The sequence below is a fragment of the Chitinophaga oryziterrae genome (genome assembly GCF_009758125.1).
Classification (GTDB): Bacteria; Bacteroidota; Bacteroidia; order Chitinophagales; family Chitinophagaceae; genus Chitinophaga; species Chitinophaga oryziterrae.
This window is the reverse complement of the sequence record NZ_WRXO01000011.1, coordinates 288,358-346,028: the sequence shown is the minus strand read 5'-3', so window position 1 is coordinate 346,028 and position 57,671 is coordinate 288,358. Positions and strand designations below refer to the sequence as shown.

The 57,671-nt window shown below is 43.2% G+C and carries 41 protein-coding genes and 2 tRNA genes (2 of these 43 only partly in view); 25 read left to right on the top strand and 18 right to left on the bottom strand.

The annotated features are described in order from the left end of the window. Both GO495_RS28620 and GO495_RS28615 read right to left on the bottom strand, forming a co-directional pair. Positions 1 to 4,312: part of a beta strand repeat-containing protein coding region (locus GO495_RS28620; RefSeq protein WP_157303369.1), annotated on the bottom strand (this coding region is incomplete at its 3' end). 3,483 nt of the annotated region lie to the left of the window's left edge; the window shows 4,312 of its 7,795 annotated nt. A 323-nt stretch (positions 4,313 to 4,635) separates the two neighbouring features. After that, the gene (locus GO495_RS28615; RefSeq protein WP_157303368.1) at positions 4,636 to 14,292 is read right to left on the bottom strand and encodes a T9SS type B sorting domain-containing protein; all 9,657 of its coding nucleotides are present in this window, start codon (positions 14,290 to 14,292) and stop codon (positions 4,636 to 4,638) included. A 439-nt stretch (positions 14,293 to 14,731) separates the two neighbouring features. Here GO495_RS28615 and rpmI point away from each other — a divergent pair, with 439 nt between their 5' ends. From rpmI to GO495_RS28600, 3 genes are all read left to right on the top strand, one after another. Continuing rightward, complete coding sequence (gene rpmI, locus GO495_RS28610; RefSeq protein ID WP_089788140.1) at positions 14,732 to 14,929, top strand: 50S ribosomal protein L35; 198 nt, start codon at positions 14,732 to 14,734, stop codon at positions 14,927 to 14,929. 49 nt (positions 14,930 to 14,978) lie between these two features. Then, positions 14,979 to 15,323 carry a 50S ribosomal protein L20 gene (rplT, locus tag GO495_RS28605; RefSeq protein ID WP_089788135.1) on the top strand — a complete coding sequence of 115 codons (345 nt, stop codon included), beginning with the start codon at positions 14,979 to 14,981 and terminating at the stop codon, positions 15,321 to 15,323. 295 nt (positions 15,324 to 15,618) lie between these two features. Continuing rightward, positions 15,619 to 18,582, top strand: coding sequence for a glycosyl hydrolase (locus GO495_RS28600; RefSeq protein ID WP_240915362.1), 2,964 nt, complete (start codon positions 15,619 to 15,621; stop codon positions 18,580 to 18,582). Between the two features lie 26 nt (positions 18,583 to 18,608). Here the strand turns inward: GO495_RS28600 and ispE are convergent, their stop codons facing one another. The 4 genes from ispE to GO495_RS28580 all read right to left on the bottom strand — a co-directional run bounded on the left by ispE (position 18,609) and on the right by GO495_RS28580 (position 21,872). Further along, complete coding sequence (gene ispE / locus GO495_RS28595; RefSeq protein WP_157303366.1) at positions 18,609 to 19,415, bottom strand: 4-(cytidine 5'-diphospho)-2-C-methyl-D-erythritol kinase; 807 nt, start codon at positions 19,413 to 19,415, stop codon at positions 18,609 to 18,611. A 5-nt stretch (positions 19,416 to 19,420) separates the two neighbouring features. Beyond that, positions 19,421 to 20,023, bottom strand: a complete 603-nt coding sequence (locus GO495_RS28590; protein WP_157303365.1) for a bifunctional nuclease family protein — start codon at positions 20,021 to 20,023, stop codon at positions 19,421 to 19,423. Between the two features lie 109 nt (positions 20,024 to 20,132). Beyond that, entirely contained in the window at positions 20,133 to 21,101 is a 969-nt protein-coding gene (locus GO495_RS28585) for an electron transfer flavoprotein subunit alpha/FixB family protein (protein WP_157303364.1), read from the bottom strand. A 30-nt stretch (positions 21,102 to 21,131) separates the two neighbouring features. After that, on the bottom strand, positions 21,132 to 21,872 hold the full coding sequence (locus GO495_RS28580; protein WP_157303363.1) for an electron transfer flavoprotein subunit beta/FixA family protein: 741 nt from the start codon (positions 21,870 to 21,872) through the stop codon (positions 21,132 to 21,134). A 52-nt stretch (positions 21,873 to 21,924) separates the two neighbouring features. On the opposite strand from GO495_RS28580, the gene GO495_RS28575 reads away from it, so the two are divergent. Both GO495_RS28575 and tilS read left to right on the top strand, forming a co-directional pair. Further along, positions 21,925 to 22,233 (top strand): tetratricopeptide repeat protein, encoded by a 309-nt coding sequence (locus GO495_RS28575; protein WP_157303362.1) that lies wholly within the window; start codon positions 21,925 to 21,927, stop codon positions 22,231 to 22,233. 9 nt (positions 22,234 to 22,242) lie between these two features. Then, the gene (gene tilS / locus GO495_RS28570; RefSeq protein ID WP_157303361.1) at positions 22,243 to 23,571 is read left to right on the top strand and encodes a tRNA lysidine(34) synthetase TilS; all 1,329 of its coding nucleotides are present in this window, start codon (positions 22,243 to 22,245) and stop codon (positions 23,569 to 23,571) included. On the opposite strand, the gene GO495_RS28565 is transcribed toward tilS, so the two are convergent. The 3 genes from GO495_RS28565 to GO495_RS28555 all read right to left on the bottom strand — a co-directional run bounded on the left by GO495_RS28565 (position 23,564) and on the right by GO495_RS28555 (position 25,387). Beyond that, complete coding sequence (locus GO495_RS28565; protein ID WP_157303360.1) at positions 23,564 to 24,049, bottom strand: response regulator; 486 nt, start codon at positions 24,047 to 24,049, stop codon at positions 23,564 to 23,566. The genes tilS and GO495_RS28565 overlap by 8 nt on opposite strands. Before the next feature lie 206 nt (positions 24,050 to 24,255). Then, a complete protein-coding gene (locus GO495_RS28560; RefSeq protein ID WP_240915361.1) occupies positions 24,256 to 24,876 on the bottom strand; it encodes a rhomboid family intramembrane serine protease in 621 nt (206 codons plus the stop codon). Between the two features lie 37 nt (positions 24,877 to 24,913). Then, entirely contained in the window at positions 24,914 to 25,387 is a 474-nt protein-coding gene (locus GO495_RS28555; RefSeq protein WP_338075480.1) for a 23S rRNA (pseudouridine(1915)-N(3))-methyltransferase RlmH, read from the bottom strand. Positions 25,388 to 25,492: 105 nt separating this feature from the next. Here GO495_RS28555 and GO495_RS28550 point away from each other — a divergent pair. Continuing rightward, a tRNA-Arg gene (locus GO495_RS28550) sits at positions 25,493 to 25,566 on the top strand. A 155-nt stretch (positions 25,567 to 25,721) separates the two neighbouring features. Further along, positions 25,722 to 25,795 (top strand) — tRNA-Arg (locus GO495_RS28545). 186 nt (positions 25,796 to 25,981) lie between these two features. Here the strand turns inward: GO495_RS28545 and GO495_RS28540 are convergent. Together GO495_RS28540 and GO495_RS28535 are read right to left on the bottom strand one after the other, a co-directional pair. Next, complete coding sequence (locus tag GO495_RS28540) at positions 25,982 to 26,503, bottom strand: MepB family protein (protein ID WP_157303359.1); 522 nt, start codon at positions 26,501 to 26,503, stop codon at positions 25,982 to 25,984. An 80-nt stretch (positions 26,504 to 26,583) separates the two neighbouring features. Further along, complete coding sequence (locus GO495_RS28535; RefSeq protein WP_240915360.1) at positions 26,584 to 26,811, bottom strand: aldo/keto reductase; 228 nt, start codon at positions 26,809 to 26,811, stop codon at positions 26,584 to 26,586. Positions 26,812 to 26,838: 27 nt separating this feature from the next. Here GO495_RS28535 and GO495_RS28530 point away from each other — a divergent pair, with 27 nt between their 5' ends. After that, a complete protein-coding gene (locus GO495_RS28530) occupies positions 26,839 to 27,813 on the top strand; it encodes a phosphatidate cytidylyltransferase (protein ID WP_240915359.1) in 975 nt (324 codons plus the stop codon). 78 nt (positions 27,814 to 27,891) lie between these two features. Here GO495_RS28530 and GO495_RS28525 read toward each other — a convergent pair whose 3' ends face one another. From GO495_RS28525 to GO495_RS28495, 7 genes are read right to left on the bottom strand one after another with little or no spacing between them, the layout of a single operon-like run. After that, positions 27,892 to 28,137 (bottom strand): acyl carrier protein, encoded by a 246-nt coding sequence (locus GO495_RS28525; RefSeq protein ID WP_157303357.1) that lies wholly within the window; start codon positions 28,135 to 28,137, stop codon positions 27,892 to 27,894. Positions 28,138 to 28,149: 12 nt separating this feature from the next. After that, positions 28,150 to 29,268: a dihydrolipoamide acetyltransferase family protein gene (locus tag GO495_RS28520; protein WP_157303356.1), complete on the bottom strand. Its 1,119-nt coding sequence runs from the start codon at positions 29,266 to 29,268 to the stop codon at positions 28,150 to 28,152. Beyond that, positions 29,261 to 30,259, bottom strand: a complete 999-nt coding sequence (locus GO495_RS28515; RefSeq protein ID WP_157303355.1) for an alpha-ketoacid dehydrogenase subunit beta — start codon at positions 30,257 to 30,259, stop codon at positions 29,261 to 29,263. Before GO495_RS28515 ends, GO495_RS28520 begins: the two co-directional genes overlap by 8 nt. 4 nt (positions 30,260 to 30,263) lie before the next feature. After that, positions 30,264 to 30,638, bottom strand: coding sequence for a VOC family protein (locus GO495_RS28510; RefSeq protein WP_157303354.1), 375 nt, complete (start codon positions 30,636 to 30,638; stop codon positions 30,264 to 30,266). A gap of 11 nt (positions 30,639 to 30,649) precedes the next feature. After that, positions 30,650 to 31,615 (bottom strand): pyruvate dehydrogenase (acetyl-transferring) E1 component subunit alpha, encoded by a 966-nt coding sequence (gene pdhA / locus GO495_RS28505; RefSeq protein ID WP_157303353.1) that lies wholly within the window; start codon positions 31,613 to 31,615, stop codon positions 30,650 to 30,652. A 22-nt stretch (positions 31,616 to 31,637) separates the two neighbouring features. Beyond that, on the bottom strand, positions 31,638 to 33,383 hold the full coding sequence (gene acsA, locus GO495_RS28500; protein ID WP_157303352.1) for an acetate--CoA ligase: 1,746 nt from the start codon (positions 33,381 to 33,383) through the stop codon (positions 31,638 to 31,640). Continuing rightward, a complete protein-coding gene (locus GO495_RS28495) occupies positions 33,383 to 33,781 on the bottom strand; it encodes a hypothetical protein (protein WP_157303351.1) in 399 nt (132 codons plus the stop codon). The genes acsA and GO495_RS28495 overlap by 1 nt, the downstream gene beginning before the upstream one ends. Positions 33,782 to 34,102: 321 nt before the next feature. Here GO495_RS28495 and GO495_RS32010 point away from each other — a divergent pair, with 321 nt between their 5' ends. The 17 genes from GO495_RS32010 to GO495_RS28410 form a co-directional block, all read left to right on the top strand. Then, positions 34,103 to 34,459: a LamG domain-containing protein gene (locus GO495_RS32010; RefSeq protein ID WP_170302736.1), complete on the top strand. Its 357-nt coding sequence runs from the start codon at positions 34,103 to 34,105 to the stop codon at positions 34,457 to 34,459. Between the two features lie 66 nt (positions 34,460 to 34,525). After that, positions 34,526 to 35,266: an outer membrane lipoprotein-sorting protein gene (locus tag GO495_RS28485; RefSeq protein ID WP_157303349.1), complete on the top strand. Its 741-nt coding sequence runs from the start codon at positions 34,526 to 34,528 to the stop codon at positions 35,264 to 35,266. A 16-nt stretch (positions 35,267 to 35,282) separates the two neighbouring features. Then, positions 35,283 to 36,485, top strand: coding sequence for an ABC transporter permease (locus GO495_RS28480; RefSeq protein WP_240915358.1), 1,203 nt, complete (start codon positions 35,283 to 35,285; stop codon positions 36,483 to 36,485). An 11-nt stretch (positions 36,486 to 36,496) separates the two neighbouring features. Beyond that, positions 36,497 to 37,711, top strand: a complete 1,215-nt coding sequence (locus GO495_RS28475) for an ABC transporter permease (protein WP_157303347.1) — start codon at positions 36,497 to 36,499, stop codon at positions 37,709 to 37,711. Between the two features lie 41 nt (positions 37,712 to 37,752). Then, positions 37,753 to 38,469, top strand: a complete 717-nt coding sequence (locus GO495_RS28470) for an ABC transporter ATP-binding protein (protein ID WP_157303346.1) — start codon at positions 37,753 to 37,755, stop codon at positions 38,467 to 38,469. 74 nt (positions 38,470 to 38,543) lie between these two features. Continuing rightward, on the top strand, positions 38,544 to 39,626 hold the full coding sequence (locus GO495_RS28465) for a hypothetical protein (RefSeq protein WP_157303345.1): 1,083 nt from the start codon (positions 38,544 to 38,546) through the stop codon (positions 39,624 to 39,626). A 209-nt stretch (positions 39,627 to 39,835) separates the two neighbouring features. After that, positions 39,836 to 40,648 carry a helix-turn-helix domain-containing protein gene (locus tag GO495_RS28460; protein ID WP_157303344.1) on the top strand — a complete coding sequence of 271 codons (813 nt, stop codon included), beginning with the start codon at positions 39,836 to 39,838 and terminating at the stop codon, positions 40,646 to 40,648. Between the two features lie 226 nt (positions 40,649 to 40,874). Then, positions 40,875 to 41,579 carry a hypothetical protein gene (locus tag GO495_RS28455; RefSeq protein ID WP_157303343.1) on the top strand — a complete coding sequence of 235 codons (705 nt, stop codon included), beginning with the start codon at positions 40,875 to 40,877 and terminating at the stop codon, positions 41,577 to 41,579. Positions 41,580 to 41,603: 24 nt separating this feature from the next. Continuing rightward, the gene (locus GO495_RS28450) at positions 41,604 to 42,563 is read left to right on the top strand and encodes a c-type cytochrome (protein ID WP_157303342.1); all 960 of its coding nucleotides are present in this window, start codon (positions 41,604 to 41,606) and stop codon (positions 42,561 to 42,563) included. 204 nt (positions 42,564 to 42,767) lie between these two features. After that, entirely contained in the window at positions 42,768 to 43,760 is a 993-nt protein-coding gene (locus tag GO495_RS28445) for a lipase family protein (protein ID WP_157303341.1), read from the top strand. Positions 43,761 to 44,032: 272 nt separating this feature from the next. Further along, positions 44,033 to 48,130 (top strand): hybrid sensor histidine kinase/response regulator transcription factor, encoded by a 4,098-nt coding sequence (locus GO495_RS28440; RefSeq protein WP_157303340.1) that lies wholly within the window; start codon positions 44,033 to 44,035, stop codon positions 48,128 to 48,130. Between the two features lie 128 nt (positions 48,131 to 48,258). Continuing rightward, positions 48,259 to 48,432: a hypothetical protein gene (locus tag GO495_RS28435; RefSeq protein ID WP_157303339.1), complete on the top strand. Its 174-nt coding sequence runs from the start codon at positions 48,259 to 48,261 to the stop codon at positions 48,430 to 48,432. Between the two features lie 86 nt (positions 48,433 to 48,518). Further along, positions 48,519 to 51,650, top strand: coding sequence for a SusC/RagA family TonB-linked outer membrane protein (locus GO495_RS28430; protein ID WP_157303375.1), 3,132 nt, complete (start codon positions 48,519 to 48,521; stop codon positions 51,648 to 51,650). A gap of 27 nt (positions 51,651 to 51,677) precedes the next feature. After that, the gene (locus GO495_RS28425) at positions 51,678 to 53,255 is read left to right on the top strand and encodes a RagB/SusD family nutrient uptake outer membrane protein (RefSeq protein ID WP_157303338.1); all 1,578 of its coding nucleotides are present in this window, start codon (positions 51,678 to 51,680) and stop codon (positions 53,253 to 53,255) included. 21 nt (positions 53,256 to 53,276) lie between these two features. Then, a complete protein-coding gene (locus tag GO495_RS28420) occupies positions 53,277 to 54,482 on the top strand; it encodes a glycan-binding surface protein (RefSeq protein ID WP_157303337.1) in 1,206 nt (401 codons plus the stop codon). A 34-nt stretch (positions 54,483 to 54,516) separates the two neighbouring features. Next, a complete protein-coding gene (locus GO495_RS28415; protein WP_205691340.1) occupies positions 54,517 to 55,968 on the top strand; it encodes a cellulase family glycosylhydrolase in 1,452 nt (483 codons plus the stop codon). Between the two features lie 108 nt (positions 55,969 to 56,076). Further along, positions 56,077 to 57,671: the 5' portion of a glycoside hydrolase family 3 C-terminal domain-containing protein gene (locus tag GO495_RS28410; protein WP_157303336.1), read on the top strand. Its footprint extends 589 nt past the window's final position; the window shows 1,595 of its 2,184 coding nt (coding positions 1–1,595); the start codon lies at positions 56,077 to 56,079; its stop codon lies beyond the right edge, outside the window.

The following is a 57,671-nucleotide window of genomic DNA, read 5'->3' as shown; positions in this document are numbered from 1 at the left end:
CCGGAGTGATTGGCGTTGGCGCAGCGCTATTGGTCAGAACAACAGTCGTTGAAGACGCGGCACATGTTCCATTGGAAATGGTCCACTGCAGGGTAGCTGTTTTACCAGCTAATACAAAGACAGTCGTGGTAGGACTGGTTGGTGTTGTGATAGTAGCAGTACCCGAAACAATTGTCCATAATCCTGTTCCAACAGTTGGCGTATTAGCCGCCATGGTGAACAGAGAATCAGAACAATGTGATTGATTAGAACCAGCAACCGAAGTGGTTGGTGTAGCGTAGTTCGTTAACACTACATCATCTGTTGTTGTACAATTACCGTTGGTGATTGTCCATCTCAGAGTAGCGGTAGCACCTGTCGCAACCGTTACTGCAGAAGTAGCACTTGCAGGTGTTGTGATGGTGGCAGCACCTGAAACCACTGTCCATAAACCTGATCCGGTGGCAGGTGTGTTAGCCGCCATGGTGAAAGCAGGTGTAGCGCAATGATTCTGGTCAGCACCAGCAGTAGCCTGGATATTTTTGTTATTGGTAAGAACAAGAGTCGTTGAAGAAGGCGTACATGTACCATTGGAAATGGTCCACTGCAGCGTAGCACTGTTACCCGCTAACACGAAGACAGTACTTGTAGGACTGGCAGGTGTTGTGATAGTAGCAGTACCTGAAACAATTGTCCATAATCCTGTTCCTACTGTTGGCGTGTTAGCAGCCATGGTGAACAGAGAGTCATTACAATGTGTCTGAGCAGCACCGGCAGCAGAAGTTGTTGGTGTAGCGTAGTTCGTTAACACTACATCGTCAGTTGTTGTACAACTTCCGTTAGTGATGGTCCAGCGTAAGGTAGCGGTAGCGCCTGTAGCAACCGTCACTGTCGAAGTAGCACTCGCAGGAGTTGTGATGGTGGCAGCACCTGAAATCACTGTCCATAAGCCTGATCCGGTAGCAGGGGTATTAGCTGCCATGGTGAAGGCAGGTGTAGCGCAATGGTTCTGATCAGCACCGGCATTAGCCTGGATATTTTTATAGTTGGTCAGTACGATATCATCATTGGATGTACAAACACCATTTGTGATCGTCCATCTTAGTGTAGCAGTATTACCAGCCTTTACAAAGATGGTGCTGACTTCACTTGAAGAAGTAGTGATAGTCGCTGTTCCGGAAACGATTGTCCATACACCTGCACCAGCGGTAGCTTTATTAGCAGCCATGGTAAACAGGGAATCATTACAATGAGACTGATCAGGACCAGCGGCAGCAGCGGCAGGTTTGGTATATACAGTTACTGTTCCGCTTGCGCAGGTAGTATTTCCGCAGGTACCTTCTGCTCTTACATAATAAGTAGTAGTAGCAGCGATACCATGAACAGCGATAGAAGCACCGCTGTCGATAGGTGTACCACCACATGCTCCTTTATACCATTTCCATTTTGCATCCGGTGTAACACCATCTGCTTTCTTTCCAAGGTCACCACCTACAACGGTGAGTATGGTACTACCTGTATCGCAAATACTGGGCGTACCAACGGTCACGCCAGTAGGAGCAGTTGGAGGAGAAGAAATGTTTAAAGAGAAAGGAATATCTGTCGTACATCCAGGGTTGGCAGTAGCCACCGTAAGGATGAAGTTATAAGTATTAGGAGCAGGTAATGTACCTGTTGGGTAAGTAACGGTGATAGGCCATACAAGCGTATCGGTCATTGTTACAAAACCAGGCAGGGCAGGGGTACCCGCTTTCAGCACATATTTAGTTGGTGCACCTGTTGTTGATAATGTATCCACATTAAAGGTACCCGCAGAACTACAGATAGTGAGAGGCGCTTTCAGTACAGCAGATGGAGGAGCTGTTTTGTGTAAGGTAACAGTCGCCACGTTACCTGCGCAACCGGCAGCATTGGTAATGGCCCATGTTAATACTACATCTTGTATACCAGCAACAGTAACGGTTGTAGTAGGAGAGGTAGCATCTGCAATTGTAGCTACACCAGATACCAGTGTCCATTTACCGCTTTCCGCAGCAGGACCAGTTAATGTAAGGTCAGGAGCAGAAGCTGCCATCGTGAATACATTCGAGCTACCGCACTGTGTCTGATCCGGACCAGCATCGCTGTAGGTAGGATTGTTCACCAGGGAGAGGGTATCTGTAGAAGTGATCTTACAGTTTCCGTTAGCCACCGGCTGGGCCGTCCAACCGATTACCACCGTACTACCATATGGCATACTCACTTTGGTATTCATCTTGGCAGGATTATAGATCTTGACATAGTCATCGATCGTTTCACCTGGTTGAAGATCAATACCTGTATAAGATACAATAGACCATGAACCGATTACACCAGCCTGCGTAGAATCCGGCAGGTTGAATACCCCAGTCGGGTTTGCACTGGAGCAGTTTATGATCGGCGGGAACTTGATCTTAGGTGGTGTTTGCGTAATGATAACCCTTAGAGGGGCCGATTCGACCTCACAGGTCCCGGACCTCACCATCACAGAATAAATACTATCCGCCAATGATCCGGGTTGGACCTCAATATCAGTGGCACCATTCCACTCAGGCATTAATGTAGTATCTATTGCAGTACCATGAGAACCATGATACCACCTGATCTCCATACCAGCCAGTGCTTTATTGATTTTGTAATCCACTACATCTCCCAGACAGATAGCTGTTGTAGAAGGAGCTACTTCGACGATGGGCTTATCATCTACCTTAATATAAGCTGTATTGGAGTCTTTACAGGTTTTTCCACCTCCTTCTCCATAGTACACGAAACCGTATACCATGATTGTGGTGTCTGGTGGCACCAGTGTAATTTGTCGGGTTGCCCCTACATATCCCGGAAGATCTCTCCACTCAAATCTGTCGAAACCGCCCGATGCCTCTAACTCCACAACAGCACCCGCACAAACCTGGCTCTTGGTAAGAGACAGGATAGGCATTGGTAAGATCGTAATCTTGATAGGACTTGAAGGGTTCGCACAACCCAATGAATCGGCAATGCCTTTTTCATATACACGAACGCGGAAAAGGTAGTCTGCTGCTACCGTTTTAGTACCTTTTAATGCTCCCGCAGGGATCTTCAGTAAAGAATCCCTGGCTGTACCATAAGGCACATTAAACCAGGAGACACCGTTATCATCACTCATTTCCCATTGATAGACAGGAACTTTAAAATAACCAACAGGTAATATAGAAGAGGTTAATGTATCCGGAGTCCCTTCACACAATACTTCTTTCAGATTGGTATTACTACCTACCAGACCAGCTGTAATAATAGGACTACAATAAGTAAAACTGATGTCATCGATCGCAATATCATTGCCACAACCACCGGGTTTATTATTAATAATACGTACTAATACATCCGTCACACCGGCCGGAATAGTAAATTGTCCACCATAACGCTGCCATTTATAATTAGAGGAAGGGAGCATCATAGATACCGCATATGTTCTGAACTTTGCCAGTTCAACGGTTGGATTATTCGCGTCTACTACCTGGAAGGTCACACCTGCATATTGATAAGCACTGAGGCAAAGAGATTCAAATGAATTTTCAATATTAACGTTCAGGAACCATGCACTGAAATTATAAACAGAACCACTACATAAGCCGGTTACCTTTTTCTCATACATCTTACTTGGGTTATAGGCCGAGTTCACAACCAGCATAGCACCATTTGTATTACCGGTATGATCAGGTTTGTCTAACCAGTTACTTTTTTGCTTGGTAGTAGCACTAATTGCATAATATTCATCCACTAAATCACCGGTGGGTTGATAAGTGTATTGTATAACGCCAGCAACCGGGTAAGGCCGGCGAGCTACGCCTGGAGCCATTGTACCGAAATCCTCATTGAAGCCTGCCATTACAGCGTATCCACCATTACAGGTATTAATTGTACAGTCTACGGCTACTATTTTTTGAGTAACACTGGATGTTTTGGTTACCCCGCCTGAAACATAAGTAATTGATGCCGTAAACGTATAAGTACCCGGTACCAGAAACTCCAATGTCAGTGATCTTGAATTTACTAATTTGGTAGCCTTTACCGGAGAAGGGTTAGCAGAGTACAATATATTATAATCCGCATCTGTCCCTCCAGGAGTAGTAATTGTCCATACGGGTAACTGTACACTGGAAGTAGTACCTCCACTCAAAGAAGCATTTACACTCGTGAATTTAGCCTGATCCGATGTACTGTTGGTCGTCGACATACAAACCGTATCAGGTATGTTTATATGGGTCGTCTGAGCCTGCACCATGCCAAGTACACAGAATATGCAGAGAATTAATAGCGTTACGAACTTTCTCATTGTCCAATTATTTATTAAAAAGGTATCAGGTTCTGAATATTAGGTATCATATTCATTTCCTGATTTATGGTTTTTCTAATGAAAAGATCTTCTAAACCTTTATCGATATGGCATTTCGGAAGAATGAAAGCTTTTCACAGGTTAGATTAATTACTATTGATAATGGTTAAAGTCGCAATATATTAACATTAAAGGTAAATATAATATACTAAATATAAAAGATGTGTTTATGATTTAATGTAAATAAATGAATAGAAAGTCCTTATAACAAAAAAGCGCCCCGGGAAATCCGGGGCGCCTTGCCTATTTGTATTTTACACTTCTTATCGGATAACGGTTATTTCACCTTTCACTACATTAACAGGTCCGCCCATTAATTTCTTGTAGCTCAGCATCCACACATATGTTCCGTTGTCTACCAATCTTCCGCCATACTTACCATTCCATCCGGTCTGGGAGTCTTTGCTGATGAAGATCATTTCACCCCAACGGTTGTAGATACGTAAGTCGTAATCATACATCGGGCCGTTAACAATCGGTTTGAACGTATCGTTGTTACCGTCGCCATTTGGTGTGAAGGCATTCGGGAACTGTGGTCTCGGATCACAGTCTTTAAATGTTACAGCTATCTGGTCTGTAGCTGTACCACAATCATTGTAGACTGTTACTGAGTAATAACCGGACACAGTTACCGGGTAAGTTGGTGTGGTGGCACCATCCTGCCATTTGATACTGTTACCTGTTCCCGCGTTTACCGTCAGGGTCAGTGTCTGGCCTTTACACAAGGTAGTGTCATTACCCAGCAGCACCGCAGGGATACCTGCTACATTTACACTCACACTATCCATCGTGATCTTAGAACAGAACTTATCCATTACAGAGATGGTGTACTTACCAGGTTGTGTGATTTCTTTCACCGGATTGGTATCTCCATCATTCCAGAGGTAGGAGATCGCATCCGGATTAGATCCGTCTACCACTACACGACCACCGATACAGATGTCTCTGTCTGGTCCCAGGTCAATAACGATCGCTGGTTTCTGTGCTACTTTCACCGTATCATTTACGATACAACCGCTGCGTGTTACCGTTACCCAGTAATCACCCGGTTTAGACACTACAATTGAGTTCGTCGTTTCTCCGCTTAACCATTTCACTGTTCCACCATCAGGATTAACCGTGAGCATCACTGTTTCATCAGGACAGATAGTGGTATCGCTTGTTAATGTTACCACAGGAGCAGGGTTGGCGGTTACGGTCACGGTATCTGAAGCGGTACAACCACCTACTGTTACATCTACCCAGTACATGTTAGACTGGCTTACGGTGATGGAAGCGGTGTTATCACCGGTGTTCCACAGGTAAGTACCACCCTGTACATAGGCATTCAGTTTCACTGACTGGCCTTCGCAGATATTAGCATCCGGGATGTTCACTACCGGAGGTGTATTAATCTTCACCTTAATAGAATCAGAAGTCGTACAACCACCATTTGTAACAGTCGCTGTATAAGTAGCGGCACTGGCCACCGTGATCATCTGAGTGGTTTCCCCTGTAGACCAGCGGATGGTATAAGCCGCATTGGCAGCGCCAGCATCCAGGGTGAGGGTGTTACCTGTACAGATAGCGGTGTCATTACCCAGGTCCACTACTGGTTTGGCAGTGTATTGCAGATCGTAAGTCACCGGATCAGATACACAACCCGTTACGCCGTCTGTCACTGTGAAGATAGCCTGTGTAGCCCCTTTCAGATCGAATACGTTGCTGGTCTGTGTCAGCGGTGTGGTGACTGCCGTTGCTGGTGTGATACTTACCAGGGTGAATTTAGGTTTGCTTACTTTGTTTTTCAACAGGATGGCAAACTTGGTATTGTTAGAACAGTTGACAGGCAGGGTAGGGTCCAGTTCCGGTTTAGGACAAGGATTTACCGTGATGGTCTGTACACGTTCTATCGCCTGGTTACCACAAGCATCCGCAATGGTCCATCTTCTGATAATAATATATCCGTTACAGATATCTTTTACATAAGGATCTTCCTTCATCGTAGCCTTCTTAGGGAAGGTAGCATCACAATTATCCCTTGCATACAGGGTAGCAGCAATCTGTATAGATTCTCCACAGTTAACGGTGATGTCTGCCGGAGCAGGATCGATCACCGGTTTGGTGGTATCCACTACCGTGATTACCTGGCGGATCACGGTGCTGTTACCACATTCATCTTTGGCCGTCCAGGTACGGATCAGCTGATAGTTGCTGGCACAAGCTCCTGCGATGTTCTGACGGGTCTGTGAGTAAGCGATTTTCACATTGCTGGTAGCGCTGCAATTATCGATGGCTTTCAGATTGGTAGCAGGAGCAGGGATGGCATCGCAACTGATGGTGGTATCCGCCGGAGGTATTACGGTGAATGCTGGTCTGGTCGTATCCTGTACCACGATCACCTGAGACATAGTGGTGGTATTACCACAATCATCTTTAGCTGTCCAGGTACGTGTTAATTTATAATTATTAGAACAGGTGGTTGACAGGAATTCTTTTTTCTGTCCAACGGTAACTGTTACGACAGCTGTACAGTTGTCGGTAGCGGTGACAGTTGGCAGGGCAGGTACCTTATCGCAATCTACTGTTACGTTAGCAGGTTGTGGGATAGAGAATACCGGTCTTGACGTATCCTGTACAGTAATTGTTTGTCTGAGTATGGTGGTGTTACCACAGTTATCAGTAGCCACCCATTTGCGGACGATACGATAGTTCTGTTTACATGCACCGGCGATGGTTGCAATTGAATCTATAGGCGTAACCGTGATGACACCAGGAGTACAATTATCAGTAGCGGTGAGGTCTGTCTTAGCAGGTACCTTATCGCAATCTACGGTGATGTTTGCTGGGGCAGCTGTAGTGAATACAGGTGGTGTTAAGTCTTTCACCGTAACGGTCTGTCTTAACGTATCACTCACATTACCACAGGCATCAGCGATCACCCATTTACGGATCAGCAGGTAATTGCTGGTACAAGCACCCGGAATATCCTGTCTTACTTCGATCGGTACAACGGTGAGCATCCCTGCGCAATCATCTTTTGCGGTCAGGTTTACAGCAGCAGGTACCTTATCACAATCAACGGTTACGTTAGCAGGAGCTGCGGTGGTAAATACCGGAGCTGTTCTGTCTACCACCGTAATGGTCTGTTGTGCAGAAGTGGTTAATCCGCAACGGTCAGTAGCTGTCCATGTACGTTTGATGGTTGTTGTACAGGCATCTACCACAGTTGTTACATCAGCAGAAGTTACGGTCAGCACTTCTGTACTGTAAGGAGCATGGCTGAAGGTAGGCGTACCAAAGAGTGTAGTGTAATCTTTACCCTGGATACAATCTGTTGTGATAGCAGCAGGTACGGTTACCACTACTGGCGGTTTGGTGATCAGCTGTAATTTTACTGATTTGCTGGTATCAGGTACACATCCACCGGAAGTCACTACCCGTTTAAACCAGGTGGTGACAGCTATTACACCAGGAGAGTAAGAGGTACCGGTAGCCCCTGCAATAGAAGCATAGTTGGTACTGTCAGTACTGATGATCCACTGGTAGGTGTATGTTCCTTTACCACCACTAACCACGCCACCGTTGAGAGTAGCAGGTGTTTCAGTAGCACACAACGTCTGGTCGGCCGTAATGGTGTTACCCAGTATCGGACCGAAGTTAGTGAGTGTTACATTAGAAGAAGTGGTACATGTTAAGTTAGCAATAGTCCATGTCAGTGTAGCAGTCACACCGGCAGGTACATTTATTACTGCATTTGGTTTGTGGATTTCTGTAGCCGCAATCTTCACAGAAGCAGGTGACAGAACGGTCCATGTACCAATAGCAGACGGCAGATCAGGCGTGTTACCAGCCAGGATGAAGATAGGATCTCCGCAATGTTCCTGTGCAGGACCCGCATCCGCATCTACTGCTTTTTGTGCGTTTCTGAGAACAACGGTATCTGTTGAAGTACACAAACCATTAGTGATGGTCCATACCAGGTAAGCAGAGTCACCGGTGGCAACTGTTACGGCTGATGTTGGACTGGTTGGTGTAGCAATTGTACCGGTTCCTTTTACCAGTGTCCATACTGCAGTACCCAGCGTAGGTGTATTAGCTGCCAGTGTAAAGTTTGGATCCACACAATGTCCCTGGTCAGGACCAGCAACTGCTGTCGTTGGTTTGGCATTATTAGTCAGTACAACCGTAGAAGTAGAAGGAGGACATGTACCATTAGAAATGGTCCATTGCAGCGTAGCTGTAGTGCCTGCTTTTACTATGATTGAACTGGTATCACTTGTTGGCGTTCTGATGGTCGCTGTTCCGGAAACTATTGTCCATACACCTTTACCGATGGTTGGCTTGTTAGCCGCCATGATAAACAGGGAGTCATTACAATGTGTCTGAGCAGGACCTGCTACAGAAGGTGTTGGTGTTGCATAGTTCCTTAAAACAACGGTATCAGTTGTTTTACAAAGTCCGTTTGTGATAGTCCACACCAGGTAAGCAGAGTCGCCGGTAGCAACTGTTACTGCTGATGTTGGACTGGCTGGCGTTGTGATAGTACCCGCACCTTTTATTAAGGTCCACACACCTGTTCCTGTACCTGCGCTGTTAGCAGCCAGGGTAAAGGCAGGTGTAGCACAATTATTCTGGTCGGGACCAGCAACAGCCTTGATATTTTTATAGTTGGTCACTACGATATCATCACTGGTTGTACAAACACCATTAGTGATGGTCCAGCGTAAGGTAGCAGTATTACCAGCTAACACGAACACAGTACTTGTCGGACTGGCCGGAGTAGTGATAGTTGCTGTTCCTGAAACGATGGCCCATACACCTGTTCCTACAGAAGCGTTGTTGGCTACCATTGTAAACAGGGAGTCATTACAATGACTCAGATCAGGTCCAGCCGTTGCGGTAGCAGGCTTCACGTAGTTAGTTAATACAACAGTTGAAGAAGAAGCTGTACATGTACCGTTGGAAATAGTCCACTGCAGCGTAGCGGTGTTACCAGCTAACACGAATACAGTACTTGTTGGACTTGCAGGTGTTGTGATAGTAGCTGTACCTGAAACAATTGTCCATAATCCTGTTCCTACAGTTGGTGTGTTAGCAGCCATGGTGAACAGAGAATCAGAACAATGGTTTTGAGCAGGACCGGCAACAGAAGTTGTTGGAGTAGCGTAGTTCGTTAAAACTACATCATCTGTTGTTGTACAATTTCCGTTGGTGATTGTCCAGCGTAAGGTAGCGGTAGCTCCTGTAGCAACAGTCACTGCCGAAGTAGCACTTGCAGGTGTTGTGATGGTGGCAGCACCTGAAACTACTGTCCATAAGCCTGATCCCGTCGCAGGGGTATTAGCTGCCATGATGAAAGCAGGTGTAGCGCAATGATTCTGATCAGCACCGGCATTAGCCTGGATATTTTTATAGTTGGTCAGTACGATATCATCATTGGATGTACAAACACCATTTGTGATCGTCCATCTTAATGTAGCCGTATTACCAGCTTTTACAAAAATGGTGCTTACTTCACTCGAAGGAGTAGTGATAGTTGCCGTACCTGAAACAATTGTCCATGTACCTGTTCCAAAAGTAGCTTTGTTGGCTACCATTGTAAACAGGGAATCATTACAATGAGACAGATCTGGTCCGGCTGCTGCATTAGCAGGCTTCATATAGTTGGTCAGTACAACAGTCATTGAAGAAGGTGTACATGTACCATTGGAAATGGTCCACTGCAGCGTAGCTGTTTTGCCAGCTAACACGAACACAGTACTTGTCGGACTGGTTGGTGTTGTGATAGTAGCAGTACCTGAAACAATTGTCCATAATCCTGTTCCTACTGTTGGCGTATTAGCCGCCATCGTGAACAGAGAATCAGAACAATGAGATTGAGCAGGACCGGCAACAGATGTTGTTGGTGTAGCGTAGTTCGTTAACACTACATCATCTGTTGTTGTACAATTACCGTTGGTGATGGTCCATCTCAGAGTAGCGGTAGCACCTGTCGCAACCGTTACTGCAGAAGTAGCACTTGCAGGTGTTGTGATGGTGGCAGCACCTGAAACCACTGTCCATAAACCTGATCCGGTGGCAGGTGTGTTAGCCGCCATGGTGAAAGCAGGTGTAGCACAATGGGTCTGGTCAGCACCAGCAGTAGCCTGGATATTTTTGTTATTGGTAAGAACAAGAGTCGTTGAAGAAGGCGTACATGTACCATTGGAAATGGTCCACTGCAGCGTAGCGGTGTTACCAGCTAACACGAACACAGTACTTGTAGGACTGGCAGGTGTTGTGATAGTTGCAGTACCTGAAACAATTGTCCATAATCCTGTTCCTACAGTCGGCGTGTTAGCAGCCATGGTGAACAGAGAATCAGAACAATGTGTCTGAGCAGGTCCGGCAACCGATGTTGTTGGTGTAGCGTAGTTCGTTAACACTACATCATCTGTCGTTGTACAACTTCCGTTGGTGATTGTCCATCTCAGGGTAGCAGTAGCACCTGTAGCAACCGTCACAGCCGAAGTAGCACTGGCAGGTGTAGTGATAGTAGCAGCACCTGAAACCACTGTCCATAAGCCTGATCCGGTAGCAGGCGTGTTAGCTGCCATGGTGAAGGCAGGTGTAGCGCAATGGTTCTGATCAGCACCGGCATTAGCCTGGATATTTTTATAGTTGGTCAGTACGATATCATCATTGGATGTACAAACACCATTTGTGATCGTCCATCTTAGTGTAGCAGTATTACCAGCCTTTACAAAGATGGTGCTGACTTCACTTGAAGAAGTAGTGATAGTCGCTGTTCCGGAAACGATTGTCCATACACCTGCACCAGCGGTAGCTTTATTAGCAGCCATGATAAACAGGGAATCATTACAATGAGACTGATCAGGACCAGCGGCAGCAGCGGCAGGTTTGGTATATACAGTTACTGTTCCGCTTGCGCAGGCAGTATTTCCGCAGGTACCTTCTGCTCTTACATAATAAGTAGTAGTAGCAGCGATACCATGAACAGCGATAGAAGCACCGCTGTCGATAGGCGTACCACCACATGCTCCTTTATACCATTTCCATTTTGCATCCGGTGTAACACCATCTGCTTTCTTTCCAAGGTCACCACCTACAACGGTGAGTATGGTACTACCTGTATCGCAAATACTGGGCGTACCAACGGTCACGCCTGTAGGAGCAGTTGGAGGAGAGGAAATGTTTAAAGAGAAAGGAATATCTGTCGTACATCCAGGGTTGGCAGTAGCCACCGTAAGGATGAAGTTATAAGTATTAGGAGCAGGTAATGTACCTGTTGGGTAAGTAACGGTGATAGGCCATACAAGCGTATCGGTCATTGTTACAAAACCAGGCAGGGCAGGGGTACCCGCTTTCAGCACATATTTAGTTGGTGCACCTGTTGTTGATAATGTATCCACATTAAAGGTACCCGCAGAACTACAGATAGTGAGAGGCGCTTTCAGTACAGCAGATGGAGGAGCTGTTTTGTGTAAGGTAACAGTCGCCACGTTACCTGCGCAACCGGCAGCATTGGTAATGGCCCAGGTTAATACTACATCCTGTATCCCAGCCACTGTAACCGTTGTAGTAGGAGAGGTAGCATCTGCAATTGTAGCTACACCAGATACCAGTGTCCATTTACCGCTTTCCGCAGCAGGACCAGTCAATGTAAGATCCGGAGCAGAAGCTGCCATGGTAAAGACATTCGAGGTACCGCACTGTGTCTGATCCGGACCAGCATCGCTGTAGGTAGGATTGTTCACCAGGGAGAGGGTATCTGTAGAAGTGATCTTACAGTTTCCATTAGCAATCGCCTGGGCCGTCCAACCGATTACCACCGTACTACCATATGGCATACTTACTTTGGTATTCATCTTGGCAGGATTATAGATCTTGACATAGTCATCGATCGTTTCACCTGGTTGAAGATCAATACCTGAATAAGATACAATAGACCATGAACCGATTACACCCGCCTGCGTAGAATCCGGCAGGTTGAATACCCCCGTTGTATTAACACTGGAGCAATTTATAATCGGCGGGAACTTGATCTTAGGCGGTGTTTGCGTAATGATAACCCTTAGAGGGGCCGATTCGACCTCACAGGTCCCGGACCTCACCATCACAGAATAAATACTATCCGCCAATGATCCGGGTTGGACCTCAATATCAGTGGCGCCATTCCACTCAGGCATTAATGTAGTATCTATTGCAGTACCATGAGAACCATGATACCACCTGATTTCCGTACCAGCCAGTGCTTTATTGATTTTATAATCCACTACATCTCCCAGACAGATAGCTGTTGTAGAAGGAGCTACATCGACGACGGGCTTATCATCTACCTTAATATAAGCTGTATTGGAGTCTTTACAGGTTTTTCCACCTCCATCTCCATAGAATACGAAACCGTATACCATGATTGTGGTGTCTGGTGGCACCAGTGTAATTTGTCGGGTTGCCCCTACATATCCGGGAAGATCTCTCCATTCAAATCTGTCGAAACCGCCCGATGCCTCTAACTCCACAACAGCACCCGCACAGACCTGGCTCTTGGTAAGGTACAGGATAGGCATTGGTAAGATCGTAATCTTGATAGGACTTGAAGGGTTCGCGCAACCTAATGAATCGGCAATGCCTTTTTCATATACACGAACGCGGAAAAGGTAGTCTGCCGCTACCGTTTTAGTACCTTTTAATGCTCCCGCAGGGATCTTCAGTAAAGAATCCCTTGGCGTACCATAAGGTACATTAAACCAGGAAACCCCGTTGTCATCACTCATTTCCCATTGATAGACAGGAACTTTAAAATAACCAACAGGTAATATAGAAGAGGTTAATGTATCCGGAGTCCCTTCGCACAATACTTCTTTCAGTCCAGTACTACTACCTATCAGACCAGCTGTAATAATAGGACTACAATAAGTAAAACTGATGTCATCGATCGCAATATCATTACCACAACCACCGGGTTGATCATTAATAATACGCACCAATACATCTGTCACACCGGCCGGAATAGTAAATTGTCCACCATAACGCTGCCATTGGGGAGACGTTAAGTTCGGTGATACTGCGTATGTTTTGAAGTTGGCCAATACCCGGGTGGTATCATTAGCGTCCAGTACCCGGAATGTTACACCTGCATATATAAAATTCGTAACACAGTTATTTTCGAATACGCCGATACCATCCAGATCCAGCAACCATGCACTGAAGTTATAAACGGAACCGCTACATAACCCGGTTACCTTTTTTTGATAAAATCTAAGTGGATCAATGGCAGAATTCGCCACCAGCATTGCACCATTGGTATTACCGGTGTGATCTGGCATGGTTACCCATTCGTCTCTCTGGTGAGTAGTATTTGAGATGTTGTACCAGTTATCCGCGAGGCCGTAGGTAGATTGATATCCATACCAGACAACACTATCCACAGGGTATTTCATTCGCACTACTCCTGCTGGCATTGTACCGAAATTTTCATTAAATCCGGCCATAACAGCATAACCACCATTACAGGTGGAGATAGTACAATTTACTGCAACCAGTGTTCTTGTGATAGAAATCGATTTAGTTACACCACCCTGAACATATGTGAATGAAGCCTTAAATGTATACTTACCAGGCACCAGGAACTCAATAGTTAGAGATTTTGTGTTCACTAATTTGGTCGCCTTTACCGGAGAAGCGTTAGCAGAGTACAATATATTATAATCTGCATCCGTTCCACTGGGGGTGGTAATTGTCCATGTAGCCAGAGATATACTTGAAACACCTCCATCGAGGTAAGAGTTAATACTCGTAAATTTGGCCTGATCCGATGTACTGTTGGTCGTCGACATACAAACCGTATCAGGTATGTTTATATGGGTCGTCTGAGCCTGCACTATGCCAAGTGCACAGAACATACAAAGGATTAATAATTGGAGAATCTTTTTCATGCTGCAAACAATATGTGTTAATAAAGTATCAGGTGTCTGGGGATTAAATGTCATTTTCACCGCCTGATTTGTAATGGTTAACCAGCGAAAAATCCTTCCAGACCCTTGTCAGGGTGGCATTTTGAGTTGTGTAAAACGGTTTCATAGGCTCGGTCATTTATATTGATATGGCTAAAAAAAAGTATGATCTTAAAATTAAAATTATAACTAATATAGGAAATATAAAAAATGTGTATATATCTTAAGGTGATTAATGGAAGGATAACATTAGGTAGAGGGGTAGGGATAATTTGATAGTCAGTAACTTAAACTGTTCAAAAAAAGATCAAAAAAAATATTTTAAAGTTATCCACATAGCAAAGGCGTTAATAAATAATTTATATTGCAAGTATATTGTTTCAAATATTTATCTACCTTTGCAGTCCAAATTTGATGTAAGATGCCCAAAGTAAAGACTCATTCCCGGGCGAAGAAGACCTTTAAGGTTACCGGGAGCGGACAGATTAAGCGGTATAATGCTTTCAAAAGTCACTTGCTGACTAAGAAGAGTACCAAAAGAAAGCGCCACCTGAGAGGTAGCAGCCTGGTTAGTTCCGCTAACCTGGACCTGGTAAAAAGAATGCTTGCTCTCAGATAGAGATGTGGTGTTGGACAATTAATTATTAACCTGAGTAAAAAAGCACTATATGCCTCGTTCAGTCAATGCAGTAGCTTCCAGAGCCCGCAGGAAGAAAATATTAAAGCAGGCCAAAGGGTTCTACGGTAAAAGGAAAAATGTTTATACCGTAGCCAAAAACGTTTTAGAAAAAGGTCTTACCTATAGCTATGTAGGCCGTAAATTGAAGAAAAGAAATTACCGCCAGCTGTGGATCGCGCGTATTAACGCTGCTGCCAGAGCCGAAGGTTTGACCTATTCTCAGTTTATTCACAAGCTGTCTGACAAGAATATCGACCTGAACAGGAAGGTATTGGCAGACCTGGCTATGAATGAGCCTGAAACTTTCAAGACTCTTATCGCTTCCGTTAAGTAATTACGGGAAGATAAAAATATATCGCTTAAAAGTCTGCAAATTCAATTTGCGGACTTTTTTTGTTGTCTGCTGCTAAAGGATTTAAAATATTATATTGATTGAAGTCTGCAAATCAAATTTGCAGACTTTTTTATTATCAGCCTGTTTAGATGTTGAATATAAAAGAAAGTCATGGAAACTATAGAATGCCGGTAAATGATTAATTTGTTCATTCTCACAATTTGAATTTTGAACTTCCTTTATATACTGAGTAATGTATAGAAACCTGATATGTTGTCTTATATTTTTTTCCTGTTTGATTAACACTGGCTATGCGCAGATTAACATACTAAAAGAAGGCTTCCTTCATCCACCAGACACTGCAAAGCCAGGTGTTTACTGGTATTTCATGGATGGCAATATGTCCGCAGCGTCTATAACCGCTGATCTGGAAGCCATGAAAAAGGCAGGCATAGGTAATCTTATTTTCCTGGAAGTGAATGTAGGTATTCCCCGCGGTCCGGTTGATTTCCTAAGCGATGAATGGCAGGATTTGTTTGCACACGCAGTAAAAGAAGCAAAACGTTTAGGCATTGAGATTACACTGGGCATTGGCCCGGGCTGGACCGGAAGCGGTGGCCCATGGGTAACACCGGCACAGTCTATGCAACAGCTGGTGAGCTGTGCCATCACTATCAATGGTGGCAGAAAAAAGACTATCAGATTGCCTGTACCTCCGCCCAAGCAACCCTACTTTGGCGAAGGCGCATTTACTTCTGAGCTAAAAAAACAATGGAATGATTTTTATGAAGATGTAGCCGTACTGGCTTATCCTACACCATCTGCTGCATCATCTAAAATAACTGATATCGATGAAAAAGCACTATTTTACCGCGCTCCTTACTCATCTGTAAAAGGAGTAAAACAGTTTTTACCAACTGTAGCCGTTTATGATGAGTTGCCCGGGGAAGCAATAATTGACCCGCGTAAAATCATTGACCTCACCGGGAAACTACAAGGGAATGGTAAATTGAATTGGGTAGCCCCTAAAGGTAACTGGACCATCATGCGCCTGGGTAGACGTAACAATGGCGCCATTACCCGTCCTGCGCCAGTACCTGGTTTAGGCTTTGAAGCTGATAAGTTTGATACTATTGCCCTCAATGCCCACCTGGATAATTATGTAGGTAAGCTACTTCGTAAAACAGGTAAACCTGATCCATCAGATGCAGGTGGCTTAAAGAGATTACATATCGATAGCTGGGAAATGGGCGCACAGAACTGGACGCCCCGCTTCCGGGAAGAATTTAAAAAGAGGAGAGGATATGACCCGCTGCCCTATTACCCTGTTTATGCAGGGAACGTGACAGGGAGTGTAGAAATAAGTGAGCGTTTTTTGTGGGACCTGCGTCAGACCGCACAGGAATTGGTACTCGAAAATCATGCTGAACATGTAAAAACATATGGTAAACGTAATGGATTGCAATTATCCATAGAGCCATATGATATGAACCCTACTGCCGACCTGGAACTTGGTTCCGTAGCGGATTTGCCTATGGCAGAATTCTGGAGTAAGGGGCTGGGCTTTAATTCCTCCTTCAGTTGTATTGAAGCAACTTCTATAGGACATGTGAACGGTAAATCCCTGATCCCTGCTGAAGCATTTACCGCACAGGATAATGAGGGATGGAAACAATATCCGGGTGCTATGAAAAACCAGGGCGACTGGGCCTTTGCTACTGGTATCAACCGTTTTGTTTATCACACTTTTCAAAACCAGTTCCTGGCAGATTCACTGAGGCCAGGTGCTACAATGGGGCCCTATGGTGTACATTGGGACAGGAATCAAACCTGGTGGCCGCTGGTTGGTGCTTATCATGATTACATTTCAAGATGCCAGTATATTTTACAACAGGGCAGGACAGTGGCTGATGTGTTATATCTGGCGCCAGAAGGCTCGCCACATGTGTTTCGTCCGCCTTCATCAGCCATGGACGGGGATGTTGTAATACCGGATAGAAAGGGATATAATTTTGATGGCTGCTCTCCGGGACAGCTGTATATGGCCAGTGTAAAAGATGGCAAAATAGTATTCCCTCACGGAGCCAGTTATCAATTACTGGTGCTACCTGCTGTTAAAACGATGACACCTGCTTTGCTGCAAAAAATAACTTCACTGGTACATGACGGAGCTACTGTAATAGGTGCTCCACCATTGAAATCCCCGGGATTATCCGGTTATCCAGCCTGTGATACGCAGATCAGTAATATGGCAAAGGCACTTTGGAATAGCTTGCAGGAGCCACTACAGCAGACTATACGCACTTTTGGTAAGGGAAAGATAATATGGGGAGGAGAGTTAAGTAAACAGATCAACGATCTTTATCCTGAATACGACCTTACTGCTCAAATACTTCGTAATATGGGCATTGAACAGGATTTCAGTGCAAACGGTCAACTCAGATACACGCATCGTACAACCGCTGAAGAGGATATTTATTTTGTATCTAACCGTACGGACCAACAGGTACAAACGACTGCATCATTCAGGACTAACAAAGGCTACGCACAGTTATGGGATGCTGTTACCGGCCGTATCACGAAGTTGCCGGAGTATACTGTAGCAGGCCAGCTTACGTCTCTGCCGTTGAAATTTGACGCATATCAAAGTTATTTTATCGTATTTACGAAAGACTCGCTGTCCGCATCTGTCAATAAAAACTTTGCAGCTAACACTGTTATTCAAACACTCACTGGTCCCTGGCAGGTATCTTTCGATCCTAAATGGGGAGGCCCCGGAAAAGTCCGCTTTGACGAACTGAAAGACTGGACACTAAGACCAGAGGATGGCATCAGGTATTATTCCGGCACAGCGATATATAGTAAAACTTTTGATCTCCCCGCAATGAGTAATTCCTCAAAGATCTATCTTGACCTTGGAGAGATCTATAATATGGCCAGGGTAAAACTTAACGGAAAAGACATCGGTATTCTGTGGACAGCCCCATGGAAAGTGGACATCACGGATGTGGTACAAAAAACAAATAATCAACTGGAAATAGAAGTGATTAACCTGTGGCCCAACAGGCTTATTGGAGATGAAAAGATGCCCGACGATGGTATTAAGAATGAGGATCAGTGGCCCGACTGGCTGCTTAATACATTACCAAGGACCAGCGGCAGGTATACATTTTCGACTTATAAATTTTATGACAAACATTCCAAATTGCTAAAGTCCGGATTAGCAGGACCGGTTTCTATTCTGCAGGAAGAACTTTAAAGTGTATTGGAGAGAAGCCATCTAACTCAGAGAATAAATACTTTGTGGCCGGTGTTGAATGTAATACCGGCTATCTTGTTTTTAGGGAAAATACCCACCATCGCAGATCCGCTACCGCTCATAGTAGCGTATACAGCACCATAAGCGTATAACTCTTCCTTGATCTGTCCCAATTCCGGATGCGCACTGAAAACGGGGGCTTCAAAATCATTGCTGATGGTCTCTTTCCAGCTTTCAACAGGCGTTAATATAGTATCGCGTAATGATTGTGCCGGTATTTTCGGCGTGATGCGACCGAATGCCCATCCTGTATTTACATGAATACCCGGGTATACCAATACCAATGACCAGTTGTCCAGGTTCAGCGAAACAGGTTCCAGGATTTCGCCACGGCCAGTAGCATAGCAGGGTTTATTGGGAATAAAGAAAGCACAGTCGCTGCCCAGTTTAGCTGCATAGGCTATCAGTTGCCCTTCTGTTAGAGAAAGTTCAAAACGATCATTCAGCAATTGCAACATAAAGGCGGCATCTGCTGAGCCTCCACCTAGTCCGGCACCTATTGGAATATGTTTGTGCAGGTGAATATTGACTTCCGGTAAGGAGGGGAAGTCTTGTTTTAATAAATGCCAGGCTTTCAGACAGAGATTGTCTTCAGTATTCCCGGGCACGGGAATACCACTACCTGTAAATGTGAGTGTCCCCGGTGTAATCACTTCCAGTGCATCTGTCAGTGGTAACGGGTAAAACACGGTTTCCAGGTCGTGAAATCCATCGGGGCGTTTACGTATGACGTGCAGGCCCAGGTTTATTTTACAATTGGGAAAAACGATCATGGGAGTTACCTGCTTTTCCGGCTGTTGATTTCGTCGCGGATAGCAATAGCACGAATATAATCTTCCTGTTCCAGCACTTCCTGTAACAGTTGGGTCAATTCATCTACGTTCAGTACTTTCAAATCATCTTCAACTCCCTTTTCATGCTCGGAAATAGTAGGTGTTAATGGTTTCACACCTGTTTTTTTACCGGCAGGGTCATCCAGCAGGATGCCGGCGCTGTTCAGTATATTTTCATACGTGAAGATGGGACAGCCAAAGCGTACTGCCAATGCCAGGGCATCGGAAGTACGCGAGTCTATCTCTATAGTTTCTTCGTTACTGTAGCAAATCAATTTAGAATAAAAAATTCCCTCCTGCAGGTTACTGATAACTACTTCATGGAGTTCAATGGTGAACGCATTCATGAAGTTCTTCATCAGATCGTGTGTAAGCGGGCGGCTGGGTTGCATTTTCTCCAATGCTACAGCAATAGCCTGCGCTTCAAATCCGCCAATAACAATTGGCAAACGCCGTAATCCATTCACCTCTCCTAAGACCACGGCGTAAGAATGCGTTTGCGTAATGCTGTGCGATAGAGCAACTATTTCCAGTTCTATTTTTCTCATATCTGTCCTGCGTTGTCGCTGAATATTTTGTAAGAACGTGAAGTTAGAAAAAATATTCCTTATCTAAAAATAGCTTAATGCTTTAAACCAAAAGCAACAGGCTTTTGCCTTAGCTTTTGAGTTGCTTTATGGCTGCTGTCAGTTTTGGAACTACCTCAAAAGCATCTCCCACGATACCATAATCTGCTGCTTTAAAGAATGGGGCTTCCGGATCTTTATTGATGACAACAATCACCTTACTACCATTTACACCTGCAAGATGCTGTATTGCGCCTGAAATACCAATAGCTATGTATAAGTTTGGCCGCACTGTTAAGCCTGTCTGACCTACGTGTTCATGATGCGGACGCCAGCCGGAGTCTGCCACGGGGCGGGAACAGGCCGTTGCAGCACCCAGCACCTTGGCCAGGTCCTCTACCATCCCCCAGTTTTCCGGGCCTTTAAGGCCGCGGCCGCCACTTACTACAATCTCTGCTTCTGTCAATGGAATATCTCCGCTAACTGTCTGCACACTGCTCACTTTCACTTTGAAATCCGCATCATTGATAGCAGGAGAGAAGGCCGTTACGCTTGCAGCGGCATCCGTTTTTTCCAGCGGAAATGTATTAGGCATTACAGCGATTACCTTTTTCACCGCAGTGATATTGATATTAGCGAATGCCTTACCGGAGAACACACTTTTCTTCACCACAAATCCATTAGCAGTATCCGGTAATGAAATAGCACCGGATACCAGTCCGGCCTTTAAACGGGCAGCTACGCGGGGCGCAACAGCCCTTCCGTCAAAATTATGCGGGAATACTATAATGTCTGCGCCTTCCTGCTCTGCAGCAGCGGCAATAATCTTTGTATATACGCCACTTTCCACTTCATTCAGGCGGCTATCGGCCGTATGTAATACTTTAGTGACACCGTAATTGCCAAGTGCAGACAATTCTGCGGCATCTACCTCTCCAAGCACCAGTGCAGTGGCAGTAGTACCGGTTTGAGCGGCGACTTTTGCTCCATATTGTATCGCTTCAAAAGCTACTTTCTTAATTTTACCTTGTGCCTGATCTGCAAATATTAAAACTGACATGTTTAGTGTAATATTTAAGTTCTTAGAAATTTAAAACACCTTCGCCTCTTCGTGCAATAGCTTTACCAGTTCTTCCACATTATCAGCACTTATCATTTTCACACCTGCTTTAGGGGCGGGTAATTCAAAGCTGGCGATGGCGGTCAATGTATCTGCGGCTATAGGTCCCACTACAGTCAATGTTTTAGTACGTGCTGCCATGATTCCGCGCATATTGGGAATGCGGGCTTCTGCCATTCCTTTCTGGCAGGATACTACCAATGGCAGTGTTACCTTTAATATTTCTTCACCACCTTCTATTTCACGGTTGACGGTTGCTTCTGTACCATTCAGTTCCAGCTTCGCTGCAATCGATATAAATGGCTGATCAAGCAGTTCTGCTACCATACCACCAATGGCAGATCCGTTATAGTCGATGGTTTCTTTACCGGTGAGTATAAGGTCGTAGTCCTGTTGCTTAGCGTGAGCGGCTATCTGCGCTGCAATAAAGTAGCTGTCCTGGCTATCCGTATTGATACGGAAGGCCTCATCTCCACCCAATGCAAGCGCCTTACGGATAATGGGTTCAGTATCCGCACCTCCTGCTGTAATAAGATGTACCGTGGCTCCAAGGGTTTCTTTAAGCTCCAGTGCCCTTACCAGGGCATACCATTCATCGTAGGGGTTGATGATGAATTGCACACCCGCCTCATTGAATTTCGTGTTGTTGTCTGTGAAAGCTATTTTTGCAGTTGTGTCCGGAGTTTTACTGATACATACTAAAATCTTCATGGCCTAAACTGTTTAGTTATTTAAAACGGGAATGGGCAAATATATTTAAATAATGGATAGGATAGCCAGGATAAAGGAAATTCTTAAAGACAGCCCTGAGGATAGCTTTCTGAAGCATGCGCTGGCGCTGGAATACATTAAATTGAACAACGATCATGACGCTCGTCAGTTATTTGAAGAACTGCTGGCACATGAGCCGGGATATGTAGGTTCTTATTATCAGCTGGGCAAACTGCTGGAAAGGGCAGGGGATACTGCACAGGCTATCAAGGTCTATGAAAAAGGCATGGAAATGGCAAAAGCTGCAGGAGAGAAACATGCATACAATGAATTACAGACGGCCCTGGATGACCTTATTTAATCTGCAACAATGGATTTACTGACTGGATTGACCACATACATACAGAAAGAGAATTTGTTCTCTCCTGATCAAAAAATATTATTAGCCACCAGTGGGGGTGTTGATTCTGTGGTAATGGCCCATCTTTTTAAACAGGCGGGCTTACCTTTTGCTATTGCCCACTGTAATTTCCAGTTGCGCGGGGATGAATCTGTACGGGATGAATCGTTCGTGACTACGCTGGCGGCTACACTCGGGGTGCCATTTTTCAGTGTCCGCTTTGATACAGCTGATTACGCTACGGAGAAGCGTGTGTCCATACAGGTGGCTGCCCGGGAACTACGCTACGAGTGGCTTGAGACTACCCGTAAAGCTTCCGGATGCGCGTATATTGCTACCGCACATCATATGCAGGATAATGTAGAAACGGTGCTGATGAATATCTGCAAGGGTACCGGTATTTCGGGTTTACATGGCATCCTGCCCAGGCAAACCACGCTGGTGCGGCCACTGCTGTTTACACAGAAAAAGGATTTGCTGGCTTATGCGACTGAGCACAACATCTCCTATGTAGAGGACAGCTCCAATATAACGATCAAATACACCCGTAATTTCTTCCGGCACCAGATCATCCCTGTTATGCAGGAAGCTTATCCAGGAGTAGTTAATAATATAGCAGCGGGTATAGAACGTTTCCGGGAAGCGGAAGAACTGTATAGCCAGTCTGTAATCCGTCATAAAAAAAGACTCTTATCACAAAAGGGAAATACCTGGATGATAGCAGTCCTGCGTTTGCAAAAGACCGTTCCATTGCATACCATTGCCTGGGAAATATTCCGTGATTTCGGATGTAGCTCTGCACAATTACCACAGGTACTGGAACTACTGCACAGTACCTCAGGACGTCTGGTAGAAACAGCTAGCCACCGCATTATACGCGACAGGCAATGGCTACTTATTACTACACTGGCAGAACAGGAAGCGCCCCTTATCGTCATTGAAAAGGAACGTACACATGTTGTTACCACGGACGGCCACCTTAAAATAAAAGAAGTAAGCAAAACGGTTATTCCTACAGCTGCCAATATTGCCTGTCTGGATAAGCATACTGTACAATATCCGTTGTTATTGAGAAGATGGAAACAGGGCGACTATTTCTATCCGTTAGGAATGCGCAAGAAGAAAAAGGTGAGCAGATTCTTTATAGATCAGAAGCTGTCTTTGTTGCAGAAGGAAAAGATATGGGTACTTGAATCCGGTAAACGGATAGTGTGGGTAATAGGGATGCGTATCGACGACCGTTTTAAGATTACAGATTCTACAAAGGATATGTTACTGCTTGAATGGAGCGCTATTTAAAACTATCCATCAGGCTGTTAAATTCGGGAAATGAATGCCTGGATAAACAGAAATCATAGAAGTGCTGTGCAGATAACAGGTATTCTTCATAAGTAAATGGTTTTACCATATATGAAAGGGCGCCCAGTTGTCTGCATTCATGCATTTCTATTTCATTCAGAGATGATGAAAAGATAATCACCGGGATATCTTTATAATGAGCTATATTCTTTAATTCTCTTAAAGTTTCTCTACCGCTTAAGCGGGGCATATTCAGGTCCAGTACTACCAGCGAAGGCAATGTTCCTTCATCACTATGCATTTGTGCGGCCAGATGTTCCAGTACTTTCTCACCATCTTCCACAAAAAAGGGAACATTGGGCAACTTAATGGCGTTAAATGCATCCTGCATTATGAAACGATCTTCCAGATCATCGTCAGCTAATAATATCTTCACTACCTTATCCATATTTGATAAATTCTCTCTTGTTAATATCATAACATGCCGGTTTCGCGGGGAGAAATACCACTGGACATAAGATCTTCCCGTAGAGAAAAATCCACTAATTGATTCTTCATCCACAATTCAAGGATTTGCTTTGTCGCCTTCTGTAAGATTTTAGCTGTGTTAAACCTCATGGAGTGCCGCATTTTGCCTGTGAAAGTATATTTGAAAATTATACTCACACAAAAAGCAAACCGCATTTATCTGTAATGATGTAACAGCTGATCCAGGAAGTAAGGTCCTATTCTTGGTTCAAAAATGAGCGGGAAGGTAATCCCAAACAAGGCGCCCCATAAATGTGCATCGTGGTTGATACCGGAACCTTGTCCGCGTCTGGCCATATAGATAGTATAACCGAGGTAAATGAATCCGTAAACGATAGCAGGCATAGGTATAAAGAAAACACCGATACGCTGCCAGGGATTGAATAAGATAAAGGCAAATACCACAGCGGACACTGCACCGGAAGCGCCAATAGTACGATAGTTATAATCGTTCTTATATTTAAAGTAGGTTGGGATATCAGATATGACTAATGCCAGCAGATAAAACCCGAGGTAGTATAACTTCGAATCGAAGAGTTGCAGAAAAGCGGATTCGATATAACGGCCGAAGAAATAGAGGGTCAACATGTTGAAGCCGAGATGCATATAATCGGCATGTACCAGTCCTGAAGTAAAAAAGCGGTAAAACTGTTTCTTTTCTTTTACCATGTAAGGCCACATACTCAATTCATCCATCTTATCCGGCCTGTTAAAGGTAGTGATGGATATAAGGCATGTGATGATAATGATTGCTAAGCTTAAAGTCATGTGTTCCATTCCAGTCTACTATTTAGTATTGTAAATGTAATTCATTTCACTGATGATGATATTTTTCCCTGTTGAGTACTGTATAGGCCCGGTATAACTGCTCTGTCATGATCAGCCTTACCAGTTGATGGGGGAAGGTGAGGGGAGAGAGGGATAATTTAAGCTGGGCTCTATCCAACAGACTGTTATCAATACCAAAGGCACCGCCTATCAATATAATGACCTGTCTGACACCAGCATTGGCCCTTTGCTGTATAAATTCCGACAGTTGAATGGTATTCAGCATTTTCCCGTATTCGTCCAGGGCTACCAGGTAGTCCTGAGGCTGCAGCATGTCCAGGATCAGCCTGGCTTCCTGTTTTTTAAGTTCCGGTATGGACAGGCTGGCAGCCTGTTTAACAGTAGGTATTAATTTCAGGTCGAAGTCTACATAATGTTGCAGGCGTTTCTGAAAGATGGCAATTCCATCTTTTATGTAGGGATCATTATCTTTCCCGATGCTCCACAGTTGAATTTTCACGGGTGGCGTTTTTGCGAAAATAGGGATTTTATTTTGCCGGTATTTTTAAAAAATATTTGGAGATTATGATTTTTTTCATACTTTTGCAATCCCAATCACGGGAATGGCTTCGTAGCTCAACTGAATAGAGCATTTGACTACGAATCAAAAGGTTTCTGGTTTGAATCCAGACGAGGTCACTAAAAGGGTCTTAAACTGTAAAGTTTGAGGCCCTTTTTAAATTTGCATAACTACCTCCTGCCGCAAAATCCTTTCATAGATAGTTAAATCTACATGTCAGATTTTGATAATTAAAAATATTTATTCTAGATTTGCAGTCCCAATTTAGGGGAATGGCTCCGTAGCTCAACTGAATAGAGCATCTGACTACGGATCAGAAGGTTTCTGGTTTGAATCCAGACGGGGTCACAGAACAGAAAGTCGCGATTAATCGCGACTTTCTGCGTTCATGTATGTTTTGATCTTAGTTTGAATGAAAAATCCATGGCTGTTGAATTTGAGAAGCATGTTTTGCTCAGTAGAATTAATATTGTTGAATTTTGCACGTCGCCCCATTATTGCCAAACCGATTTTGGCGGTTCGTTTTTTTGTCTGTTATTTTTTTTTGCTAAATAATTTTCTTGTCAAGTCAAGATCGGTAGAGTTGTCGCTTTTAATTGTCAAAAAGTATTCAGTCTGCCAACTTTGAGTTTTTTCTGCTTGTCTGTTAGTTACAGTGTCCCACGGTGGATAAACCCGAATTCCTCTTTTTCCATCTTTTCCGTTTTGAGAGATAATTCCTTTGTCGGCCAAAACTGATTTTGGAAGAATAAATTGTCCAATGTTGTCGCCAATTTTTGATGTTATTACGACAAAATCAATGTCGTCAAAAATGTCAAAGGGTTCTGTTATTCCATCCTTGTTTCGTTCCCAGATAGTCACAAATTGCCCTGTTTTTGTCGGTGTAATTTTAGAAACCCTATGTTCAATTGTCTGTCCATTAAGTTTAAACGAACAAGCACCGTATTCTACACTTTCTGAATTCAGTTTTAGATCTGTCAAGTGGAAACCACATTTGTCATAAACCAATTCTTTCACAATTTTAAGGTCGTTATGAAGAGCGTTTTCAGTTGTCATAATCTACGGTTTTTTATTCCTGTCTGGTGTTACTCTACAATGACCGCCAACGGAAAAGTATTGGCGGCTGTTATTATTTGTTATTTGATCAAAGCATTTAGGTACGTCAAGATATGAAAAACCCCGGTTATCAACTTTCCGCTTTTAACCAGGTCTTCAAGACCCCGGGCGATTTCTTCAATCGGGGTCAGTCCATCATCATAATGAGGCATGTAAATGTCAATATAATCCGTTTTAAGGCGATTCAAACTGCTTTCGGCTGCCATCCCAGGCAAGAAATGGTCATGCAATACTGTGACGGCCATCATTGAAATACGGGTTGGCAATTGGTAGCTTTGAAAGAAAAAATCTATGAATACGATTCTTGCGGCCATCGACTTTTCAGCAGCCTCACACAATGCCGCCGTTTATGCGGTTTCAATGAAGAATTTTATCACATCCCGAGAGATGCAGGAGATAAATTTGCAGGTAGAGGAGGTAAGGTTATGACTGAGCTGTCAAAAAGGATATATACGGGAGTGCTATTGGTATTTGCCATTACATTATCGATCCGAATCCATGCTGTAAGCTTCATTTTATTGATAACACTTATCAACTTGCTTGCGCTGCTGGAATTTTATCGATTGTTTCGTTCGTCCACCCAAACACCCAGGGTAATAGCGGGTGTGGCCTTGTCTTTTAGTTTGCTTGTATCCTTAACATTGTTTTTGACAAATGTCAGCGGGTGGAAAATTATGCTGATAAACATTCCTGTAGCCTTCAGTATTTTCATAATAGAGTTATATTCAAGGTCGAATGCGCCGTTTCACAACCTGGCATTTACTTTCCTGGGCATTATATTCATCACTATACCGCTTTGCTTTTTTATAAGCATTGCCTTTAACCGGGGTAGCCAGTGGTCTTATGAATTTCAAATACCACTTGGGTATTTCTTCATTTTATGGGCAGGCGATTCATGTGCCTACGTGGCAGGAAAGACTTTCGGAAGACATAAACTTTTTAAGCGGATTTCACCAAAAAAAACTGTAGAAGGAAGCATTGGCTCACTGGTAGCATCACTATTGGTTGCATATATTACTTCTTTATATTTTACAAGTGTGGATGAGTCCACTTGGATAGGAATGGGTATTATAATTGTGATTGCCGGAACATTTGGCGATTTGATCAAATCTATGATGAAAAGAAGCCTCGGGGTGAAAGACTCGGGAAATATGTTGCCGGGTCATGGTGGCATCCTGGACCGCTTTGATTCTTTATTGGGTTCTGCACCATTTGTATTCTGCTTTTTGGCCTTATATCCAATTGCATAAGCCGAGGCACTATATTGCAAACGGGATTACATTCTATCGCCTTGCGGTCGCACCCTTGTTGAAAAAATGGGCAATAACTCATTTCCTTTTTTGGATGATATAGCTGATCAGGCCTTTCAACGTGGCGATCTTTCCATAATCCGCTTCAGGTGTTTCAATGCCGAAATGTTCATCCAATGCGACTACAAATTGAAGGGCGTCGAAAGAATCTATTTCCAGTGTACGCCTGATATCATCATCCGGCTTTAACTTTTCCGGTTCGGTTTCCGGGGCTATTTTTTTTAACAGGCGAAATAAAACCTGTTTTATTTCCTCTTCTGTCATGCGTGACTAATTTTATTGAACAAGCAATTCGGGGTTTTCCAGGAATTTTTTTACTATCATTAAAAAACGGCTGCCGGTTGCTCCATCTGTTGCACGGTGATCGGCCGATAGCGTGATGTTCATCACGGGCCGTACATCCAGCATTCCCGATTCGGCCCAGGGCTGTTCGGTAATACTTCCAAAACCTGCCAGTGCCACCTGCGGGGGATAAATGACCCCGTACACGGTATCGGCATTTCCTTCGCCAAGGCTGGAAATGGTAAAGGTGGACTCGCTCAACTCTGAGCTTCTTAATTTCATGGCCCTCGCCCTTGGAATAATATCATTCAGCGAAGTCATCAGCTCATCCACGTTTTTTTTGTCCGCATCATGAATGGCGGGGATCATTACTCCACCCTTGCGCAACGAAACGACAAACCCGATATTGATTTCCTGTTTTTCCGATAATCCATTTTCCCAATAGCCATTCAGATCCGGCACTTCTTTCAGCGCTTTTGCAACAGCTTTTACCAACAACACAACTGGCAATAAGCGCAGCTTCACCGTTCGTTGCTTATTGGCTTCTGTTAGCCAGGCAAGAGCCTTGCTCATATCTACCTTAACATCTAAATAGTAATGCGGAATTTCGCGGTTCGACTTACTCATGGCTGCGGCCACCGCCATGCGTATGTTTTCCGCCGCGCCCGTTTTCTCTTCTTCTTCGTGCACTTCCGGCGGGATCTTTCCGGAAATCACTTTCTCTACATCAACGTGAGTGATTGCACCACCTTCACCGGTTCCTTTGATTGTCGAAAGATCAATACCTTTGTCCGCAGCCATCTTTTTTGCCAGCGGTGTTGCCCTGATGCGGCGTTCAACGCCGGGTGGTTGCTTTTGTATTGGTACAGGCGCTTCTTTATCTGTTGCGATCAACGCCATTTTCGTGCCCACAGGTACTTTTTCATTTACTTTGATCAGCAGGGCATTGACAATGCCGGTATCAAAAACTTCAATATCTATCAACCCTTTTTGCGTATCCACTGTTGCAATGATATCGCCGCGCTTTACATGGTCGCCGGGCTTTACAAGCCACTCCATCAAAGTACCCGCCTCCATGTCGGCGCCCAGACTTGGCATCGTGAATTCAATCATGCAACATAATTTTTTTTATCGCGTTTATGATATCTTCCTTCTGCGGGACAGATGCATTTTCTAAATGTTTCGGGTATGGTATGGGCACCTCCTGCCCGCCTAACCGCATGACCGGTGCATCCAGCTCATAAAAAATATTTTCCATAATACGGGCGCAAACTTCCGATGATACATTAACAGCGCCCCAGGCTTCCTCCACCAGTAACGCACGATGTGTTTTTCTGACGGAATCAAAAACAGTTTCATTGTCCAGGGGACGCAGCACCCGAAGATCAACAACCTCTGCGTCGATGCCTTCAGCCGCCAGTACGGTGGCCGCTTCAAGTGCTTTATATACACCTGCGCCATAAGTTATGATTGAAATATCCTTTCCCTGACGCCTCACCTTTGCTTTTGTAATATCTACCATGCCTGCATCTTCAGACACCTCGCCTTCCGCATTCAACAGAAATGTATATTCAAAGATAATGACAGGATCGGGGCTGTTCAATGCAGGCTGCAACATATGTCTAGCATCTTCATGTGTTCCTGCCGATAAAACCTTCAGCCCGGGGATATGCGCATACAAAGGCTCCCAACTGTGCGAATGTTGGGCCGCCAACTGTCTTCCTATGCCGCAACTGATCCTGATCACCAATGGCACATTCAATTGTCCACCCGACATGTGTAGTAAAGTAGCCGCATTATTCACCACCTGGTCCATGGCCAACAGGCCGAAATTTACGGTCATTATTTCAACAATAGGACGCATACCTTTCAATGCCGCACCGATGCCGGCACCCACAAACCCCGACTCTGATAAAGGCACGTCCATAATGCGATCGGGACCGAATTCCTGCAGCAAACCCTTACTCACGGCAAAAGCGCCGCCATAACGCCCCACATCCTCACCCATCAGAAATACTTTTTCATCTTTCTGCATAGCTTCGCGAATAGCTTGTTTGATAGCTTCCCGGTATGTAATAGTCGTATTTTTAATGAGCGCATCCATCGTACTATCGCACATTTTTGTCTTCCTGAAATAAGCCAATTAAATTTTCTTCGGTATCGGCGCAAACGGCGAGATACCCATAACCCGGCACGACCTGTTTCGCCCTGATCACCTTGCCACCCAACCTGGAAAGTTGTCCAATAGTCTCGTCGATTGAGGCAACGCCCACAAAATCGATGATCTGTTTTAGTTCGGCATCCGCTCTTTTGGAAATGCCTCCACCCAGACCGGCGCCGCCGTCAAGTCCGGCGGTTTCAATTTCATAATAATCGGGAAAGCCGGGCATCGATTTGATCTTCCAGCCAAACAGCGTTTCATAAAAACTTTTTGCTCTTTCCAGGTTTTCGGCGCTGATATCGAAATGAACAAAAGTTGCCATGTTAATTAGTTTTACGTGTAGACAAATTTTTTCAGTTCTTCCACGGGCTCCCAGGTCCCTGCCTCCGCAAAATCAACTGCATTTTGTACTTCCGTTTCGATTTTCCCGTTTAGCTCCTCTATATCTTCGTTGGTAATAATATTAAGCCCGACCAAACTTTTTTGCAGGCGGGTTATGGGGTCGCGTTTTTTCCATTCATCAACTTCCGCCTTATCACGGTACAGTTCCGCATCGAACATGCTGTGTGCGCGAAAGCGATAGGTATTGCATACGAGAAAAAAAGGTCTTCCTGTTGCCCTGATCATTTCCGTAGCTTTTTTTGCGGCTTCTTCAACTGCCAGCACATCCATGCCGTCTACCACAGCTGTTTCTATCCCATAACCCGGGCCTTTCTTTTCCAATTCAGTTACCGCGTGCGAAAAACGGATGGCGGTGCCCATCGCATACAGGTTATTTTCACAAACAAACAAAACAGGTACGCTCCAGAGGGAAGCGAGGTTCATGGCTTCGTGAAATTCACCTTCTGCGGCAGCCCCTTCGCCGAAAAAACAACAGATGATGCTGTTCTGTTGTTGTTTCCTGGCAGCAAGCGCCATTCCCACCGCCATTCCGAGGTGGCCACCCACTATGGCATTGCCGCCGTAAAAGTTTTTCTTTATATCGAACAAATGCATGGAACCGCCGCGACCGTGGCTGCAACCCTCCTGTTTACCATACATCTCCGCCATAATGCTTCCCGCATCCACACCTCTTGCCAGCGCATGACCGTGCTCGCGATAGGTGCTGAGTATATTGTCTTCAGCTTTCAGGCACTGCATTACACCTACGGCAACTGCCTCTTCACCAATGTACAGATGGAGAAATCCCCTGATTTTTTCTTTGGTGTACAGTTCAGCGCTTTTCTCTTCGAACCTTCGTATCAGCATCATCCGGTACAACAGGTCCGTTCCATGAAGTTTATCTAATGAATTTTCCATTTTAATTAATGTTATCACTCGTTCATCCCCGTTCAAGCGTTGACAGGTCACCTTCCGGTAACCCCAGCTCACGGGCCTTCAGTAAACGCCTCAATATTTTTCCGCTTTTCGTTTTGGGTAAGTTTTCTGTAAACGCAATTTCTTTTGGTGCCACTGCTGCTCCCAAATATTTTCTTGCATGACCCATTATGTCCATTTGAGTTGCTTCATCGGGTATAAACCCGCTCTTCAACACGACGAATGCCTTCACCAATTCTCCGATAACTGGCTCCGGCTTGCCGATTACTGCCGCTTCGGCAACCGCCGGATGATCCATCAATACCGCTTCCACTTCAAAAGGCCCTACCATATGGCCAGAAGTCTTGATTATATCATCGGCACGCCCTACGAACCAATAATAGCCGTCCGCATCTTTCTTTGCCAGGTCGCCGGTGATATACCAGTCGCCCCGAAAACATTTGTTGTACCGTTCTTCTTCGTGGAGGTAGGCATGAAACATGGAAGGCCACCCTTTTTTAATGACGAGGTGACCTTGTTGTTCAGGCTGTGAGGTTATTTTTAGTTCCCGGTCGTTTATTTCCGCTATGCCAGCCTCAATGCCGGGCAAAGGTTTGCCCATACTACCTGGTTTTACTTTCAAAGAAAGGTAGTTGGCTATCATTATACCTCCCGTTTCGGTTTGCCACCAGTTGTCGAGTATGGGCATACCGAAAGCTTTTTTGCCCCATAGTACGGCTTCGGCATGAAGGGGTTCGCCGACACTGCAAATCAATCGCAGATGTTCGAGATGAAATTTCTTTTTGGGTTCTATATTCATTCGCATCAGCCTGCGGATGGCCGTTGGCGCTGTATACCAGATATTCACCTTTTGGTCTTCAAGGATTGAATACCACCGCTCCGCATCAAATTCTTCTTCATCCACAATATTGGTCACGCCGTTTACCAATGGCGCAATAATACCATACGAAGTGCCCGTAACCCAACCGGGATCCGCTGTGCACCAAAACACGTCGCCTTTATGAAAATCCAGCACATATTTTCCAGTCATATAGTGCATCAGCACCGCTTCATGCACATGCAATGCGCCTTTGGGCATTCCGGTGGTGCCGCTGGTAAAATGTAATAAGGCGGGATCTTCCGGGCTGGTAGCAGGAATAGAAAATTCGTCATACGCTTCTTCCATCATTCGTGGCAGCGAACGCACCTTTTCGCTAACATAAGCTTCTTCGTCGATCAAAAGAATAAATTGAAGCGATGGCAATTTTTCGAGCAGCTGCCGCACTTTTTTCTCAAACAGCGATTTGGTAGTTACCAGCACTTTTGCATCGCCTTTGCTCAATCGCTGAAAAACCGGCTCGGGGCCAAAAACAGAAAACAATGGGCAAAAAACAGCGGCTCTTTTCAAAGTGCCCAGTGCGGCAATGTACAATTCCGGCATACGCCCGGCCAATACAAAAACCCTTTCACCCTTTTGAACACCCAGGGTGGTAAGTATATTGGCAAACCGCGAACTGAGCTTGTGTAAATTATTATAAGTAAAATCCCTGCAAGTTCTGTCTTTTCCTATGCATCTCAATGCAATGGTATCTTTCAGTTCGCCCGCGGCATGTCTTTCAACTGCTTCATATGCTATGTTGAGCCCTTTTCCTTCCCGCAAGCCGTCCAGCGATTGCTTTTCTTCCTGCCAACTGAAGGATTGGCAAAACGAATCGTAGTCATTCAGATTGGGGCTTACAGCAAGAGGGATCAGTATGGTTCCGTTTTTCATTATTCGCTATTGTTTTTGAATATTTCCGAAAGGAAATACTGGCAATTACTCCTGGCTTCGATGCATTCTTTTTCTGCCTTCAACATACCCTGTCGTAAATCCTGTTGCTTCGTTTCGATTTTGTCATTGATAACCGAATCATCGATCAGTATACTGTCGGTTTTCAGTGAGGTTTTTTGTTCCGTAAGCAGAACCTGCAGGTGCGAAAATTTTTCAGAAACCCGGTCGAGGCCGCTTTGTTGTATTTCCACCTGTTGGGCAATGTTCGGAATTGAATTTCGCCTGATCACCTCATGCAGTCTGGACGTAAGAAGATCAATCTCTCCTGCATAGAATGCAATCGTCCTTTCCCAGTCGGTCAATTCATCTATAAAATATTTTGCTTTTGTAATCGGCATATCGATAACATAATTTTTCTGCAATAAAATGCCTTATTAAGCTATGTTCCTTTATTTCGTGCGCCAGTATTATACCATTCGACGGAACGGAACCTACACCATATTATTTGGAGATTTCCGGTTCCTGATCTATATCTACTCACAGTATGGTACTGCCCACGTCACTCCAGCTTGCATAAAACGCTATACCACCCGTTACCGCCTTGAATATGCGACCGAAATTAATCGACCATTATAAAGGACGCAAATAGGCCGATTCCGGCAAATGATGCCGGTCACCGGTTCCGTTGATGGGTATCATTGCCCAAGTCATTCATTTCGATGTATAATGATAGTAGATTTATACTGCCAGCTTACAGAAATCTTAAAAGCGGGAAAAACCATATTTTCCTTTCGGAGAGCAATTTGATCTGCGCATGGGCACTGCTGCTTTTAAGCAGGAAGACAAGCTTGTGGGAGATCATCAGTAATGAAGGGAAGCTGGACCTTAAGCTGAACGGCGCCGATATTATCACCACCACACTGTGGGACAACAAATGGAAACAACTGATTGCCAGCAGTAAGTTCAGGAACATGCCAGGTTTCGGGACTGTCAGTGCCGGCCATATCGGCTTACAGGATCATGGAGAAGAGGTATGGTCACAACCTCGTTCAATAATGACAAAGGTCATTATTTAGTGTGATGCACATCAGCGTAAATGACATTTGATTCATCTATTTTTAAATTAAAGATAATTGACACGCATGAGAATAGTAATTCCCATATTTTTCATTCTGTCTTTTTTAAGATCTTTTTCACAGAGTGCTAAAGAAATTGTGCAGAAAGCTGATGAAAAGATGCGTGGGAATACTATGCAGGCAGAAATGATCATTAAAACTATCCGCCCGACATGGACACGGGAAATGCAATGCAAAATATGGATGAAGGGGAATAACCAGACAATGATCCAGATTACATCACCTGCCAAAGACAAAGGTATTGTATTCCTGAAAAGGAAAAAAGAAGTATGGAACTGGATGCCAACACTCGAACGCAATATCAAACTCCCTCCATCCATGATGAGCCAAAGCTGGATGGGAACAGATTTTACAAATGACGATCTGATCAAGGAGTCCTCAATTGTGGAAGATTATGCTCACAGCATTATTGGGGACACTGTTATCGGAAACTGGAGTTGCTATATCATCCGCATGATACCGAAACCAACCGCTGCGGTAGTATGGAGTAAAGTAATATTATGTATCGATAAGAAGGATTTTCTTGAAATACACAGTCGTTTTTATGACGAAGACGGCCAGCTTATCAATACGATGAATAGCTATGATATAAAATTTATGAATGACCGCATCATTCCAACCCGTTTTGAGATGATCCCCGCCGATAAAAAAGGACAGAAAACAGAAATGATCTATAAAAATATTTTATATAACAAACCGATTGATGATGGATTTTTCTCCGTCGAAAAAATGAAAATTCTAAATTAACATGTGGCTGATAAAGATGGCTTGGAAAAATCTGTGGCGTAACCGCAGCCGGACTATTATTACGATGGCGGCAATTTTCTTTGCCGTTATTTTATCCGTTACTGCCAGCAGTTTAAAGGACGGGATTTTCAGCAATCTGGTAAAAAACGTGGTTAGCTTTTATACAGGCTATGTTCAGGTACATAAAAAAGGCTTTTGGGATGAGCAGATACTGGATAATAGTTTTAAATCATCCTCAAAAGTAGAAGAGCAGATCTTGAACGAGAAGAATGTGACCGCGGTTACTTCAAGGTTAGAGTCATTTGCCCTGGCATCTTCCGCTGATATTACAAAGGGAAGCCTTGTCGTAGGCATTGATCCTGAAAAAGAAAATCAAATCACTTCGCTGGAGAAGAAAATAATCCAGGGTAGCTATTTAAAAGATACAGACTCCGCTGTGCTGTTGTCGCAAGGGCTTTCCGAAAGGTTAAAATTAAAAACAAATGACACTGTTATATTAATTGGACAGGGCTATCATGGCGCTACTGCAGCCGGAAAATACCTTGTCAAAGGGATTGTAAAATTTGGCTCACCTGATTTGAATGATAAGTCATTATTCATGCCTTTGGCGACGGCGCAGGAATTTTATGGTGCCGATAGCATGATAACTTCTTATATCCTTTCATTAGAACATACAAAGAATTTGCAAACCACGCGTTTGCTTCTCGGGACAGAGCTGGGCTCCGCCTACGAAGTGATGACCTGGGAAGAAATGATGCCTGAAGTAAAACAGCATATTCAAACTGATTCCAGTAATATGAAATATGTGCAGGGTATTTTATACCTGCTGATCTGCTTTGGCATCTTTGGTACCTTATTGATGATGATGGTAGAAAGAAAGTTCGAAATGGGTATGCTGGTTTCAATAGGCATGAAAAAAAGCAAACTAATTATTTTATTACTATATGAGTCCGTATTTACAGTACTTGCGGGTTGCATGTTGGGCATTATTGCTAGTATCCCGCTCGTGTATTATTTAAACCGGCATCCGATAAGAATTGGTGGCGAAACAGCCAAAGCCTATGAAAAATTCGGCTTTGAAGCAATATTTCCTACCTCCATAGCAATATCCATATTTATTTACCAGGGCATAACGGTACTGATAATCGGCTTGTTATTATCACTGTACCCGATATATAAAGTAATCAGGTTAGATCCGGTAACAGCTATGAAACGTTAATAAATTTTCATATGATTCTCATAATGGCATGGCGGAATATCTGGCGCAATAAAATGCGGAGTATCATTATTATTTCATCAATAGCTATAGGATTATTTGCCGGAATTTCCGTGCTGGCATTATATAAGGGCATGATGAAAAGCCGGATACACAATGTGATCGATTCCGAAGTAGGTCATTTACAAATACACAACATCAATTTTAAAAAGGATTATGACCCACAATTTATACTGGCAAATGGCGCCGAAGTTTTAAAAGTAGTCAACAAAATTCCTGAAGTTAAACTCGCTGCATCCAGAAGTATTACCATGGGTATGCTGGCAACACCAACAGGCAGTGCTGGCGTGCAAATAAATGGTATTATTCCCGGGCTGGAGTATCAATTATCGCAATTGCAGAAAAAAATAATCAAAGGAAACCCATTCGATCCGGCAAAAGAAAATGAAATAATGGTCGGACAAAAACTAGCTAGAAAGATGAAGCTGAAGCTGCGGTCAAAATTGGTACTGACTTTTACGGATACCTCGGGTACTATGGTATCAAGCGCATTTCGGGTAGCTGCCATTTACCAAAGTGATAACGCTCCCCTCGATGAAAAGAATGTATACGTCAATATCGATGAATTAAATGTGCTGCTTGGCATTCAAAACTCATTCCATGAGATCGTTATTTTATTAAAAAATGATACAGATTTAGCAAAAGCAAAGCAGGAATTACAACAAAAATTCTCTGGTTACCAAATTGAGTCATGGAAGGAAATTTCACCGGAAACTGATTTGTTGGTAAAAACAGTCGATCAGTATTCCTACATCATTATGTTCATTATCATGTTTGCTTTGGCGTTTGGTATTGTGAATACTATGCTGATGGCCATACTTGAGCGCACCCGCGAAATAGGCATGATGGTGGCCCTGGGAATGAACCGCTTAAAAATATTTCTATTGATTTTTCTGGAAACGATTTTTTTAACCCTCGGCGGAACACCGCTCGGAATTTTTATTGGCTGGGTAACGACAGCTTATTTTAATAAACACGGGCTTAATCTGTCTGGAATGGGACGTGAGATGATGAGCAGCTTTGGTTTTGGGACAATGATTTATCCTGAGTTCCCCACAGATAAGATAAGTGGAGTATTGCTAATAGTAATAGGTACCGCATTGATTTCCTGTTTATTCCCTGCCATCAAAGCATTGAAGCTTCAGCCCGTAGAGGCTTTAAGAAGATAAATCAAATTGGGGACAGAGATCATGCCTAAATTTGAATGATTATGGATACAGTTATCGATGCCCATGATGTAAGTAAGATATATAACAGGGAAACTATTCCTGTATATGCAGTAAACAATGTGCATTTGCACATAGAAAAGGGCGAATTTACCGCATTAGTCGGCCCATCTGGGTCAGGAAAAACCACCCTGTTGAATTTAATTGGCGGGCTGGACAAACCTGATAACGGTAATGTATTTATTAATGATCTTGATATCACAAAGCTATCAGCCAATGAACTGATCGACTTCAGGCTAAAGAATATCGGATTTGTATTTCAGTCATTCAATCTGATTCCTGTTTTGACGGCAAAAGAAAATGTAGAATTTATTATGCTATTGCAGGGTGTAAAAAAGAGTATAAGAGATGCACGGGTTAAGCAATTGTTCAGGCAGATAGAGATGGATGATAAAGTGGATATCCGCCCTGCGCAACTTTCCGGTGGACAACAGCAGCGTGTAGCAGTAGCACGAGCTTTGGCAAGCAAACCAAAGTTTGTATTAGCGGATGAGCCAACAGCAAACCTTGATTCAAAATCAGCCTCCAATTTATTAGATATTATGGCAAAACTTAACAAAGAGGAGCATATCACTTTCCTTTTTTCAACACATGATCAAAGGGTAATTGAACGGGCAAGGAGAGTTATAACATTGGTTGATGGCAGAATAGTTAGCGATACCGCCGCTGTTTCAACCAAACATGAAAAGGTCGATGTGTAAAAATGAGAAAGCTGTTACTATTATGCTTCGCATTATTGTCTGTGCTAATTGCAGATGCACAGGACAGTACGGCTGTGTCTTATACATTAACGATCAACGGCTATATTAAAGATCTCCAGACCCTCACTTTTGACAAAGATCTTAGTGATCTGATCGCCGGTAATCTTATTCACAATCGCATTAATGTCAAGTGGAAACTGTCAGAGAAGATCACCGGTGTTGCCGAATTCCGTAATCGTTTGTTTTGGGGAGAGGAAGTAAAGCTCACCCCCGGCTTCACTTCTCTTTTGAGAAACAAAAATGAAGCAATAGATATGCAAAAGATATGGATAGAAAATAGATCAATGGTTTTGCTTACCAACGTAGAAAGATTGTATTTTGATTATGGGAACGATAAGTTGAACGTTCGCATTGGCAGACAACGTATTAATTGGGGAGTAAACACAACCTGGAATCCGAATGATATTTTTAACTCTTATAATTTTCTCGATTTTGATTATGAAGAACGATCGGGGGTAGATGCCGGAAAGATCAGGTATCAATTCAATAATTCTTTTAATACAGAATTTGCCTATAACTATACAGGTAAGAGAAATGGAAGTGTTGCGGCATTAAAATATGCTCTCAATAAATGGAACTATGACATGCAGTTTATTACAGGTTGGTATCAGGGCCAGTTAACAGCAGGGGTGGGGTGGGCCGGTAGCATTAAAGATGCCGGTTTTAAAGGCGAAGCGCAATACTTTTTTGCAGGAAAAGATTCATCAGATCACTTGAACCTTGCTCTCGAAGGTGATTATATGTTTAAAAAGGGTTGGTACCTGAACTTGGGCCTATTGTTCAACAATCGCGGATTCAACAGGCCTGTTGAGAACTGGAACAATCTGGATCTGGGGCTTTCTCCGGCAAACCTAATGCCAACCAAATGGAATATGATTGTTACAAGTACTAAAGAAATTACCCCTTTATTATCCATAAATGCTAGTGTTTTATACTCACCAGGAACGAATCTGACTATTTTCTACCCTTCCTTTCAATACAATATCGCTACAAATCTCGATATAAATTTGGTATGGCAGTCTTTTTACGCTGAGCAAAGTCAAAGATTTGAGGCTGTTAATCACCGGGCATTTTTGCGCCTGAAATGGAGCTTTTAAATGCCTGTTTGGAGCTATATCTTATAGCCTATTAAATATGTCGAAGTGTATAATTAAATGTTATGAAATTATTTTTGTCTAAACGCTAACCGTATCTTACCAAACTAATTTATTGTCAGACACAAATCAATCTTTTCATCTGCTATAAAATTCCGATATTCAGTAAATAATTAATTCAGCAGCAAATCTGAACCCCAAAGTATTTGAACATGTTCAAGGTGCAATCTTTCCAACCGCATCAACTGTTACAGGAATATATCGTTTCTTATATGATCCTGCAAACTGACTTTCCGGATGATGGGAGTCAGGAGATGATCATATTGCCACATCTTATCCAAAATATTACATTCAATCTTGGCCAGACAAATGCTATTTATGATGTTGTTAATTGTGAATATACTGCTCCGGATATTATTGTAGGACCTAATGACCGCATATGTAAGATTCGCATTTCGGCCGGAATGAAGAGCTTTGTTATAAATCTCAGACCGGGTGCATGGTTTAAACTCTTCCGGATACCTGCCCTATACTTTAATAACAAAAGCATGGACTTGCAGGACGTGGCAGGTTCTTCTTTACACGAAATCGGGAAACAGATGAGAGCACGTACAAACGGAGAGCAACAGGTACGTATACTGGAAACATTTCTCATTCGTCAGTTATTGAGTAAAAAAACTTATTCAAGAAACATAGATGAAGCCATCCGTCTCATCTATGCTGCCAATGGTAATATTAGCATCCGGCAACTGGAATCCGGAGCCTATCTGACTAAACGTACATTGGAAAGGAACTTCCTGGAACAAACAGGTCTTCATCTTAAAACTTTCTGCAGGATAGTGCGCTTCAGGAAAACCATAGAGTATATAGAAAGGGAACCTTCCGTTCAATGGATACAGCTGGCCGAAAAATTTGGATATTGTGACCAGACGCATTTTATTAATGAATTCAAACATTTTTCCGGGTATCTTCCTCATATGTACCCGGGCTTCCGGGGAGACCTGGAGCAGGCGCTGGGACTTTAAATTTTGTCACTTTTATCAGATTTAACCCATTTTAACTTCCCTATTTTTGTAGCTCATGTCAAGTGTGACTCCCCGGTTAATTAAGACACTACAAACTTATTATTCTAAAAAAATCAACCAGATAATTTTAGCCGTTTCCTCCAAAAATGCTTTTCTTTTTTTAATGTAATAGCGTGGCCTGTTATACTTATAGCAAATCGAGCATATTCACCAAAACAATAATAATATGAAACATACCGAAAACGAAAGCGTTACAAACCGCCGTGATTTTTTAGGAAAAATTGTTGCGGGCGCAACAATTCTGGGTATACCCTCGATAGCCCCACTTAACCTGCAGGCGGCATTCCAACATGAAGAAATGAATAGCCCTGAAGAAGATCCCAATGCCTGGGTAAATAAGATTAAAGGTAAACACCGGGTAGTGATCGATGTGATCCGTCCACATGACATACTTCCTTTTGCCTGGGCTAAGGTGTTCTTACTTACGAATGCAGCAACCGGTACACCGGAAAAAGAATGTGGTGTGGTCGTCGTATTACGTCACGATGCAATACCATATGCTATGAAAAACGAGTTATGGGCTAAATATAAATTTGGAGAGACCTTTAAGGCCGATGATCCTCTGACTAAAGCGCCCGCTGTACGGAACCCTTTCTGGGAACCTAAACCAGGAGATTTTAAAGTTCCGGGAATAGGAGAGGTCGCCATAGGTATCAATCAATTGCAGGATAGCGGAGTATTATTCTGCGTATGTAATATGGCCATTACTGTCTATAGTGCAGTTGTAGCTCAAAACATGTCGCTTGATGCGGCGGTTGTAAAAAAGGAATGGATTGACGGTATCCTGCCCGGTATCCAATTGGTCCCTTCCGGAATGTGGGCAGTTGGACGGGCACAGGAAAAGAATTGCGGCTATTGTTTTGCAGGATAAATATTAGTTCCTTAACAATGGGATATGATCAGGAATTTGTGGGTAATGCTACTTGCAGGGTTGATACTGATTATTGTTATAATAGCGGGCATTAACAACAGCAGGCATGTCAAAGGGGTGGCTAAGCTATGGAAAGCACCGGATACAGCTGTAATTCCACATACGGCCGGGGGTGAAATGATCAGGTATGGCCGGGACCTGATAGCTCATACTGCCAGATATCTTGGTCCTAATGGGAAAGTAGCCAGTATAAGTAACGGTATGAATTGTCAGAATTGTCATCTGAATGCGGGGACTAAACCCTGGGGGAATAATTATAGCGGAAGTGCCGCTACTTATCCAAAATTCCGTGAAAGAAGCGGCACTGTAGAGTCTCTGACGAAAAAAGTCAATGATTGCCTGATACGGAGCCTCAATGGCAGCCCACTTGATAGCAACAGCAGGGAAATGAAGGCTATAATAGCCTATATGTACTGGCTTGGGCAAAATGTACCGAAGGGATATAAACCACCCGGAAGTGGAATAAAAGAATTGCCATACCTGGCAAGAGCTGCCGATCCTGAGAGAGGGAAACGGGTATTTGAGCAAAGATGCCAGCAATGTCATGGAAAGGAGGGTGCCGGAACACCGGACACTATAGGCTATTTATACCCGCCATTATGGGGAGAAAACAGTTATAATACCGGAGCCGGTATTTACAGGTTGTCAAAATTTGCAGGATATGTAAAAGAGAATATGCCCTGGGGTATATCCTACGACAATACTAATAACAGGCGACTGACGGATGAGGAGGCATGGGATGTGGCTGCTTTTGTAAATTCACAGCCACACCCCTTTAAAGATTTTTCTGCTGACTGGCCGGTAACAAATACCAAACCTGTTGATTTACCCTTTGGACCTTTTAGTGATACCTTCCCTGTACAACAACATAAATATGGACCTTTTGGGCCTATTGTTAAGCAAAAGAATACAAAGCGCTTTTGAATACTGTGAACCTACAGGACGAGACACTCTCCGGAGAGAATAATACCTGAAAATGAAGTTTGTTAAATAATCGCCCATTTAAATTCTTCTGCGTAATCCGGGAAATTAGTACTTTAGCCATGATTAAACCCCTGAAACTCAGAATAACAATTAACCACTTGTGAATTACTCTCTTAGTATTCTTCACCTTTAAACCCAATACAAATGGCACAAAATCAATCCGGCCAAACTACCCTTGCTCAAACTGCCGTAATGCTTTCAGCTGTTACTTACAGCACCGATCCCCAACAGGATATTGATACACTTCTACCTGGTTGGAGTATAGTATGGGACGGTATTCAGACATCTGATGGTAATTATGCTTTTATCGCTACAGATCCATCAGAGGAATATTATGCACTAGCCGTCAGGGGCTCATTACCTCCTTTTGATGTTTTTGATAACTGGGATGCCTTTGCTAACTGGGTACTGGAAGACCTTGACGTAATAACGCAGGTTAGCTGGCCTTATCTGGCTTCCGGCAATGGCAGTGCTTTGATCAGCCAGGGCGCTTATACCTCTTTCGACAATGTTTTGAACATGCAGGACCAATTGGGTTCCGGACAGCTCATCTTCGACTACCTGAAAAACAATGCCGTTATTCCCGGTAAACAAATAATCATTACCGGACATAGTCTTGGAGGCAATATCGCCAATGTATATGCATCCTATTTTGTTACAAGTATAGCACAGGAGAATTATACGTCTGACAATATCTCTTTGTTTACGTTTGCAGCTCCTGCTGCGGGTAACAGTGATTTTGCTACTGATCTGGATAACAAGATATCCACGGCATGGCATTATGAGAATGCTAATGATATTGTGCCGAAATTCCCGGCATCCTTTTCTGTTTTGCTGACCGCTTTCTTATTTGATCCTGCTCCTTCAGCATCAGAGATCACCGTAAACTATCAGGGATATACCATTAGCTTACGCGAGGCCTTTATCCTGCTGTCGGGTGTATTCTACTTCTATGGTTACCAGCAACCGTCCCTCAACTATACGGTATTCCCCAATGCACTGGATGAAAACTATCAGAGCAATACCCTGGAAGACTGGTTTGACCAGGCAGGCGCTCAGCATGCATTAAGTAACTATGCCGGTTATTTAGGCGTAACACTGGGAAGCCAGCTGGCTAAACAAAGCAGTATAGTATAAAAAGAGAAGGAGAAGGATTGGTCATTAAAACTGACTCGTCCTTCTCCATCAAACAAACGTCCTCACACCTGAAGAAGATGTATATACCTGTCTGAATCTGAATATTTTCCAGAGGCTACCCAAACTAAGAAAGGCGGCTAACCACAGCACATTTGCCATTTGATAAGAGACGTTATCCCATTCCTTTTATTATCTTAGTTCCTGATTCTACGAGATTGAGGAGTGGATTTTGCCGTGGATAACGCAAATCTTTATATGTCAAACTTGATGCAATGCGGTACCTTTTTTGGATTATTTTGTTGTTACAATCTCTTTCTGTTTTAGCACAAAGCGAGCATTATAATTTTTCCAAGCTCAATACATATACCGGACTTTCACATAACCAGGTAAATGCAATACTAAAAGATCCTGACGGCTTTTTATGGTTTGGCACTACGTATGGACTCAATCGTTATGATGGATATTTCTGCAGAATATTTCGCAAAGATCACAATGACAGCTCTTCATTGAAAGACAATAATATCGTATCACTTTATGAGCTTCCTGATAGAAAAATGTGGGTATCGACAATGGCAGGCCCCTGTATTTATAATCCGGATACGGAGAAATTCAATACCAGTTATGAGAACTATTTACATTCCATCGGTTTGCCATCCGGTACTATTTCGAATATAATAAAAGGAAATAATAACAGATACTGGTTCCTGTATGAGGACAAGGGTTTGTACTTGTATTCGGCTGATGATAAAACCGTAAAACCATTTAAACAGAAAGCAGCTCAGCCTTCAGAAAAAATCACTTCCATAAATGAAACAACGGACGGAAAGTTATGGCTGGTATACCAATCCGGTTTCTTGCAGGAATATGATATAAAACTGGACAAAATAATTTTTTCAACTACTGCTTTACAAAAGCAGAATAAAGGTAATAACCCTTATACTCTTTTTATAGATAATGATAGTGATATCTGGCTTTGGAGTTACAACTTTGGAGTTTTTCTTTTCCACCCGGAAGATAATACGATCACACAGTTTGATAAGAATTCCTTTCCAACCAGATTGAATTCAGAACTGGTAAGCCAGGTTGTTCAGGATAGTAATGGTTTGATCTGGATTGGAACCGATCATGGGGGAGTAACGCTGATCGATAAAAAGAACAGGCTCAACACCAGTTATCTGCTGAACAACCCCAATGATCCTAAGAGCATCAGTCAAAACAGTATCACTACGATATACAGAGATGATCAGGGGATCATATGGCTGGGGACCTACAAGCAGGGGGTGAATTATTATAATAGCAACATCGTTCAATTTTCATATTACCATCACCAGGAATTAAATGAAAAAAGCCTGCAATTCGATGATGTAAACCGTTTTGTTGAAGACAAGATGGGTAATATATGGATTGGTACCAATGGCGGAGGATTGATTTATTTTGACAGAAAAAATAGCACTTTCAAACAATACCTGTACGATCCTAAAAATGAAAACAGCCTAAGCAACAATGTAATTGTGAGTTTGTGGATAGATCATGAAGATATTCTTTGGATCGGGACTTACCTGGGGGGCCTCAATCGTTTCGACGGTAAAAAGTTCACCCGGTACAGGCATAATGATAACGATTCCACAAGTTTGACAGATGACAAAGTATGGGAAATATTTGAAGATGGAGACCGGAATTTATGGATCGGCACTTTGGGTGCCGGCCTGGATCGTTTTGACAGAAAGACAAACCAGTTTGTCCATTGTAAAAGCGGACAGGGAGTTTTACGTTCCAATTATATTTCTGCTATTATACAGGACAGAAAGGGAAATTTATGGATCGGTACAGGTTCCGGTATTGCCTTTGTTGAAAAGAATAAAACCACCGCTGTTTTCTATCAGGATACAAATGAAAAAAACAGTTTAAGCGATAATGATATTCTCTGTCTTTTGGAAGACAGTAAGGGACGGATTTGGGTTGGAACCAGAGAAGGTTTGAACTTGTTTGATGAACAAAAAAAGGAGTTTCAGACATTCACAATATCAAACGGTCTTCCCGATAATATGATCCTGAATATTCTTGAAGATAGTCATCAGACACTCTGGATTTCTACGCCTAACGGATTATGCAATGTCATTCCCCGGCAGGATAATGAGCATACTGTTTTTTCTGTCATCAATTATGATGCAACAAACAACCTGCAGAACCGTGAATTCAACGATAACGCAGCACTAAAGACGAGGACAGGCGAATTGATCTTTGGCGGACCTTCGGGTTTTAATATTATCAATCCTGCTTCTATCGGCAAACCCATTTATCATCCTAAGATTGTTTTCACCGGTTTTCAGATATTAAATAAAAATATAGAACCTGGAGAACCTGTCAATAACCGGGTGCTGCTCAAACACTCCTTATCCCAGACGCAAAGTATTGACCTGAAGTATAAAGAAAATGTTTTTTCCATTGACTTTGCCTCGCTCGATTTTTCCCATAACGCATACGACAGATATGCGTATATGCTGGAAGGGTTTAATGAAGACTGGTTGTATGCTGATGGCAATCAGCGGAGAGCTACTTATACAAATCTTGATCCGGGCCATTATGTTTTTAAAGTAAAAGTTCTGAACAGGGCCGGCTTATGGAGTGATGTAAAAACGCTGCAGATCAATATTAAACCCCCATTTTGGAGAACTCCTATTGCATACATTATTTATCTGTTGATCGCTGCAGGATTGTTTTTGCTAATCCGGCGCATTACATTAGACAGGATACATATGCGCTTTGAAGTCCGGCAACAACGCAGGGAAGCAGAAAGGGTACGTGCGCTGGAACAGTTAAAAACAAAATTCTTTACCAACGTAAGTCACGAATTCCGTACGCCGTTAAGCCTTATCATTGCGCCATTGGATAAGATCATTAAACATACGACAGATGAAGAACAGGTAAAACAATTAAGTATGGTAAAGCGTAATGCAAAACGCTTATTAAACCTTGTCAACCAACTGCTCGATTTCAGAAAAATGGAGGAACAAGGAGTAAAATTGCATCCTGCTATAGGCGACATTATCAGATTTTGCAAGGAAACCAGTTACTCTTTTACCGATATTTCAGAGAAAAAGAATATCCAATTTTCATTCTCGTCTGACATTGATAGCCTGGAAGTTTATTTTGACAAGGATAAAATTGAAAAGATTTTATTCAACCTGTTATCCAACGCTTTTAAATATACTCATGATGGTGGGATGGTGAGCGTTGGCTTGACGTATAAGCAGCCTGCAGATAATGAGTCCGATGGCACACTTGCTATCGAGGTAAAAGATTCAGGTATTGGCATCCCTGCTGATCAGCAGGGAAAGATATTTGAACGTTTTTTTCAAACAGATGTCCCCGATAGCATGGTAAACCAGGGAACCGGTATAGGGCTGGCTATCACAAAAGAGTTCGTAAAATTGCACAACGGAATCATAACCGTAAAAAGCGAACCGGACAAGGGTACCTGTTTTACTGTGTTGCTTCCTGCAAAAAAAATTTATGTTTCTTCGGGCCGGACCTTAACTCATCCCTCATTCTCAGAGGAAGCGGAACAAATAATAGGTGAAGACAGCAAAAAAGGGGAAAAGAAGAAGACAATAATTATAGTTGAAGACAATGAAGAACTGCGCTTTTATTTAAAGGATAGCCTGAAAGGACAATATCATATTGAAGAAGCCACAAATGGAAAGGAAGGCTGGGAAAAGATAAAACTGTTAAATCCTGATCTTGTGGTAAGCGACATTATGATGCCTTTAATGGACGGAGTAGAACTTGCCAGAAAAATTAAAACCGAAACGCTCACTGCTCATATTCCTGTCATTTTGCTTACTGCCATGGGAAGTGAAGAAAAACAACTGGAGGGTTTGAATGCAGGTGTGAACGATTATATTACCAAACCCTTCACCTTTGAGATCCTGGCTTCACGCATCAATAATTTATTGGCGCAACAAAAATTGTTACAAAAAAGGTTCCAAAAGCAGATTGAAGTCAATCCCGGAGAGGTGACCATAACGCCTGTAGACGAAAAATTCCTTAAACAGGCATTGGAAATTATTGAAAAACAAATAGATAATCCGGAGTTCTCCGTGGATGAATTCAGTAAGGGGATGTACATGAGCAGGGTTACCTTGTACAGAAAAATACATTCGCTGACCGGTAAGTCACCTTTAGATTTTATTCGTTCGATCCGTTTGAAGAGAGCTGTTCAATTGTTAGACAAAAGCGGGATGTCCATTTCTGAAATTGCCTACCGGGTTGGATTCAATGATCCCAAGATATTCCGTAAGTTTTTCAAAGAAGAATTCAGTATTACGCCTTCAGAATATCTGGCAAATCTTAAAAATAAAAGCCTTTAATGACCAACCAATTGAAATATGACCAATGATATTCAACCATTTGTAACATTCGTCCCCCCTTCTTGAATCATATGACGCCCTGGTCTCTGGCAGTATAGCAATAGTTTTACAGCATATAATCCACGTATATGAAACTAGAATTGCTGCTACCGTATTTGCTGGCCTATGTCCCGTTTGGTGACTTATTGGCAAGTCTATCTGCCTATATTGCAGATCCTGACCACCTGTTTACCTTTACAATCCCTCTGCTTGGTTGTTCACCTCAAACAGGGACACCTGAAGTCGTCACTCCAGCCTTATGAAGTGTCATCCTCGCTGAAAATGCCTGCTGAGGATAATTATCTACACATGTTAAAATTGAACAATGAAGTCAACCAAAATGATTTGCATGCAGATATTACTGCTATTGGGTATCCTTTTGGGATTCCTTTCCAGCATCCACCTCTCTGCACAAACAATAAAAATAAGTGGTAGAACCATTAATAAAAGTAATTCCACCCCGGTCCCTGGTGCAACCGTTACCTTAAAAGGCACTAATCGCTTCACTATTACAGATGAAGCGGGAAAGTTTACGATCGATGCTTCCACGGGAAGTGTATTGGTAATTACAATGATAGGTTACCAGAAAAAAGAAGTGGTTGCTAAAACCACTTCCCTTGAAGTAGAAATGACTGAGAATATTTCACAGCTGGACGATGTGGTGGTAATTGGTTATGGCAAAGTAAAACGGCCAGACGTTACCGGCGCAATATCTTCTATTTCCGGTGATGAGCTCCGTAAAACACAACCTGTAACCTTTGATCAGGCTTTACAGGGAAAGGTTGCCGGGGTAGTAGTTCAACAAATATCAGGTCAACCAGGCGGAGCTGTATCTATACAGATCCGTGGCCTGTCTTCTTTTTCCGGAGGTTCGCCTATGTATGTAATAGATGGGATCATTGTTGGTAGCACGGCCTCATTGGGAACAGACGTCAATCCGTTGGCAGGTATCAATCCTTCTGAAATTGAGTCCATTGATGTATTGAAAGATGCATCTGCAACGGCAATTTATGGTTCCCAGGCTACAAATGGCGTAATCGTAATAACAACCAAGAGAGGACAGGTTGCTCCGCCAAGCATTTCTTATGATATGTATACAGGCTACCAGCAATTACCTAAAATGTTGTCTGTGATGAATTTAAGGGAATATGCAACTTTTATAAATGAAAGGAATAGCGGGTTAGGATGGGGATTTGATACCCGGGCGGAATTTGCAAATCCAAAGTATCTGGGTGAAGGTACTAACTGGCAGAAAGAGCTTTTTAGAAATGCACCGATGTACAACCATACATTGGCCATTAATGGAGGAGATGTAAAAACACAATATCTGCTGTCAGCCTCCTATTTCAACCAGGAAGGTATCGCCCTTGGATCTGATTTCCGCAGGATTTCATTAAGACTCAATCTTGACAATAAAACGACCAATTGGTTAAAGATCGGTACCAGCCTGCAACTGGTTACTATGAAAGAAAATGTGAATTCGTCAAGCTCAAATGTAATTAATACTGCATTAAGTCAGACTCCGGATATAGCCGTAAAAAATGAGGATGGTAGCTGGGGAGGAGCCTATAACCCGAACGGATGGGTTAATAGCACCGTGAACCCATATGCTGTAGCCCTCATTAATAAAGACGAGGCGAAAAGAAACCAGCTTTTTGGTAATTTATATGCAGAAATTGCTTTTACCAAAGATCTGACCCTCCGGAATGAAGGGACAGCAAGCTTTTCACAGGCAACAGAAGATAAGTTTAATCCTTCCTACACATATGGTCTTGTAAAAAACAATAGTAACAGTGCGTCCTATGGTTCTTCGCAAAGCTTATCTACAACTATAAGGAACTTCCTTACCTATTCACATCTGTTTAGAGATAAATACAATCTAAATGTGTTACTGGGGCATGAAGCGCAACTAAATAAGAGTGAATCTGCTTCTGCCAGCAGAACAAATTTCCCTTCTAATAATGTGCAGGTAATCAGTAGTGGTGATCCTACCACCGCCACTAATTCCGGCAGTAAAGGACAAAGCGCCCAGGAATCGTACTTTGGCCGGATTAATTTCAGCATCAATGATAAGTATCTGTTTACCGCCAATGTCCGGGCAGACGGCTCTTCAAAGTTTGCGGCTGAAAACCGCTGGGTGACTACCTACTCAGGAGCATTTGCCTGGAAATTGAATAATGAAAAATTCCTGCAGTCTGTAAAAGATATTAATGAATTAAAGCTGCGCCTGGGTTATGGTTTAACGAATAATCAGAATATCAGGGATAATGCCTATACCTCCACACTGGCTACTGTGGCTACCGGGCTGACCGGCATTGCACAGCTTACCCAGAATGTGGGAAACCCTTATGTAAAATGGGAAAAAACAAAATATACAAACATAGGGCTGGATGGAACGCTTTTTAACTGGAGAATAAACTTCTCTGTTGATCTTTATAATCGCAGGACCGATGGCCTCCTCTTACAGATACCTTTGCCGATGTATTCCGGAACAGCGATTGGTTATTCGCCAGGCTCACTGGATGCCCCGTATGTCAATGTAGGTAGTGTCAATAATAAGGGCTTTGATTTTAGAATCGGTTCTACCAATATTAAAACCAAAAATTTTAGCTGGAAAACTGATGTGACAGTTTCCCGCAATTTTAATAAAGTGCTTAAGCTCAATACAGATGGCGCTTCACTGGACAAGGATTACAGCAAAACTGTAGTGGGCAGGTCTATCGGCGAGTTTTACGGATATGTTATTGACGGAGGTGTGTTTGCAACGAAAAAAGAGTTGGAGACCCATGCATTACCCACTAAAAATGGCGCGGCATTGCCAGTAGGGGCTGCCGGTGGAAGCATCTGGTATGGTGATCTGAAATTCAAGGATTTAAATGGTGATGGCGTTATTAATGAATATGATCAGACGTTTCTCGGTTCCCCTATACCTAAATACCAGATTGGTTTCAATAATACCTTCTCCTATAAGAATGTTGATTTGAATATATTCTTCGCTGCAAACATTGGCAATAAAGTATTTAACAAGCTTCGCGTAAATGGAGAATATCCAGGTACCAGTTTTGGTTATTTCAGTGCATTGAAGGACTATGCGAAACTAACCCTGATTGACCCTGCAGGAAGTGCCACTGATATTAATAATGTAAAGGTGACTAACCCCGAAACAAGGATACCCGGGCTTAGAAATGATAATACCAATGATAATAACAGGAATTCTGACAAGTTCATAGAAAATGCAGGTTTTTTGAGATGTAAGAATATTTCATTAGGATATGTTCTTCCCGAAAGACTGGTCGCTAAAGCCAAAATAAAATATGTGAGAGTGTATTTCAATGTTTCAAATGCATTCCTCATTACAAACTACAAGGGAATGGATCCTGAGATCGGATCATGGGACCCGCTGTCTGCTGGTGTTGACGGCGGTTATTATCCGCAGTCCCGTGTGTATACCATTGGTGCGAACATTAAACTGACCAAATAAAATATTCATCTGTTAATATAAATTGTTATGAGATCAATATTGGACAAACTAATTGTCTTCCTGTTAATTACGATCGCTATGACAGGATGCTCCAAAAGCTTTTTGGATCGTCCGTCAGAGTCACAGATAAGTGCTGATAATTTTTATCAAACATCTAATGATCTTAGGTTGGCAACAGCTGCATTGTATGCTGGTTCACCCTGGGGAGACTGGAATTATACTTGTTATTTACCTGTTGGCGAAGTGCTGAGTGGAAATATGGCGGTTGGTTACTGGGGAGATGCCGTGCAACTTAATACTTTTACAGTTACCGGCTTAAACGAGATCATGATTTCCAACTGGAAAGGGATGTATAATATCATTGCACAATGTAATGTTACTATTAATTCCATCGCACAAAAGGCGCCAGCTTCCATCCCTGATAAGGACAAAAATGCTGCTTCCGCTGAGGCCCGCTTTATACGTGGATTTGCATATTATAATCTGGCGGTGTTATGGGGCGCTGTACCCATTATTGAAGATAACACTAAACTGATTGAAAATCCATTGGTTAACCGTATAAAAACGGAGGACGTATATAAATTCGCGATTAATGACCTGACTTTTGCAGCCGAAAACCTCCCAACTTCTGATGCAGCAGGAAGGGTAACTACCTGGTCGGCACAAGGTATGTTAAGTAAGGTTTATCTGACAGCAGCCGGATTAAATCATGATGGAGGTACCAGAGATCAGGCTTACCTGGACAGTGCAAGAAAATACGCTGGAAATGTGTGTAAGAACAGTGGCCTGGCACTGGTCACTAATTATGCTGACATCTTTAAAACCCAGTTTAACGACAATTCGGAGTCATTGTTTGCATTGCAGTGGGCTGCGGGTGCAACCTGGCTGGAAGGAAATATGCTGCAGATCTATTCTCCGGGTGGTACTGAAATATCTGCCAATGGCCAGGCCGGCTGGTTTGGTATTCGCCCGACCATAGATATGTACCAACTTTACACCACAGCAGATTCCATGAGGCGCAAAGCTACTTTTATGATTAATGGGGATTATTACCCGGAGTTGAACGCAGCAGGCGGAGGGTATAAATATACAGGCGATTGTGGATTGAAGAAACATATTATCGGCACAAACAAGGATAATAATGCGCCAACTATGACCCTGACTTCCTCTACGGAGCACAATGCTTTATTAAGACTGGCAGATGTTTATCTCATTTACGCTGAATCAATACTTGGCAACAATGGTTCGAACGCCGATGGTGAGGCGCTTCTTTACTTTAACAAAGTTCGTGCAAGAGCCGGGATTGCTCCTGCCAGTATGATAGATATTGATACCCTGATTAATGAGAGAAGAATTGAACTGGCAGCAGAGGGACAATATTGGATAGACCTGGTTAGATTATCTTATTATAATCCAGCTAAGGCAATCAGCAAATTAAATGGGGAACAGCGTGTAACATTTAGTATTTCGAATGGTGTTGTAACAGCTGCAGATCCATATGGCGATGTTACGCCTGCAACCATTCAAAGTTTCTCTTTTCCAATACCTTCTTCTGAGATTACGGCCAATCCTAAACTGTCGGAACCTCCGGTATCTTATTATTAAAAATACTAAAACTATTATACCGTGAATAAAGTAATATTCAACCAGATTTACTGGATCGCTCTTACTGCTGTCTTTGCCCTGATGCAATCAGCCTGTAAGAAGGAGGTAACTGAAAGAGCTCCTGTCATAACGAACGTTAGAAATTATGCAGCCTCACCTGCCGATACGCTGGTTAATTCCATCACTACCGGTCAATGGGTGGTGCTCATCGGACATAACTTAAAGGATGCTGTACAGGTCTCCTTTAACGGTGTATCCGCTAGTATCAAAAGCGTAATGTTTTCAGATACCAGCGCTGTTGTATTGGTGCCCGATGTGATACCATTTCCGTCGGTGCCTGCAGAAATGCTGAACACCATCCGCTATGTTACCAAGCAAGGGACTACCACTTTTACGTTCAACATCGTGGCCCCATCGCCCACTATTAGCAGCATTTCCAACGAAAATGCCAACGAAGGCGATTCCGTTTATATCCATGGGTTAAATCTGTTTTTCATAAATGAATTAACTTTTGCCGGTACGACAATTACCGATTATACTGCCGCCACCGATGGTACGGCCATCGGATTTGTACTGCCTGCGCTTACACAAAGCGGACCTGTAGTGATCGACACAAAATCCGGCATAGTTTCCACCGCCTTTAATGTAAATGATCCCACAACCGGCGTTCTCTGTGATTTTGATAATATAAATACTTTCAGTTGGGGTACCAACACCGATAACAGCAGCGTCAATTTCCCCGGCAACAAAGGCTATTACGCAGTGTTAAGCAATGATATTCTGCCTGGCGGTGATGGCAACTGGTGGAATTCGCAACGCAGTATCAATACCAACGACGTACAGTGGATCCCTGTTGACAGTTTAAGCCTTTCTACTGATCAATACGCCTTTAAGTTTGAGATCAATGTTCCTGACGCCTGGAGTGGCACCTCTATATATGTAGCAAAAGGTTACTCATTTGACTATATAGCCCGCTATGAGCCGTGGCAAGGTGACAATGCCACTATTACCCCCTTTACCACAAAGGGTTGGCATACAGTAACCATTCCATTATCAACATTCAGGGATAATGACGGTAAAGGTACAGCAGTTGCAAACCTGACCACTTTGCTGGGTAGCTCCGGTAATGGATCTGTAAATATCCAGACCAAGAATTTTTCTGCATCCGCTTCGGCTTCTGGTTTACGAGCCGCTATCGATAATATCAGGGTAGTGAAGATTAAATAGTCGAATATTTTTAACCAAATACACGAACATGAACATGAAAACCAAAAGTTGGTGTGGACTTACCGGACTTATTATTTCCGTTGTAATGTTTGCATACTGTAGTAAAACGAGTGGAATTACACCAGAATTGTCGGTTTCTTTATCTGAAGTTGCATTTGGGGCAGAAGGAGGTGCTTCAAATGTAACCATCACCAGTAACGTAGCATGGACTATCAGTAATCCGGCTTCTTCCTGGTTGCAGGTAAGCCAGTCAACCGGCAAGAGCAGCAGTGACTCCATCCGGTTAACCACTGTACCTAATACCACAGGTGCTCCCAGGTCCACTGTATTGGAGGTTAACGCAGGAAATAGCCAGATTCGCAGGATTAACGTAACGCAAGCCAGCGGCTTATATCCAGGCTATAATGTATCACCGGCCCAGGCAGATCCAACCGGTATGGAAAGTAACGCAGTGCAGTTGGCTGCTAAATTTAAACTGGGCTGGAACATTGGCAATACCCTGGAAGCTATTGGTGGAGAAACCGCCTGGGGAAATCCATTGATTAGCGAAAGTTATATACAAGCTGTAAAACAACAGGGATTTACTGCCATCCGCCTGCCTTGTGCATGGAACCAGTTTTCCGACAAAACTACTGCTAAGATCCAGGATGCCTGGCTCAACCGGGTAAAACAGGTGGTCCAATATTGTGTCAATAACGATATGTATGTTTTACTCAATATCCACTGGGACGGTGGCTGGCTGGACAACAATATTAACAAGGCAAAACAAGATTCAGTCAATGCCAAACAAAAAGCTTTCTGGGAACAAATTGCTACCACCATGCGTGATTTTGATGAGCATCTGATGTTTGCAAGTGCCAATGAACCTCCGGCTGAAAATGCGGAGCAAATGGAAATACTCACCAGCTATCATCAAACCTTCATCAATGCAGTACGGTCAACCGGTGGACGTAACAGCTACAGGGTGCTTGTGGTTCAGGGGCCGGCAACGGATATTGATAAAACAAGTAATCTGATGAATACTCTCCCCACAGATATGATGAAAGATCGCATGATGGTTGAAGTACATTATTATTCTCCATTCCAATTCTGTTTATTGGATGGCGATGCATCCTGGGGCAAAATGTTTTATTACTGGGGTTCAGGACATCATTCTACCATCGAACCTGATCGCAATGCCACCTGGGGAGAAGAAAGTGATGTAAACACCTCCTTTGGCAAGATGAAAACCAAATTCACAGATAAACAAATCCCTGTCCTGATGGGCGAATACGGAGCCTACAGACGTGATGGTAGTAAGAATGTACCCAAAGATCCGGATACCCATAACGCCGCTGTGGATTATTGGTTGACTTATATAACCAAACAGGCAATTGCCAATGGAATTAAACCCTTTTACTGGGATATCGGTGGTGCTTTAGACAGGCGAACTAATGCGGTGCTTGATAAACGCTCTATTGATGCTATTAATGAAGGCGGAAAATAGATAGTCTTTGTATGTATAAGGGATGAAGTTTTACCGAATCCCTTATACATTTCCTGTCCGAAAACGGGCATTGTTGCAATTGAATGTATTGAAATAGAAATTCACGTAATGAAAAAAATAGTAAGGCAATTAGTACTCGGTTTCACTGGCATCATGATGGCAGGTATAGCCAATGCGCAGCTTGTGGCAAACGACAAAATACAAGAGGAGAAGATCCGCTCATTGATCAGCCAGATGACCCTGGAGGAAAAAGTTAGTCTTCTGCATGCAAATTCAAAATTTTACGTATCAGGAATAAAAAGATTGGGAATTCCTGAATGGGCATTGAGCGACGGACCTCACGGCGTACGTGCAGAAATAAACCGGCACGACTGGGCTTATGCGGGATGGACCAATGATTCTTCGACCTGTTTCCCACCGGGTACAGCGCTGGCTGCTACCTGGAACCCTAAACTGGCTTATGAACGGGGAATTGTATTGGGTGAGGAAGCGCGCTTTCGGAAAAAAGATATTTTACTTGGACCAGGTATCAACATTATCCGTTCACCGCTTTGCGGAAGAAATTTCGAGTATATGAGCGAAGACCCGCTTCTTATTTCAAGAATGTCGGTTGCTTATATCAAAGCATTACAGTCAAAAGATGTCGCTGTAAGTGTAAAGCACTGGCTGGCTAATAACCAGGAGGAGCATAGAGATTCTATTGATGTGCATATGAGCGAAAGAGCCTTGCGTGAAATTTATTTGCCAGGATTTAAGGCCTCCATCACTGAAGGTGGTGCATACACCGTAATGGCGGCATACAATAAATTCAGGGGCGACTGGTGTTCTGAAAATGAATATCTGAACAGGGAGATCCTTCGTAAAGAGTTTGGCTTTAAAGGTGTGTTAATGACGGATTGGGCGGCTGCACATACAACAATAAAGGCCGCATTAACCGGGCTAGACCTGGAAATGGGTACGGATAAAAAAGATTATAACGACTGGTATTTCGCCAATCCACTGATCAGAGCAGTGGAAGAAGGAAAAGTTCCTGTTGCCGTTGTTGATGAAAAGGTAGCGAATGTGTTGAGGGTAATGATGAAGACAAAAATGTTTGACGAAGATAAACGGGAAAAAGGAAAGATGAATACACCTGAACATCAGCAGGCGGCATATAACGATGCAGCTGAAGCAGCTGTATTATTACAAAACAACGGAAACATACTTCCTCTTAATTTCAATAACATAAAATCAATTGCGGTTATTGGCGATAATGCTACACGCAGGCATTGTAATGGAGGGCTTAGTTCTGAAATAAAAGCCTTGTACGAAATTACCCCGCTTGAGGCTATCCGGAAAAAGTTTGGGGCTACTGTGAAAATAAATTTTGCACAAGGATATGAAAAACAATCCACTTTCAAAGAAGGCAGTAATACCGGACAAACAAGCTCAGATAAGGTTGATTGGAAATTGATTGATGAAGCTGTTGAAGTCGCAAAAGAGTCAGAAGTAGTGATCATTTTCGGAGGATTAAATCATGATTTTGACACAGAGTCATCCGATAAGCAGAGTATGGATTTACCTTATGGACAGGATGTTTTGATTCGTGAGGTTGCCAAAGCGAATCCCAATACAGTGGTTGTTATCATTGCAGGATCACCGGTAAAATTATCAGGTATTGTTCATCGCGTGCCTGCTATATTGTGGTCGTGGTTCGGTGGAAT

Excerpts from the sequence above, each read along its gene's own strand:
- GO495_RS28615 (WP_157303368.1), bottom strand. The coding sequence starts at position 14,292 with ATGAAAAAGATTCTCCAATTATTAATCCTTTGTATGTTCTGTGCACTT.
- rpmI (WP_089788140.1), top strand. The coding sequence starts at position 14,732 with ATGCCCAAAGTAAAGACTCATTCCCGGGCGAAGAAGACCTTTAAGGTT.
- rplT (WP_089788135.1), top strand. The coding sequence starts at position 14,979 with ATGCCTCGTTCAGTCAATGCAGTAGCTTCCAGAGCCCGCAGGAAGAAA.
- ispE (WP_157303366.1), bottom strand. The coding sequence starts at position 19,415 with ATGATCGTTTTTCCCAATTGTAAAATAAACCTGGGCCTGCACGTCATA.
- GO495_RS28590 (WP_157303365.1), bottom strand. The coding sequence starts at position 20,023 with ATGAGAAAAATAGAACTGGAAATAGTTGCTCTATCGCACAGCATTACG.
- GO495_RS28585 (WP_157303364.1), bottom strand. The coding sequence starts at position 21,101 with ATGTCAGTTTTAATATTTGCAGATCAGGCACAAGGTAAAATTAAGAAA.
- GO495_RS28580 (WP_157303363.1), bottom strand. The coding sequence starts at position 21,872 with ATGAAGATTTTAGTATGTATCAGTAAAACTCCGGACACAACTGCAAAA.
- GO495_RS28575 (WP_157303362.1), top strand. The coding sequence starts at position 21,925 with ATGGATAGGATAGCCAGGATAAAGGAAATTCTTAAAGACAGCCCTGAG.
- tilS (WP_157303361.1), top strand. The coding sequence starts at position 22,243 with ATGGATTTACTGACTGGATTGACCACATACATACAGAAAGAGAATTTG.
- GO495_RS28565 (WP_157303360.1), bottom strand. The coding sequence starts at position 24,049 with ATGATATTAACAAGAGAGAATTTATCAAATATGGATAAGGTAGTGAAG.
- GO495_RS28560 (WP_240915361.1), bottom strand. The coding sequence starts at position 24,876 with ATGGAACACATGACTTTAAGCTTAGCAATCATTATCATCACATGCCTT.
- GO495_RS28540 (WP_157303359.1), bottom strand. The coding sequence starts at position 26,503 with ATGACAACTGAAAACGCTCTTCATAACGACCTTAAAATTGTGAAAGAA.
- GO495_RS28535 (WP_240915360.1), bottom strand. The coding sequence starts at position 26,811 with ATGATGGCCGTCACAGTATTGCATGACCATTTCTTGCCTGGGATGGCA.
- GO495_RS28525 (WP_157303357.1), bottom strand. The coding sequence starts at position 28,137 with ATGACAGAAGAGGAAATAAAACAGGTTTTATTTCGCCTGTTAAAAAAA.
- GO495_RS28520 (WP_157303356.1), bottom strand. The coding sequence starts at position 29,268 with ATGATTGAATTCACGATGCCAAGTCTGGGCGCCGACATGGAGGCGGGT.
- GO495_RS28515 (WP_157303355.1), bottom strand. The coding sequence starts at position 30,259 with ATGGATGCGCTCATTAAAAATACGACTATTACATACCGGGAAGCTATC.
- GO495_RS28510 (WP_157303354.1), bottom strand. The coding sequence starts at position 30,638 with ATGGCAACTTTTGTTCATTTCGATATCAGCGCCGAAAACCTGGAAAGA.
- pdhA (WP_157303353.1), bottom strand. The coding sequence starts at position 31,615 with ATGGAAAATTCATTAGATAAACTTCATGGAACGGACCTGTTGTACCGG.
- acsA (WP_157303352.1), bottom strand. The coding sequence starts at position 33,383 with ATGAAAAACGGAACCATACTGATCCCTCTTGCTGTAAGCCCCAATCTG.
- GO495_RS28495 (WP_157303351.1), bottom strand. The coding sequence starts at position 33,781 with ATGCCGATTACAAAAGCAAAATATTTTATAGATGAATTGACCGACTGG.
- GO495_RS32010 (WP_170302736.1), top strand. The coding sequence starts at position 34,103 with ATGTATAATGATAGTAGATTTATACTGCCAGCTTACAGAAATCTTAAA.
- GO495_RS28485 (WP_157303349.1), top strand. The coding sequence starts at position 34,526 with ATGAGAATAGTAATTCCCATATTTTTCATTCTGTCTTTTTTAAGATCT.
- GO495_RS28480 (WP_240915358.1), top strand. The coding sequence starts at position 35,283 with ATGGCTTGGAAAAATCTGTGGCGTAACCGCAGCCGGACTATTATTACG.
- GO495_RS28475 (WP_157303347.1), top strand. The coding sequence starts at position 36,497 with ATGATTCTCATAATGGCATGGCGGAATATCTGGCGCAATAAAATGCGG.
- GO495_RS28470 (WP_157303346.1), top strand. The coding sequence starts at position 37,753 with ATGGATACAGTTATCGATGCCCATGATGTAAGTAAGATATATAACAGG.
- GO495_RS28460 (WP_157303344.1), top strand. The coding sequence starts at position 39,836 with ATGTTCAAGGTGCAATCTTTCCAACCGCATCAACTGTTACAGGAATAT.
- GO495_RS28455 (WP_157303343.1), top strand. The coding sequence starts at position 40,875 with ATGAAACATACCGAAAACGAAAGCGTTACAAACCGCCGTGATTTTTTA.
- GO495_RS28450 (WP_157303342.1), top strand. The coding sequence starts at position 41,604 with ATGATCAGGAATTTGTGGGTAATGCTACTTGCAGGGTTGATACTGATT.
- GO495_RS28445 (WP_157303341.1), top strand. The coding sequence starts at position 42,768 with ATGGCACAAAATCAATCCGGCCAAACTACCCTTGCTCAAACTGCCGTA.
- GO495_RS28440 (WP_157303340.1), top strand. The coding sequence starts at position 44,033 with ATGCGGTACCTTTTTTGGATTATTTTGTTGTTACAATCTCTTTCTGTT.
- GO495_RS28435 (WP_157303339.1), top strand. The coding sequence starts at position 48,259 with ATGAAACTAGAATTGCTGCTACCGTATTTGCTGGCCTATGTCCCGTTT.
- GO495_RS28430 (WP_157303375.1), top strand. The coding sequence starts at position 48,519 with ATGCAGATATTACTGCTATTGGGTATCCTTTTGGGATTCCTTTCCAGC.
- GO495_RS28425 (WP_157303338.1), top strand. The coding sequence starts at position 51,678 with ATGAGATCAATATTGGACAAACTAATTGTCTTCCTGTTAATTACGATC.
- GO495_RS28415 (WP_205691340.1), top strand. The coding sequence starts at position 54,517 with ATGAAAACCAAAAGTTGGTGTGGACTTACCGGACTTATTATTTCCGTT.